The following is a 57,671-nucleotide window of genomic DNA, read 5'->3' as shown; positions in this document are numbered from 1 at the left end:
CCCTATCGAACTTGGAATAATATCTTTTCCAAAATCATCTCCTCCTCCTTCTTCGAACATTTTTTTCAGAATACTTTTTGTGAAAATATAAATTCCCATAGAGGCCAAATATTCTTTTCCTTTATATTTATTCTCATCTGAAACTTCGGACTTTAAGTCTCTTAATAAATCACCCTCCGGTTTTTCCACAAAAGAGGTAATATTTCCATTATCATCTGATTTTAAAATACCAAATCCTGTGGCATCTTTTGCATTGACCGGAATGGTAGCTATTGTAATATCACCACCATGATCAATATGATAATCTATCATTTCTCTAAAATCCATTTGATACAATTGATCACCCGAAAGTATAAGGATATACTCATAATCATATTTTGCTAAATGTCTCATGGATTGACGTACCGCATCAGCAGTTCCCTGATACCAACTTTCGTTTTCTACATTTTGTTCGGCCGCCAAAATATCAACAAATCCTTTACTGAAAATATCGAAATGATAAGAGTTTTTAATATGCGAATTTAAAGAGGCTGAATTAAATTGTGTTAAGACTAAAATTTTATTCAGTCCGGAATTTAAACAATTAGAAATAGGAATATCTACCAATCTATATTTTCCTGCAATCGGAACTGCCGGTTTTGATCTCGTGTACGTAAGTGGGAAAAGTCTTGTTCCTCTTCCTCCTCCCAAAACAATGGAAATAACATTACTTTTCATAAATATTTTAGATTTGATTATTACTTCTTCTCCTATTAAATAGAGACCTTTGAAGTAAATAGGTTATTATATAAGGTTACATATTTTTGTGCCGATTTTTCCCATGAAAAATCAAATTGCATATTAGCATGAATAAGGTCCTCCATCGTATTTTTTTCATGATAAATTTTCATAGCCCTATTCATAGAATGAATAATATCATCAACTCCTGCATGCGTAAAATTGAGACCTGTACCTCCAGTTGAAATATCATGTACCGTATCTCTTAAACCTCCCGTATATCTTACAATAGGAATCGTTCCATATCTCATAGAATACATCTGGTTCAGTCCACAAGGTTCAACTCTTGAAGGCATTAGTAAGAAGTCTGCAGAAGCATATATTTTATGTGAAAGATACTCTTTATACCCAATATCCAAAGCAAAGTTAGTATAGGTATAGTCATATTCCTTCAGTTTATTTTCAATATATGTATTACCTGACCCCAGTATTATAATATTCAATCCTCCATAACTTTGTTTTATACTTCTCCATACACTATCAGGAAGGAGATCAGCTCCTTTTTCCGTTGCAAATCTTCCAATGAAAGCAAATAATGGAAGTTCAGGTCTTAAACCATATTCTTTACAAAGCTTTTCCTTATTTTTCTTTTTCTTTTCAACAGCATTATTTATATTAAAGTTAAAATCAAGCATTGGATCGGTTTCGGGATTCCAAACCTCTGTATCAATTCCATTAATAATTCCATAGGCTTTCCCAAATTCATCACGAACTAGCCCCTCCAACCCTCGAAAGCTGATGAAAAGTTCCTTCAGATATCCTTCCGAAACAGTGGTGAAGGCATGGCAACACTTAATCATACTTGCTAATGGATTGATCGTCTTATTCCAATCCATTAGCCCCCATTTATATCCATCAAAATCGGGTATATATTTTGACATATCCCAATCCATTGCTCCTTGATATTCACCATTATGAATAGTTCCTATTGTTTTTACTCCTTTTAGGAATTTAAACTCCGGACAATTTTCTACCATAAATGGAATCAACCCTGTATGATAATCATGACAATGTAAAATATCCGGACGGATATGCATAGCACTTAACCAGTGTAAAATTCCATATTGAAAGGCTAAAAATTGAAAGCTTTCATCCTGGTAACCATAAGGATTATCCCTATCTAAAAGGCCTGGGATTTTAACCATAAACAATTCAAAGCCCAATACATCTGTTTTTTCTTTGAGAATTTGCACCTGAAGCACATTCTCTCCTTGGTGAATAAATCCATCAAAAACAGTGTTAAACTCATGATCATATACAAACGACTTATTATACCAAGGCATTACTACCTTTGCATTTATTCCTTTTATTTTATTCTGATATTTTGGCAAAGCTCCTACCACATCTGCTAAGCCTCCTACTTTTGCCACCGGATAACATTCCGTACTAAGATGATAAATTGTCATTGCTAATTTTATCGTTTAGTTAATTTTATTGTATTATTGTGTGTTCTTTATATTTTTTCCTTTTGTAAAATAATTCCTGCAAGAGGAGGAAGGCGTATGTTCATTGATTTGGGCCTTCTCATCCATTCTACGTTTTGCACCTCTAAAATTTCGGGTGAGACCCCACTTCCTTTATATCTTTCATCATCAGAGTTAAAAATAACTTTCCAATGAGTACCTGTATTTATTCCAATTTTGTAATCAATCACTTTCGGAGTAAGATTAAGAATAATCATAAAAACATTACTCTTTTCCTTTCCTTTTCTTAAATACACATATACCGAATTATTGAGATCATCTGCTTCCACCCATTCAAAACCATCTTTATTAAATTGATTTTCATAGAAAGCGGACTCATATCTGTAAATATAATTGAGATCTTTAACAAGTAATTGGAGCCCCTTATGAATAGGATACTTTAACAAATCCCAATCTAAACTACGAGTAAAGTCCCATTCACTCGTCTGGCCAAATTCATTTCCCATAAACAAAAGTTTAGCACCGGGGTGAGTATACATATATACATATAACACACGAATATTGGCAAACTTCTGCCATTCATCTCCTATCATTTTGTATATCATACTCGATTTTCCATGGACTACCTCATCATGTGACAATGGCATCATATAGTTTTCATTATACATATACATGGAAGCAAACGTAAGTTTATGATGATAATATTTTCTATTTATGGGATCTTCTTTAAAATAATTCAAGGTATCATGCATCCATCCCATCATCCATTTCATTCCAAATCCAATTCCTCCTTCGTGAACAGGTTTTGTAAGCATGGGAAAATCAGAGCTTTCTTCTGCTATTGTAATGATACTATTCCCAAATTCTTTATAAACAGCTACATTAAATTCCTGTAAAAAAGCCTTCGCTTCCAAATTCACATTTCCTCCGTATATATTAGGTTCCCATTCCCCTTCATTTCTGGAGTAATCTAAATGCAACATTGACGTTACCGCATCTACACGTAATCCATCTGCATGATAGCGATCGAACCAAAACATAGCATTCGATATTAAAAATGATTTCACTTCATTTCTTCCGTAATTAAAAATATAGGATTTCCAATCCGGATGAAATCCCTTTCTTGAATCTTCAGATTCATACAAATAAGAACCATCAAAACGATGCAGGCCATTAGCATCGCCAGGGAAATGTGAAGGCACCCAATCTAAAATTACACCTATACCCTTTTTATGGAGCTCATCGATTAAAAACATTAAATCTTGTGGAGCACCAAAACGCGAAGTAGCAGCATAAAATCCGGTTATCTGATACCCCCAACTTGGATCATAAGGATATTCCATTACGGGCATAAATTCCACATGAGTAAACTCCATTTCCTGGACATAAGGAACTAATTTTTGAGCAATCTCTCTATAATTTAAAAACCGGTTTGAATCCTCCTCTTTTCTCATCCATGATCCTAAATGTAATTCATAAACAGAAATGGGGGCATCAAAACTATTTTTTTTCCATCGAGTTTGTATCCATTCTTTATCTCCCCATTCATACCACGTGGTAGAAACTTGTGAAGCAGCTTGAATATTCTGTTCCCAACTTAGTGCATAGGGGTCACTTTTTTCTAAGACTTCTCCATAACCAGTCTCAATAGCATATTTATATAGTGTCCCCCAAGTCAGTCCCACAATAAAACCTTCCCAAATACCCGACTCATCTGTTCTTGGAAATAATATATGATCATTATGATTCCAATTGTTAAAGTCTCCAATTACTGACACTTTTACCGCATTGGGTGCCCAAACAGAAAAATAGACTCCTTTATGAGTATCTTTTTCCACAGAATGTGATCCAAATTTTTCATACAGTTTATAATGCTTACCTTCTTTAAAAAGATAAATATCATGTTCAGTAAAAAGCGTGTATGTTTTAACCGAATTCATCACGGTTTTAATTTAAGTTAATATAAAAAACCACGAACAACATCAAATAATAATAGTTTATTATATTTGAATTATTCTTTATAAAAAGTATATTTTTATTGGTCTCGTTTTATCATTCTAAAATACTCTATCTAAAAGGATTTCTTATACATTTAGATGTTAAATTTTATTTAAAATTCAAGGTTCATTATTCAATTTTAAACATACAATTGAATCCCTGGAATATTTTTATAGAGCCTCTCTAGAATACAAAACATACATTTTTCAGATTATAGCTATTTAATAAAAATAAACTGTCCTAAAACAAGTTGACACAAAGTCTCCATATTTCAGAACAGCTCATCCATAAAAAAGGCTGTTCAATAATAAACAGCCTTTTATTTTATACTTTAATATCTTCTTGAAGTTCTTTTGCTTGATACTCCTGCACCAGATCAATTGCATTCGAAATTACATCACTCAATGCGGTTATAAATGTTCCTTCTTCGGCCATGCTTATAGCATGTTTTAAGGCCTCAATTTCTTTAGGAATAATCTCATAGCTTACATTTCTCCCCGAAGACCGTATTCCTTCCATCAAAAGTCCATTAATATCTTCTTCTGTTCTGCCTCTGAGATGTTTCTCATTTCGGATAATAATATAATCAAACATTCTACCGGCAATCTTTCCACATTCTCTAATGTCATGATCTCTTCTATCTCCCACTCCTGAGATAATTCCAATTTTTTTATTGGATTCTATATTTTTTAAATAATCTTCTATTGCTTCATATCCTGAAGGATTATGGGCAAAATCAATCAATACTTTAAAATTTTTGAATTTAAAAATATTGAGCCGCCCAGGAGTAAGTTGAGCACTTGGAATAAATGTTCTTAGAGAGTTAGAAATATCTTCAATTCCAAAGCCATTAAGATAACACGCTAAACTCGCAGCCAAAACATTTTCAATCATAAATCTTGCTTTCCCTTCCATCGTGATCGGAAAATCTTTTGCCTTTCCAATTCTAATTTTCCAATCTCCCTTTTTAATGGTTACAAATCCCTCTTCATATACACAAACAATCTTTCCTTCTTTTGAGAACCTTTTGATATATGGATTATTTTCATCCATACTGAAGATAGCCACATTACAATCAAGATCATTAATTATTTTCATAGAAGAAATGTTATCTGCATTCATAACACTCCATCCATTTTTCTTTACACTGTCCAAAACAACCCTTTTCACTCTTGTAAGATCCTTTAAACTATGAATATCATTCATTCCTAAATGATCTTCTTCAATATTGGTTAATACCCCAATATCACATTGAGAAAATCCTAATCCTGAACGAAGAATTCCCCCTCTTGCTGTTTCCAATACAGCAAACTCCACTGTTGGATCTTTTAAAATAAATTCAGCTGAAAGTGGCCCCGTAGTATCACCTTTTGAAAGCATGGTATTCTGAATATAAATCCCATCCGAAGTCGTAAATCCTACTCTATATCCATTACTCTTTACTATATGAGCTATAAGGCGTGTCGTGGTGGTTTTACCATTTGTTCCTGTTACTGCAATAATAGGAATAGTAAAAGGTCTTCCTGGTGGATATAACATATCCACAACTGGAGCAGCTACATTTCTTGGAAGCCCCTCACTGGGTGCTAAATGCATTCTAAATCCTGGAGCTGCATTCACTTCAATAATAGCTCCTCCACTCTCTTTTAAAGGTTGGGTAAGGTTTTCAGCCATTATATCAATTCCGCAAACATCAAGTCCAATAATTTTTGATATCCTCTCAGCCATTGTAATATTTTCGGGATGTATCATATCTGTTACATCAATCGAAGTTCCTCCTGTGGAAAGATTTGCGGTAGATTTTAAATATACCACTTCTCCTTTCTGAGGAATTGTTTCAAGATTATACTGAAGCTTCTCAAGGAGTTCCAATGTGTCTTTATCTACCTCAATTTCGGTTAAGACATTTTCATGCCCATATCCTCTTCTTGGATCTTGGTTTTCTTTATTGATGAGTTGTTGAATTGTAAGCTGTCCATCTCCTATAATATGAGCAGGAACTCTTCTTGCTGCTGCAACCATTTTATTGTTAATAACTAAAACTCTAAAATCATATCCTGTAATATATTTTTCTACAATGACTTTTTTAGAATATTGTTGAGCATATTCCAACCCAATTTTAGCAGCTTCCCAATTATTTACATTAATCGATGAGCCCTTTCCATGATTGCCGTCTAACGGCTTTATAACAATAGGATAGTTTATTTTATTTATTGCATTTTCCAAACCGATTTCATCTGTAATTAAATCTCCAATTGGAACCGGTATTGCTGCATCGTGAAGCATTCTTTTTGTTAAACCTTTATTACATGCAATATCCACAGCTATTGAGCTGGTTTTTCCCGTAATAGTTGCCTGAAATCTTTGTTGATTAACACCATATCCCAATTGTACCAAGGAATTAGTACCTAAGCGAATCCAAGGAATTTTTCTAGAAACAGCCTCTTCTACAATACTCCCTGTTGAAGGTCCCAAACGAACACTTTCTCTTATCTCTTTTAATTTTTTAATACAATCATTTAAGTCATATTCTTGATCTTCGACTAAAGCCATTGCTATCTTTACCGCTTCTTCTGCGGCATAAATACCTGCATTTTCCTCAATATAATTAAATACAACATTATAAACTCCGGGAGTTTTTGTTTCACGTGTTCTTCCAAATCCCACATCCATTCCGGCCAACGTCTGAATTTCCAATGCAATGTGTTCAATAACATGCCCCATCCAAGTGCCCGTTTCTACTCTATGAAAAAAACCTCCTTCAACTCCTTCTGAACATCGATGAGTGATCAGAGAAGGCATAAATTTTTCTATTCTTTCTCTAAATCCTTCAATCTTATTCGTCGGATAATTTTCCAGCTCCTCTAGATCCAATCTCATCTGTATCAGCTTCTTACGCCTAATACTCCATATATTAGAACCACTCAATGCTTGTATCTTTTCAATTTTCATAATTTATTTGCATTTTTAACAAATTCAATAACTCCATTTCAAAGTCAAAGATAATGTAAAACCCTAAACGAAACTATACTACGCTTAAAGATTTATCAACGAGAAATAAATATCAATTAACAATCTTAAAACATTAACAATCAATTTAAATATGGCACGAATTTCGCAAAATATTAATAATTTTTTAAATTTGCATACATGATGAAACCTGTTGGAAAATTAATTATTATCGGAGGAGCGGTCAATAAAGGCAGCTTTGCAGAATCTGATTTTGATCAGAACATTGAAAAAAACCTTAACTTTTTTGAAAGAGGCATTTTAAGGAAAATTATTAATGAATCTAAGCATAAAGAAAATTCCGTTATTGAAATTATAACTACTGCTTCTCAAATCCCGCAAATTGTAGGTACAGAATATAAAAAAGCCTTTGAATTTTTAGGGGCTAAAAATGTAAATATTCTAGATATTCACAATCGAGAAGAGGCTAATTCTGATGCTATGGTTGCTAGAGCAAATGCAGCAGATGTTGTTATGTTTACTGGTGGAGACCAATTACGATTAACTTCTATTTTAGGAGGTACGCGATTCCATGATACCATTTTATTAAAATACCAAGAACAGGATTTTATCTATTCAGGAACATCAGCAGGTGCAGCAGCAGCTTCTGAAAACATGATCTACCAAGGAAGCAGCTCTGAAGCTCTATTAAAAGGTGAAATAAAAACCACGCAAGGACTCGGCTTAATAGATAATGTTATTATAGATACTCATTTTGTACAAAGAGGAAGAATTGGACGGCTTTTCCAAGCGGTTGTTAATAACCCAAGAACTCTAGGAATTGGTTTAGGAGAAGATACCGGACTTTTTATCTATAATGATGTGATGACCGCTGTTGGATCCGGGCTTGTTATTATTGTAGATGGAAGGTTTATAAAAGATACTAATTTGACAAACATTAATCTAGGAGAACCTATTTCAATTGACAACCTAACCGTCCATGTGATGTCAATGAATGATCATTATGACCTTACTACTCGAACTCTTACTATAGAAAACTCTCAATTTAATCCCATACCACAAGATAAATAAAATAGTCTTGTTATCTATACATTTTGATGGTCAGATTTTTATTTTTACTTTTAAAATCTGACCATTCATATTTTAATATATAATAGTACAATTATCATGAAACTAATTATACATGGAGGCTTTTTCTCAGAAAGCGAACAAAGCAGTGAGATTAAACTCGCTAAACAAAATTCATTAAAAAATATAGCAAGATTGGCTTTTGAGTATCTTCAGCATCATTCCGCATTTGATGCGGTAGCTTATGCTGTTTCTCTTTTAGAGAATGACCCTCTTTACAATGCAGGGATTGGTTCTCAGATTCAAAGCGATGGCATAATTCGTATGAGTGCTGCCATAATGGATGGTGAAACACAAAAATTAAGCGGCGTTATCAATATTCAAGGGGTAAAAAATCCTATAGAAGTTGCCAAAAAGCTTATCATAGAAGACGATAGAGTCTTGGGAGGAGTTGGAGCAAAAAATTATGCTATGGAAAATGGTTTTGAAAACTTTTCAACTGAAATTCCTCAAAGAAGAAAAGAATATAATGAAAAGCTTAAAAGCAATGGTAAAGGAACTGTAGGGTGTGTAGCAATCGATAAAAATGGAAAATTAGCTGCGGCAACTTCTACAGGAGGAAAGGGTTTTGAAATTCCTGGGAGGATCTCAGACTCTGCAACAGTAGCGGGAAATTATGCCAACCCATTTTGTGCGGTAAGTTGTACAGGCGTTGGGGAAGATATTGTAAGTAATGCGACTGCTACAAAAATCGTAACCAGAGTGACTGATGGAATGACTTTAGAAAATGCATTCCAAAAAACTTTTGAAGAATTAAAAGCTATTGATGGTTTTGCTGGCGTTATAGCTATTGATAATCATGGAAATATTTACCATGCTAACTCCTATCCTACTATGGTTTTTGCCAGTTTTGATGGAAAAAATTTCGAAGTCTTTCATTAACTTTAACATTATTTTATAATCCAACTGCTTTTTTTGGCACGTAATTTACATATTTACTATATAACAAATTCTAATATATTAACATAAAAAAGTAAAATCATGGGAAATAAAACAAATGGCTTATTAGCTCTATTAGGTTTGGGTGCTTTAGCTTACTGGAAATATAAAAAATCCAGCCCTGAGCAGCAACAAGTGGTAAAAGATAAGATTAACAATGCTAAGGATAATCTTAATAAATGGGGAAATGATCTTAAAAATAAGGCAAACGATGTGGCATCACAAGTACAAACTAAAGTGGACGAGATGAAGCCAAAAACTGAAAACCCCTCTTAATCAAGACTAGTTTATTTTAACATTCATATATAAAAATCATCGTCAGTTTTTAGACTACGATGATTTTTTGTTTGCCATCAAAGAAAAAACCAAAGGAACCTTATTTCCGAATTGAGATATCCTCCACTTTCCTTGTTCAAACTCCTCTACATGTTTAAAACAAGGATAAGGCGACCAATCATATTCTTCAAAATGTTGTATTTGAATATGATTATTATTCATACTTTGAAAAACTTCAGATAAAGAATGGTTCCACATCACATATTCCTGAGTAATCTGTGCCTCTTGATCCGCATACGTTCCGCTATAGGTTTCAATAATAGGTTTTTCATTAAAATAATTATAGGATATTTTGGTAAAATCATCATCAAACATCCACACTACAGGATGGAATTCAGCCATAATAAACAATCCGTTAGGTTTAAGAAAATGACTGATAACCTTTGCCCACTTGTTGAGATCCGGCAACCAGCCTATCGTTCCATAACTTGTAAAAACTATATCAAATTTTTCATTGAGAAGATCTGGCAGTTGGTATACATCCGAACAAATAAATGTGGTATCAGTGCCACATTTTTTAGATAAATCATTAGCTGCGTTAATTGCTTTATCGGATAAATCAATCCCCGTAACTTTAGCACCCAATCTTGATAAAGAAATAGAGTCTTGTCCGAAATGGCATTGCAGATGTAAAATCGTTTTATTTTGAACGTTACCCAAAAGCTCTAATTCAATAGAGTTTAATGAACTTCTTCCCTTTAAAAACTCGTCTACAAAATAAAAATCTGATTTTAAATGAGGCTCTACTTTTGCATTCCATGAGTTTTTATTGATTTCTAAATAGTTTTTCATGAGGTATAATTGTACTAAATCAAAAATAACAGATTAAAAACCTTGAATAATATAATTTTTGGTCAATAATTTTCTTTCCGGTTTTGCTGGATCTTCAGGTTGAAACCAAACTTCAACTTTGCTTCCGTAATAATCTCCCCAATCTCCTTCCTCAATGGTAAACAAAAAATAATGTAATGAAAGAGGTAAAATACCACCTCCAATTTAATGTTTTAAAAACAATTTCTTTTATCATAGTCTGTCTATTATATTTTCTGTTCAATAAATTCTTCTTCCATTACACTCTATTTTCTTTTACCTTTACTTATTATTTTAAGAGCTGTTAAATTCCTTTACTTATTTCCTTATCTAGTAAAAATGATAAGTTAATATCTAATTTACCCAACTATTCTTTATATTTCATCAAATACTGATTTTTCACTCATTATTTGAGAAATATTTGTTACAAATATAAATCTTTTAATAATACATATATAACAAAAGCACCATCTGTTTGATGGTGCTTCCCTATTATATTTTCAGATTTAATTATCCTAAAAATTCTTCCAAAGAGACTGTTTTCTGCTCTCCAGCTTCAAGATCTTTATAGGTAACTTTTCTATTTTTAATTTCTTCTTCTCCCAGAAAAACAATATTTCTTATTCCTTTCTTTTCAGCGTAGGTAAATTGTTTATTTAATTTTGTGCTTTCGGGATACATTTCCGCAGATATACTTTTTTCTCTCAGCTGCATAATCAATTTTAGCGCTTCTAATATCCACTCTTCTTGTCCAAAGTTCGCAAATAAATATTCTACTTTTGAGGTTGCTTCCTGAGGAAAAAGATCCAATTCCTCCATGACAAGATAAATTCTATCTAAGCCAAAGGAAATTCCCATTCCCGGAATATTTTTTACCCCGAAGACTTCTGTCAGGTTATCATACCTTCCACCTCCTCCAATAGACCCCATCTGTACTCCATCCGCTTTTACTTCAAAAATAGCCCCTGTATAATAATCTAAACCTCTAGCCAAAGTGATATTAAACACTAGATTTTGCATATCAACCCCTAGGCTCAGTGATTGTGTAAGTACAAATTCTAATTCGTCAACTCCTTGCAGTCCGATTTCATTGCCTACAAATCTTTCTTTTAATTGTAACAAATTTTCCAAGGCATCTTCTGACTGAGTAAACAAAAAATCTAATTTATCAACGGATTCTTGAGAAATTTCTTTTTCTAATAATTCTTTTACAACTCCCTCTTTTCCAATCTTATCCAGTTTATCAAGCGCTACAGTAAAATCAATTAACTTATCTGTAATTCCTGCATATTCTGCTAAACCTGAAAGTATTTTTCTATTATTTACATGAATAGTTACAGGAATCTTCAAATCAGAGAAAGATTTAAAATACAATTGAATGAGTTCCACTTCTTGTAAGAGGCTTTTACTTCCTACTACATCAGCGTCACATTGATAAAACTCTCTAAACCTACCTTTTTGTGGTCGATCTGCTCTCCAAACAGGTTGTATCTGATATCTTTTATATGGAAATGTTAATTGTCCATGATTCATTGCGACAAATCTTGCAAAAGGTACAGTAAGATCATAACGGAGTGCTTTATCTGAAATTTGAGTTGTCAGCTTTTGGTGATTTTTATAATCCCAGTTTTCCTGATTAACTTTAGCTGTATAATCTCCTGAGTTTAAAATTTTAAAAATCAAACGATCGCCTTCTTCTCCATACTTCCCTGTTAATGTGGAAAGATTTTCAAAACTAGGCGTCTCCAGTGGTTGGAATCCAAATAATTCAAAGTTTTTCTGTAAAGCATTAATAATATATCTTCTTCTGGAAACTTCTATGGCTGTAAAATCTCTCGTCCCTTTTGCTAAGCTTGGCTTCATTTTATAATTTTTAATAAATGATAAGTAATGCAAAAATAAACAATTGAAAAGACTTTTTATCTATCTTCTCATTTTGATTCAAGTAAAAAGCCGACAAATAAAATAATCGGCTTTCATTTCAATCATTTGCATTCTAAGTTCTAAAAATCAAATACTTTCTAGAATTTCTAAAATCTCTTCTCCATAATTTTCTATTTTATGTTTTCCAAAACCTTTAATATCTAAGAGTTCTTGCTTTTTTGCAGGTCTATATTTTGCTACTGATATTAATTCTTTATTTGTTGCAATAAAATAAATGGGTAGGTTTTGTTCCTTTGCTTTTTCTGACCTCCAATATTTAAGCGCCTCTAATATATGTTCTTCATCTTCATTCAAAATAGTATCCTCAGCCGAATATTTTTTACTCTTGGATTCTTTTACTCTATTTTCTATAAGTTTTTGTTCTTCATAATATAAAATCACAGACCAATAATTTTCATCATGCACAAAAGCTGTTTCTGTTTTTATAATTTCATTACATTCAAGAAAACAGTCCAATGTTTTTTGGTCATGGTGCAATAATTCTTCCGGTAATCTTATCTTAAAAATTTTTACTTTCATCACTTCTGTCTTTTTTACTTACCGCCTAAAAGAAGAATTTCCTCTACCCTAATCTCCGTTACATATCTTTTTACTCCATCCTTATCATCATAAGAACGATAGGTTAGCTTTCCTTCAACAGCTATTTCTTTTCCTTTAGAAACATATTTTTGGAAGATTTCAGCAACTTTTCCAAAAGCTACAAGATTATGCCATTGCGTCTCTTCTACCTTCTCTCCTTTTGCATTGGTATAGTGATCACTTGTTGCCAAAGAGACACTTCCTTTTATATTTCCATTTTCAAAATTTACTATTTCAACTTCTTTTCCTGTATAACCTATTAAAGTAACTTTGTTTCTTAGTGACATAATTTTAATTTTTTAGTTTAACATTTAGATCTGAAACGCTCACTGTTCTCTCAAATCTCTGGTGCAAAGATGAAAGAAGATAAAAATATAAATCGGGAGAAAATTATTTAAAATCGTTTGTAATCATTTGTAGTCGGCTACGGTAAGCTTTTTTATTCCTTCCATACCATACCCAATATTAAATATAGAATCTCCAAATAATCGGGTAATCCACTTTTTATCTATTTGAAAACGGATAATTTGCTTATCTTTGATCAATGCTACAAATCCATATTACACTATACCCTATCTTTTATAGTCTTACTCATTGAGATTTGCATTTCTTTAATTTAAGGTAATATTAAAGATATTAGGCAGCAAACAAACACACATGAAGAAGATAATTAAAAGAACTTTCCGAGTTTCAAAATATGTTATTTATAAAGAAACTCTTATTAACTACAAAGAACATTTCTGGTCTTTTCTAGGAGCCTTTTTTGGAATAGGAATTATTGCTTTTATACAATCTCATACTCTAGCTTCCACAGAAAATATATTTTTAATTGGATCTTTTGGTGCCTCAAGCGTTTTAATTTACGGAGCTATTCAAAGTCCTTTAGCTCAGCCTAGAAATCTCATTGGGGGACATGTTATTTCTGCTTTTATAGGAGTTACTATATATAAAATTGTTCCTGATATTATATGGCTTTCTGCTCCGCTGGCTGTAGCGTTTTCAATTGTTTTAATGCAATATACAAAAACATTACACCCTCCAGGAGGAGCAACTGCCTTGATTGCCGTAAGCTCAACAGGAAAAATTCCGGATCTAGGCTACTGGTATGTTATTTCACCTGTCTTATCAGGATGTATCATTCTTTTATTGACAGCTTTGCTTTTTAACAATATAACTTCACACAGAAGCTATCCTACACATAATACAATAAAAAGGATATTGAAGAAAAAACATTCCCATATCCATAAAATGAAAAATAAAGAATGATGAACTGTCTGGAATGTGGTGAAAAAATACTCGGAAGATCAGATAAAAAGTTTTGTAATGATGCTTGCCGGAATGCCTTCAATAATAAACAAAATAAAGATTCTACCAATCTGATGCGAAATATAAATAATAAACTTCGCAAAAATTATAGAATCTTAAAAGAAATAAATACGGAGGGTAAAACTAAAGTTGCGAGATCTAAATTAGATGGCTTAAGTTTTGATTTTGATTATTTTACAAGCTTAAAAGTATACAAAAACGGCTCTGAATACAAATTTATATACGACTATGGATATAAAATGTTAGAAGACGATTTTATTTTAATCGTAAGAAATAAGTCTTAGCAAACTAAACCTAAAAACCGAATATCATGAAAGAAGTAGTTTTAATTACAGGAGCTAGTGGAATGATCGCAAAATCATTATTAAAAAAATTGGATCATGAATATACGATCAGGTTTTTAACTCGAAAAAAAACACAGCATAATCAATATGAATGGGATATTCAAAATGCCACCATTGATGAGTCTGCTTTTGAAAATCTTTCTCATATTATTCATTTGGCGGGAGCAAATATTTCAGAAAAACGCTGGACTGAACAAAGAAAAAAAGAATTAATTTCCAGTCGGGTAGATTCAGCAAAGTTGCTTTTAGATACCTTAAGAAAAAAGAACCTAAAACTAAAATCGTTTATTTCGGCTTCAGGAATTAATTATTATGGAACAAAAACCACTGAAACAATTTACACAGAAACAGATCCCCCCGGAAATGATTTTCTAAGTAAAGTAGTTATTTTATGGGAAAAAGCAGCAGATGAATTTCAAGAGCAAAATCTAGCTGAAAGAGTTGTTAAGATAAGAACTGCAGTAGTTCTTTCTGAAACAGATGGGGCTTTAAAGAAAATGATTACCCCTATTAGATTTGGATTAGGCGCCCCTCTAGGAAAGGGTAAACAATATATGCCTTGGATCCATTTGAATGATATTTGTTCTGTTTATGAATTTGCACTCCAAAATTCTCAAATGCAAGGCGCATATAATGCCACTTCACCTCAACATACTACTAATAAAAACTTAACACAGAAAATTGCAGATATTATACACAAACCTTTATTTTTGCCTAATATTCCAAGTTTCATTTTAAAGCTGATATTTGGAGAACTCGCAAACGCTCTCTTAGAAGGATCTAGAGCTTCTTCCGAAAAAATACAGAGAATAGGATTTAAATTTGAATTCCCTGATCTAGAGAAAGCATTGAAAAATCTATTAAAAAAGTAATTTATAATTTAATACAAATCATATTGGAGAAGAATATAACGATTGAAAAAACCGAAATTTTATCAGACAACTGGTATACTTTGAAAAAAGTAACTTTTAGTCTTTTAAAAAAAAATGGGGTTTTAGATACCCAAGTGAGAGAGGCTTATGATAGAGGTAACGGTGCTGCTATTTTACTATACAACAAAACCAATCAAACAGTAATTTTAACACGGCAATTTCGCTTACCCACCTATATTAACGGTAATTCTACAGGTATGATGATTGAAGCTTGTGCGGGACTCCTCGATAACGATAATCCTGAAGACTGTATAAAAAGAGAAACGGAAGAAGAAACCGGTTATAAAATTTCAAAAGTAGAAAAAGTATTTGAAGCCTATATGTCACCAGGTTCTGTAACGGAAATTATCCATTTTTTTATTGCAGAATACTCCCCTGAAATGAAAGTCAATGATGGTGGCGGTTTAGAATATGAAGGTGAAGATATAGAAGTGCTTGAAGTTTCCTATAATGATGCTCTTGCAATGATCGAAACTGGAGATGTTAAAGATGCTAAAACAATCATTTTACTTCAATATATCCGCTTAAAGAATATATTATAGTTATAAATTCTATATTCCGTACGTTTTTTTAGAAAAATTGGCAAGTACTTTGCTTAAGACAATATAAATTTATCAAACAAAATCATATGAAGGTATTATTTTCATTAAGTCTTTTCTTTATATTTTCAATCAGTACTTTTAGTCAAAAAAAAGGAGTACTAAGTATAAAAGATCAAGCTATCGTTGAACATTTTAATAATAACTATAAAAAGAAAAATTATAAAAAATTTACCGGAAAAATTATTGCAAAAGACAATAAAGTGCAATTCGATGATAAAGTGATTTTTTATGATAAATCTGATAAAATTGCTTCATTAATATTAACAGAAGGCTTGATTTATCCTCAGCTTTTAACCGATTATCAAATGGAGAAATTTATGAATGAGACTACCGACAAAACTCAAAAAAGATTTTTACGTCTTCAAAAAAATCCGAAAGCAACTTTTGATGTCAATAATATTAATTTTACCGATCTTACAGAGCTTGGCTTTCTCGATACTCCAGCTAAATCCAAGAGATTTAAAATTACTTGTAGAGATAGCAAATTAGGAAACTCCAATATGTATCTCATTGAGCTTACTAATAAACATGCAGAAAAAAATGCCACTATAGAAGATTTCATAAGAAACTCTACGCTCACTTATTTATATCAAAAAACTTACTAATCCCTTAGAGAATAAATTTATAGGTTTTTATTGTAGTATTAGTCTTATTCTCATATTTTCCTACCTAACAAACATATGATTTTACATATTGAATAGTAAATGTAAAAGTGGACTTAATCTCATTATCGAAATGGAGTCAAGTATTGATTAATTCTCAATTTATCTATAATCTTCATTATAATAAAAAACATTTTTAAGAAATACTTTTAGTATTAAAAATAAAAAAGCATATCAAAATGATATGCTTTTTCGGTTAATTAATATATTATATTTAATCTAAATGTTTAGGAGTAAATCCATCATCACTTAGTTCTTTATGTACATAATCTGCTTTCATTTCAGCTTCATAATCTACTTTTTCATGTTTGCCCATTCTTCGTAGAATGGAATCAAATATAGAATATACTACAGGTACAATAATCAAGGTAAGGAATAACGATGAGGTTAAACCTCCAATAATTACCCATGCCAATCCTTTATTCATTTCTGCTCCTGCTCCATTCGCTAAGGCTATTGGTAACATCCCGAAAATCATTGCTATTGTTGTCATTAAGATTGGACGAAGACGTGCATGATTAGCTTGTACTAATGCGTCATGAGTACTTGCTCCGGCCTCTTTTCTGGCATTCGTAAAGTCAACAATCAAAATTGCATTTTTCGCCACAAGACCAATCAACATAATCATCCCCAGCATCGTGAAAATATTTAAGGAATTGGCTGTCAAGGCTAGAATAACCATTACCCCAATCATCGCTAAAGGAATCGAAAATAGTACCACAAAAGGGTATACAAAACTGTCATATAGCGAAACCATAACCAAATACACCAGTACAATAGCAGCCAATAAAGCAATACCCAAAGTACCAAATCCTTCTTGTTGGTTTTCCATATCACCACTCCAGATATAATCAACTCCAATAGGTTTTTTATCACTCTTCATGAATTGATTTGCCCATTCATTAGCTACATCTCCAACCGGTCTACCTACCGCTTTAGCTCTTACTTTTACAGAAGGTGACTTGTCTCTACGCTCTAGCAAGCTAGGCCCTGATCCCATTTGTACATCTGCAAACTGATTCAAACGAATTTGTTCTCCTTTATCGTTTGTAAAAATGAGATTTTTAACATCATCAATTGACTTTCTATTGTTGTCTCCAAAACGGATATTGATATCATATTCATATTCTCCAGATCTAAATTTCCCATCTGTATTTCCATTAAAAGCAGTCTGCATTGTTTGCCCTACACTGGAAAGATTTAATCCCAAAGACGCCATTTTATCTCTATCAATATTTACCTGAACTTCTGGATTTCCTGTATCAGTAGACAATTCCGCATCAACCGCCCCCGGAACCTTTTTCAATAATGCTAAAATTCTAGTCGCTTCTTTTACTGCCGAAGCATTATCTGGAGCTGTTACAACCATTTCAATAGGTGCATTTTCTGCTCCTAAAATACCAATAGGCGCTGTTTTAAACTCAACTCCTGTGAATTTTTCTTCTAACGCTCTTTTTACTTTCGCAGCTTTTATATCTGTACTTTCAGAACGCTTGGATTTATCTATTAGATTTACCTGAACTTCCGATTGATAAGTCGTAGCCTGTGCCCCTCCAAAACCTGTCGACTGCTGACCTACTGTTGTAATCAAATCTACTACATCCTTATCGTTTCTTAAAAATCGCTCAACCTCTAATGTTAATTGATTTGTTTTTTCAACCGTCCCATCTTTAGATATTTCCATTTGTACTAAAAACTGACCACGATCCGTTTTAGGGAAGAATTCACTTCCAATAAATCCAAATCCTACCAACATGAATGAAGAGATTAATAAAATGAAAGTAATAACTACCGTCATTATCCTTCTTAATGTTGATTTTAGACACCATTCAAGGATACCTGTGATCCAATGGGTGAATTTATCAATTAACCCTTCAAACCAAAGAATAAACTTTTCAAAAGCATTTTTACCTGTTAAATGCTGTAGTTTACCAAACCTTGATGACAACCATGGAATAATCGTAAAAGAGGCTAATAGTGATAATGCCGTAGCAATAACTACCGTGACACAAAACTGCGATAATATATTAGCAACAAGACCTGAGCTCATAGCAATTGGTAAAAATACCACTACAATTACTAATGTAATAGCTGCTACTGTAAATCCAATTTCTGATGCCGCATCGTAAGCTGCCCTGATTTTACTTTTACCCATCTCCATATGACGGTAAATGTTTTCAAGTACCACAATCGCATCATCCACAAGAATACCAACAACGAGTGATAATCCAAGTAAACTCATCAAGTTTAGGGTATATCCCATCAAGTTCATCCCGATAAATGTTGCAATCAACGAAGCAGGAATGGAAATCATTACAATAAATGCATTTCTAACACTATGAAGGAATAATAACATCACCACAGCCACAAGAATTACTGCTAAAAACAAGTCAAATATAACGTGATTTGCTGCTTCCAATGTAAACTCTGTGGTATCATTAACTACCTTTACCTTTATTCCTTGTGCTGCATATGCTTTTTCAACAGTTTCGATTGTTTTCTGTACACTTTCCGATACCGCTACTGCATTGGCGTCCGATTGTTTTTTAATCTGCATTAAAATGGTAGGAAACTGATTAAATCTTGCTACTTTTTCAACATCTTTTTGAGAGTCAAAAACGGTAGCAATATCAGATAAACGTACCTGTGCTCCATTTTTAGAGGAAACAACCAGGTTATTCATTTCTTCAACTGATTTATACTTTCCTGATAATCTAATCGTAGATTTAGTAGTTCTTGTTTTTAAACTACCTGTTGGAAAATCAAGATTCGATGAAAGAATGGCTTGCTTTACATCTCCAATTGACAGTCCATAACCTTGAAGTTTTTTCTCATCCAGATTAACTTGGATTTCTCTTTCCTGTCCACCTATAAGATCTACCTGAGCCACTCCATTGACACGAGAGAAAATAGGCTCAATTTTTTTATCTAATAAATCATAAAGATCTTTGCTACTTAGTTTATTACTTGCTACGCTCATCGTAATAATCGGTAAATCATCCAAAGAGAATTTATTCAATGAGGGTGCTTTTACGTCATCCGGAAGATCGGCAAGAATTGCATTTACTTTACGTTGTGCGTCATTTAAAGCAAAATCCACATCAGCACCATCGTTCAATTGTACCATAATTACAGATAAACTTTCATATGATGATGATTCTACTTTTTTCACATTTTCCAAAGATCCTACAGCATCTTCAATTTTTCGGGTAACAGAAGTTTCTACCTCACTGGGAGAAGCTCCCGGATAAGTAGTACTGATCGTTACCATATTGGTCTCAAACTTTGGAATCAATTCGTATCCCATCATGGTATAACTTAAGATACCACCTAGCGTAAGCAACGTAAATAATACGATAACTAACGTAGGCCTTTTAATCGATATTTCTGCTAACTTCATAGACCTATTACTTTACAATATTGACTTTAGAACCACTATCAAGATTGATCTGCCCATTCGTAACCACTTGTTCGCCACCATTAAGTCCATTTAAAACCTGAACTTTATCACCATATACTTTTCCAATGGTTACTTTAATAAGTTTAGCAACTCCATTTTCAACAACGAACAATTGCCCGGAACTTACGCCATTTACAAACGCTATCGAAGGAACCGTCAACATATTTTGAGTTTCTGCTCCATTATTTGTTTTAAATAATGCCGTTGCATACATTCCTGCTTTTAGATTTCCTTTGTTTTGAACTTCAATTTCTACAGGAAAGTTTAAAGAAGCATCACTTTTTGGAGCAATAAATGTAATTCGTCCTGAAAAAGAATCTTCCGGCAAAACATTTACATTAATCGATACCTCCTGTCCTAATTGTATTTTTCCGATTTGACTTTCATCTACTAATACAGAAAGTTTTAATGTATTAATATTAACAATTTCAAACACGGCTGTTCCAGAAGACACTACAGTACCTGGTTCAACCATTTTTTTATTGATTGTACCACTAATTCCTGCACGGATACTAGTATCATTTACTTTTACTCCCTGAGCTCTTACTGCAACCTGAGCATTTTTCAACTGTAATCTTGAATTATCGAGCTGTTGTTTTGTAACTCCACCTGTTTTAAATGCATTTTCGTAACGTTGATTATCAATAATCGCATTTTGTAAATTATTCTGTGCTTGAGTTATATCTACTTCAATTGCATCTCTTTTGATAGTTGCTAATGTTTGCCCTGCAGAAACCCTAGAGCCTTCCTTCACTAAAACACTCACAATACGGCCTGAAATCTCAGAAGCTTGATTCATTTCCTGTTTAGGGAGAAATGTTCCATTTGCAGAATAATCTGTATTGATATTTTCTCTCTGCACAGTTACCACATTTACATTGATTTTATCAACCTGCTTAGCTACTTCTTCTACTTCTTGAGTCTGCTGTTCTTTATTATTTGCAATTTTATAGGCTGCTAATCCAATCAATACAGCTGCTACGATGATATATATTAAAGTTTTTTTCATAGTTTCTTACGGGTTTTGTAGTGTATTTAATTCACCTTTTGCTTTTATTAATTTGATTTCTGCTTGCTTATAATCTAATAAAGCATTTGCATAATTCTTCTTAGCATCTGTCAAAGCATTTTCAGTATCCAAAACTTCCGTCAGAGCTGCCAATCCATACTGATAATTAGATTGGGTATTTTTTTGTACCCTTTCAGCAAGTTCTACATTATCTTTCATGCTTTGAATGTTGATTATAGCATTTCTCATATTGCTAATCGAATTCTTGTAATCCAAATCCAAATTCATTTTCGTATTTTGAATATCTTGATCTAAATCTTCAATATCAATTTGAGCCTGTTGAATTTGTGCTTTAGTAGCACCACCCATAAAAATAGGAATTTTAATCGCTAGTCCTACAGAAGCATAATCACTCCAGCTAGTTCCTTGCGACGATCCTGTAACATAAGGAAATTTGTTACCTAATCCTTGCCAGCCATAATTCGCAGTCAAGCCCACGGTAGGATACAGATAAGCTTCCGTCGCCTTCTTATTAAATTGCAAAAGCTCTTTCTGTTTATTTAAAACTTTTAATTCAGATCTATCTTCTAGATTAACATTTGTATCTAAAAGCTGAGCATTAGGTTCGATAGTTTTATCTTCAAGTTCAATGGGAGTTTCAATAGGAATTCCCATATAAAACTTCAAAGCATTTTTTGACACCTCAACTGCATTAATCAATTGCTGCTTGTTTGATCCTATATTGGTCAATTGGACATTGGTTCGGTCAAGATCAATAGATTTTGCTAAACCACTATCTACAAGGCTCTTAATAATATTTCTTACTTTTTCGGTATTAACATAGCTAGCTTCAACTGTTTTAAGGTTTTCTTCCTGAACAAATACCTGATAATATGCGATAGCTACATTTTCAATGATTTGCTCATTTGTCAATTCTGAATTTAAAATATAAAATTCACGCGTTGATTTAGCGGCTTTCAATCCTGTAAAAACTCTTTGGTCAAAAATATTTTGATAAAGTGTTACAGAATTTACAGATTGCCATTTCGTTCCAAAAGTAACCGGTACCATCTGACCAGGAAGACCTACGATCTCTCCAGGAAGTACCGATTGTTGCAATATTGGGTGATATGTATTGCTAATATTGGCAGTTATTTGCGGTAAAGCTCCAGCTCTTGCCTCATTAATTTTATATTCGGCTTTTTTTACCTGTAAAGCAGCCTTTTTAGCATCTGTTTTATTTTGCAATGCTTGTTTTATAGCTTCCTGTAAGGAAACCTGTTCTTGGGCAGATAAAGATGAAGAGCCGAAAATCATAAATGCAGCAGCTATACCCATTGTCAGCTTTTTTGCAGTTATACGTTTTCTTTTCATAGTTTTATTACTTCGTTTAGTTTTTTAGTTTTTTCCATCATTTTTTTCATTTGCTTTTATTTTTATAGAACGAATTATTTACATAATTACCTTAAATTAAATTTAAAATTTTATTTATATTTATTTTTTAAACAACATACTAATTATAATTTCTTTTCTTTTAGAAATAATTGTATCGAATTCTTCATCATTAATCATAAGGTTTTCCATTAATAATGGTCTTACAGCACTTGGGAAAACCAATAATGATACCATATTCAATAAAAACTGAATTGGGTCCATTTTTTCTATATTTCCCAGCTCCATTTCTTCATTAATATCCTTATATAATTGGCTTAATTCACCTTCTTCAATATCCTTTTTATGACAATTTCCTTTATTAATCTGAGAAACAATGTATGTTTCTAAATAAGGGTATTGTAAGCTGGTTGATAAACTGTTTTCAATAAACCTACTTATTTTCTCTTTAAAAGGTAAATTTGAATTTTGAATAATATCCGATTTTTCTTTCTCTACTTTTTGAGCTTCATTAAAAATAATCTGAATCAACTTATCCCTAGAGCGAAAATAGTAGTTAATAAGTGTCCTGTTGACTCCTGCGGCATCAGCAATTTCCTGAGTAGTCGCATCAAATTTTCCCTTCACAAAGAATAAATTCTTTGCTGTCTCTTTAATTAATTTCTGTGTTTGGTCTTTTTTTGTTTGGTTTGACATTTTTGTTAAACAAATTTGTAAGCAAAAATAAAGCAAATTTAATTTTTGACAAAATTGTTAAACAAAAAAAATTAAACATTTAATATGATTTATATCATGTTTGAAATTTTTATCTCTATTATTTGTGACTAAGTAAAGTAGAGTCGATAGCATTTCCTTTTGATGCTACTAGAATGTAATTTATTTATTCTGGAAAGCTTTTGGAACAAATTGATCTTAATAACGGATCACCTTCCGAGGATATTGATTTTAAAGAAAGAAATGAATATAATCGATATACTAATATTCAATATATAACTAAACGTATTGGAATAGGAAATAAAAGAAAACTTTTTGATAATTATAAAGCAATAAATACAACAGTTACAGAAACTATTTTTGATGAGGATGGAATTAATCATGGTCCATCTGCAGTTCTTATGGCCAAAAAAGAAGTATATCGCAATAATTTAGTCGTTGAGATTAAGAAGAAATAAAGGCCGAGATCCCTTAATGGTAGTGTCTCCCTTAAATAAAAAATTGACATTATCCCACGAGGTATGTAAGCTAAAAGTTAGGCTTGGGTTTTTATAACCTGAGCCTTTTTCAAAATAGGATAAATAAACCTAATTATTGACCACTTATCTATTACTCTTTGGAAGCAAAAACCTTGGTTTCTCTTTCCATTATATAAAATTTTCCTCTTTAAGGAAGTATAATGTTACGGGCGAAATCTCTTACCTGAGCATTACATTAATGAAAAATATACATTAAAAAAGAACAGAATATACTGCTCTTTTTGTTTATATCAATCTGATTTTATCTTCTAAAATATCAATAATTTTATCCTTATAGAGACCTCCAATTGCTTTTTTGAAATTCTTTTTGCTCATTTGAACTTCATCCTTAATTTCTTCTGGAGAAGATTTATCCGAAAGATAGAGGAGTCCATAGTTTTCTTCTAATTTATTAAGTATTTTCTGCCTAAATTCATCAATATTTTCAAAACCTTCAGGTTGTAGGGAAACATCAATTTTCCCATCTTCTCGTATTGCTTTTATATAGCCTGTTTCTTCAGATAATGGATATAGTTTTTTAAAAACATCAGAAGAATATATCAACCCTATATATTTTTTATTGATGACGACATTCCACCCCAGTTCACTTTCATTCATAATAATCAAATCAATTTTTTCACCTTTCTTAAAAGATAAATCTTGATATTGAGGATTTCTTTTAAATTTTGTTGTTCCAGTAATGAGTTCCAGTTCTTGGTCAACATAAATATATACTAAGTATCTTTTGCCCTCTATGATTTTTGATTTCTGTTGCTTATAAGGAATAAACAAATCTTTAATGATTCCCCAATCCATAAATGCCCCACTTGGAAGACTCTGTACACAACTCATCACTGCAAATTCTCCCACTTCAGCCAATGGAATTTCCGTGGTTGCTTTTAATTTATTATCATCTTGGTACACAAAAACTTCAATCCCTTCATTCATTTCTTTTTCTTCATGAATAAAAATTTTTGGCAAAAAGGCTTTTTCGCCTGTTTCGTCTGTAAGAATCCATCCCGAATTATTTTTTTCTGAGATTTTTAACGTTTGAGTTTTTCCTAGTTGCATTGATGATAAAATTAGCCCACAAAGGTACGGAAATATAAAATGAATATGCAAAAGAGATTATAACTATGAGTTTTAACATTCTCCATTTCATATAAAAAGAGAAGCCTATTTGGCTTCTCTTTTTTATTGTTTACTTACATATTTTACATTCGACTACATATGGATTGGCCTTTTCGCCGTAGCATCCAATGCAGCTTCTTTAATTGCTTCTGCATAAGTAGGGTGAGCATGTGAACTTCTAGCAATATCTTCTGCACTTGCACGGAATTCCATTGCAATTACTCCTTCTGCTATTAGATCTGCTGCCCTAGCTCCAATAATATGCATCCCTAGAACCTCATCTGTTTTCGCATCAGCAATAATTTTAACCAAGCCATCAACATCTCCACTTGCACGGCTTCTTCCTAAAGCCCTCATAGGAAAAGAACCTACTTTATAAGCAACCCCTTCTTCTTTTAATTGCTCTTCAGTCTTTCCAACTCCAGCAACCTCAGGCCATGTATACACAACTCCAGGAATTAAGTTATAATTAATATGAGGCTTTTGACCTGCTAAAATTTCTGCTACCAAAACACCTTCTTCTTCAGCTTTGTGAGCTAACATTGCTCCTTTAATAACATCTCCGATCGCATAAATATTAGAGACATTGGTTTGCAAATGATCATTTACTTTTACTCTCCCTCTTTCATCCAGCTCTACACCCGCTTTTTCAAGAGCAAGACCATCAGTATATGGTCTCCTACCCACAGAAACCAGACAATAGTCACCTTCCACAGTTACTTCCTCTCCTTTTTTATCTTTCGCGGTGATCTTTACAGAGTCTCCATTTCTTTCAACAGCAGAAACAGCAGTGGAAAGCATGAATTTCATTCCTTGTTTTTTCAGGACTTTTGTCAATTCCTTACTCAAAGCTCCATCCATTCCAGGAATGATTTTATCCATGAATTCAACAACAGTTACCTCAGAACCTAATCTTAAATATACAGAACCTAATTCAAGACCAATAACTCCACCACCAATAACAACTAAATGTTTAGGAATTTCTTTAAGATTCAAAGCTTCTGTTGAAGTAATTACTCTTTCTTTGTCTAGTGTAATGAAAGGTAATGTAGAAGGTTTAGAACCTGTTGCTATAATTGTATATTTAGATTCAATCGTTTCTGATGAACCATCATTTTTAGTAACCTTAATTTGAGTCGCAGATTCAAAGCTTCCAATCCCTTCAAAAACAGTGATTTTATTTTTATTCATCAGATAGTTAATTCCATCTGTATTTTGCTTTACTACTTCATTTTTTCGCTCAATCATTCTGGCGATATCAGCCTTAGGCTCATTAATAATGATGCCGTGACCTGCAAAATTATGTTTTGCGTTTTCGAAATGCTCAGAACTATCTAAAAGTGCTTTTGAAGGAATACATCCCACATTAAGACAAGTTCCTCCTAAAGTTGAATATTTTTCAATAATTGCTGTTTTGAAACCTAATTGTGCTGCACGAATAGCAGCTACATAACCACCAGGACCAGAACCTATTACGGTAACATCGAATTGACTCATGTTATTTTATGAATTTGTTTATTATTATCTCCGTTAATTCTTACAAATCTACTGATAAATTACCAAGCACCAAAGTGACATTTATCAAATTTGGGCTGAGAAGAAAAGTTTAAGAAAATTTAGAACTTAGTTATTGTAAAGCCAAATAAATATTCATTATACGGTTTATTATAAAAAAGAAAATTAGTGTTATCTTTTCATCAAATCTATCAACATGTTTTCATACTTATCTAAAATAATATTTTTGGAAAACCTAGATTTAATAGAGTTTTTTATAGCGTCTCGATCGTAATTTCTTTGTAGAATACTACATATTTTTTCAGCAAAGTTTTCATGATTATCAATATCTGATACCTCCCCATTGATATCATTTTGGATAATCTCATTAATACCTCCCGGGCAATTATTAGCTAATGAGTATGTTCCGCAAGCTCCTGCTTCTAGTAATACATTGGGGAATCCTTCATATCTTGATGAAAGTATAAATAAATCTGCGTATTTTAAAAATTGGTACGGATTTTCTTGTCTTCCATGAAAAACAACATGTTTTAACCCCAGAAACTCTTTCATTTGATGTAGTACTTCCCGATCTTTCCCATCTCCTAAAATGTGCAGAATTATATTTTCATTCTTCAATCGTGAGAACACTTTCAACAAATTATCAAATCCCTTTCTAGCCGATAGATTTCCTATAGCCACTACATTTTTAAAATTGTATTTAAAACTATCAGGTTTATCAGATATTTTGAGGGTTTCATTAATAAAATCAAAATCAACAGGATTATGTATTTTTATGATCTTATTTTCTTTAATATTAAAGTTATCAATAAGGTCAGCCATCATGTCATCACTTTGGGCAATAATTTTCTGATAATTATTGTAAAAGTTATAAAAAAACTTAATCTCTTTTCTTGTGACATGCTGAGAGACCACATTGGTTTCTCTTGCTATAAATTTTATGTTGGGGAAAAGTTTTATAAATAAAGCTAAATATGCATTTACTTCTCCAAAACCTGAAAATACAATATCAGGTTTTCTTCTATAAATTTCTTTTAGAATAGGTCTTAGTGAATGTCTTATTCTTTCTGTATTTATATCTATAATTTCAACATCATTTTTAAGAAGATTAAGATACCCACCCGTTTTTCGTAAAAGCAAAATCTTGGGTTCAAACCGATCTCTTGAAAGATGGTTTGCTATAGTAGTAACAATCCTTTCTGCTCCTCCAGTTTCCAGATCCGGCAGAATAAATATGACAGAAATTTTTTTAATCATAATAACAAAAATGCCAAAGATCTAAACCTCTAGCACATTTTAATTTTATTTAGTTGTAAAAAATTTACAATTAAAAAACTAAAAGCCAACCCAATACAATAACATACCATAAAAAATAGTATTATGTTATCTCCATATTTTGAGTGCTTTTTCATTTTTAATTGGCTACATCACTAATGAATTTGATTCTTAGCATTCTTACTTCTTCATCCGAAAGTTCGTCGCCGAATTCATCAAGTAAGACTTTCATACTATCACTATCCGATTCATTCATAAACTCCATAAACCCATCTACAATATCTTCATCAAAATTGTCTTCAATATAATAATCAATGTTAAGCTTTGTCCCTTGATAGACGATACTCTCCATTTCTTTTAATAGCTCATTCATCGACAGATTTTTGGCTCTTGCAATATCTTCAAGATCAATTTTTTTATCCGTACTCTGAATAATGAATACTTTGTGGCTAGATTTATTAGCCACTTGTTTCAGCACCATATCTTGGGTACGCTCAATATTATTATCTTCAACGTATGTTTTGATGAACTCGGCAAATTCTTTACCATATTTTTTGGCTTTTCCTTCACCTACTCCATACACTTTCATGATTTCTTCCACCGTAACCGGATACTGAACCGTCATATCTTCAAGACTTGGATCCATAAATACTGTATAGGGTGGAATACCGTGTTTTTTAGCTACTTTTTTTCTTAATTCTTTTAGCTGATTGTATAAGTTTTGGTCTAATCCTCCACTTGATTGCATCTGAATTTGTTCACTCTCCGCTTTTGCTTGGCTAAGATCAAATTCACGGTCTTCAGCAATGAAAAATTTATCTTTAAACTTCCCTTCTAATATATCCTTGCCATTTTCGATAATTTTTAAAACACCATATGTTTCAATATCCTTTTGTAAAAAATTTTGAACTGTAGCTTGTCTTAAAATAGTTTTCCAATAATTATCTTTCTGTTCTTTCCCAAAACCAAAATAAGTGCTTTGTTCTAACTTATAGGATTTTGTAACAGCGGACTCCTTTCCCGAAATGACAGAAATAAGATCTTTAGCTTTAAATTTTTCTCCTGTATCTTTAATAAGTTCTAGAACTTTTTTAAGGTCTTTAGTTGCTTCATGTAATTTGGGTGGATTAGATGAATTATCACACATTTTTGCTCCGTCTCCGTTGATCGGATCAAAATTCTCCCCAAAATAATACAAAATATACTGTCTTCTGCTCATTGAAGTTTCGGCATATCCTACTACTTCATTTAAAAGTTGTAATCCGATTTCCCTTTCAGAAACAGGTTTTTGAGCTAGAAATTTTTCTAATTTTTCTATATCTTTTGGGTCATAAAAAGCCAGACAATATCCTTCACCACCATCTCTTCCTGCACGTCCCGTTTCCTGATAATAGCTTTCTAAAGATTTTGGGAAATCATAGTGGATTACAAAACGTACATCCGGCTTATCTATCCCCATTCCAAAAGCTATGGTGGCCACAATAACATCGACTTCTTCCATCAAAAACTTGTCTTGATTCGCAACTCTTATTTTTTGATCAAGACCTGCATGATAAGGAAGAGCATTGATTCCGTTTACTTGTAAAAGTTGGGCAAATTCTTCAACTTTTCTACGACTTAAACAATATACAATTCCTGATTTACCTTTCTTCTGATTGATAAATTTTACGATTTCTTTATCAATATTGATTTTAGGACGAACCTCATAATAAAGATTGGGTCTGTTAAAACTTTCTTTAAATACCAATGCATTGGTCATTCCTAAAGTTTTTTGAATATCGTCTTGAACTTTAGGGGTTGCTGTAGCAGTCAATGCAATCACAGGTACATTGGCTATTTTATCAATAATCTGTTTCAAATTTCTGTATTCAGGTCTGAAATCATGTCCCCATTCTGAAATACAGTGTGCTTCATCAATAGCAAAGAAGGAAATTTTCACTTCTTTTAAAAAGTCCAGATACTCCTCTTTAATCAGTGATTCGGGAGCTACATATAACAGTTTTGTTTTTCCATTTTTAATATCGTCAAAAACCTGTTTTGTCTGTGTTTTATTTAACGATGAATTTAAAACATGGGCTACTCCGTCGTCTGATGAAAGACCATTTACTGCATCTACCTGATTCTTCATTAACGCTATTAAGGGCGAAACCACTATTGCCGTTCCTTCTGAAATAAGTGCCGGAAGTTGGTAACATAACGATTTTCCACCTCCTGTTGGCATTAAAACAAATATATCCTTCCCCTCCAACAGATTTTCTATTATTTGTTCTTGTTGACCTTTAAATGTAGAAAACCCGAAATATTTTTTCAATTCGCCTGATAAATTGGCTTTTTTTGCGCTCATCTAATTTTCTATTGCTAAATTTGCATCTATCTCAAAGTTATAAAATTTTTGCTTAAAATAAAAGCGAACGAATTTATAAAAAATAAAATTTATATTAATTATTCTTTTTAAAATATAACATTTTTTAAGAGATTTTTTGTATACCTAAAAAAGTAAAATGGAAAAGACCGACATTATCTCAATTGCAAAAAGTACATTAGAAATAGAAATTTCAGAACTTGAAAAATTAAAAAATAGACTTGATGATCGTTTTGTAAGAGCCGTTGAGACTATTCATGCTACAGAAGGCAAGCTCATTGTAGTTGGGATTGGAAAATCTGCACATGTCGGAAATAAAATTGTAGCTACTTTAAATTCTACAGGGACACCTTCTCAATTTCTTCATGCCTCAGAAGCAATCCATGGTGACTTAGGAGTTGTTCAGAAGCAAGATGTTGTTTTATGTATCTCGAATTCAGGAAATTCTCCTGAAATAATAAATCTAGTTCCTTATCTAAAAGATTATTCGTCAGCCTTGATAGGAATGACTGGAAACGCAACAAGTAAGCTTGCTGAATATTCTGATATCGTATTAGATACACATGTTGATATAGAAGCTTGTCCTAATAAATTAGCACCTACGAGTTCTACAACCATTCAAATGGTTCTTGGGGACGCTTTAGCCATTGCTCTTATGGAGCTTAACGACTTCAAAGCTAATGATTTTGCAAAATTTCATCCAGGAGGAAGCTTAGGAAAGAATTTAATTTCAAAAGTTGATGACTTTCTTTCTTCACAAAAACCTCAGGTGAGAGAAGATGCTTCTATTCGAGATGTTATTATATCTATTAGTGGCTCTCGACATGGAATCACCGTGGTAACAAATGATGATCATATTATCGGAGTAATTACCGATGGTGACTTAAGAAGAATGCTTATGAATGAGGAGGATATGTCAAAAGTTATTGCTAAAGATATCATGTCTGCTCATCCAAAGACAATTGAAAGATATGCATTAGCTAAAGAAGCCATGAAAATCTTAAAAAATAATAACATTGGACAGCTTATTGTTACAGAAAATGGAAAATATGTGGGAATTATTGATTTACATAAATTACTCGATGAAGGGATAAATTAAAGTTCAATTATTACAATTGACATAGGCTATATTAAAAACCTACATTTAAACTTCTTTAAATATTTCATAAATTTGAAATCTTAAAATTTTATTCCGTGAGTGATGGTAAAGAAATGTCTTTTTTAGGACATATTGGAGAATTAAGAGGTCATCTTATTCGTTCAATTATTGCAATTGTAATTGCAGCTTTTATAGTGGGCTTTAATATCAATTGGATCATGGATCATATTTTTTTTGGTCCCACAAGGAATGATTTTCCTACTTTTAAACTTGTTAATCATTTTTCTCGGATGATTTTAGGTGAGGATAGCATTCATTTACCCAAAGACTTTCCAGTTCGTGTACAGAGGCTTTATCAACAATTCAATGTAATGATGGCAGTTTCTATATTTGGAGGAATGGTTGCTGCTTTTCCCTATATTGTCTGGGAACTGTGGAGATTCATTGGTCCAGCTTTACATCCTAAAGAAAGAAAAAATTCCATATTCATTATCAACTCAGTATGGATTCTTTTTATGACAGGGGTTTTATGCGGATATTTTTTAATTCTTCCCTTTGCCGTTAATTTCGGAGTTATATTTAAAATTTCAGATATTATTGTTCCTCTGTATGACTTAAGTGACTATACTACTTTATTTTTGCAAGTAGTTTTAGGTATGGGAGTCATTTTTCTTTTTCCCATTCTCATTTATTTTTTAACAAGTATTGGAATTTTAACACCAATGTTCATGAAAACATATCGTCGTCACGCCATTGTTCTAATTATGGTGATTGCAGCCATCATAACACCAGCAGACGTATTAAGTATGTTAATGGCGGCATTTCCATTGGTTATTCTTTATGAATTCAGCATTGTTATGTGTTCTTATACTTATAAAAAGGTACAAAAAGCAAACGGAAACCTTCCTGCTGTACAAAAATAATTCCTTTAAGAAAAAATTGACTATACAATACACTTCCGCTGATTAAATTCAGCGGAATTTTTCTGCCAGTAAACTATTTCATTCTCAATCATTTTTCATTATTTTTTCTTTCTTTACGATTTTAAAAATAAATTATATTGTCTTGATATTAATTTTCTATTTTTGATAGATTAATTAATTTTCAAATGAAAAAGATTTCCTATATATTGTTTTTCACTTCAGGTATTGCCTTTGGTCAATTCTTTGAAAAAGATAAGGTGTATACAAAACAAGATACTTTAAAAGGGTCTAATACAGAATTTAGAAATTTTTGGAACGTCAAGAAATATGACCTTTCCATTGAACCTGATTTTGACCATAAAAGTATTAAAGGAAATAATACCATTAGTTTTGAAATCGTCAAAGATATAGACAATCCTATTTTTCAGATTGATCTGCAACAACCAATGAAAGCAGATAAAGTAGAAGCTAGTTTTGCTATTAGTGAATATAAGCAAGAGGGAGATTTTATTTTGATCAACACTAAAAAGAAATTTAAAAAAGGAGAAAAATATACTATTGTTGTTACGTATTCAGGGAATCCAACAATAGCAAAAAATGCCCCTTGGGATGGAGGATGGATTTTTACAAAAGATAAAAATGGAAACCCATGGATGAGTGTTGCAGATGAAGGAATTGGCGCATCGATCTGGCTTCCTACCAAAGATATTTGGAGTGATGAACCTGAGGATGGAATTGTAATGAAAATTATCACCCAAAAGGATTTGGTAGGAGTAGGAAATGGAAGATTGATTGATAAAAAAATAGAAAAAGATAAAGCGATTTATACTTGGCAAGTAAAAAATACCATCAATCCCTATTCCATTATCCCTAATATTGGTAAATATGTAAATTTTAAAGATATATACAATGGTGAAAAAGGGAAATTAGATCTTGATTATTGGGTATTAGATTATAATCTGGAAAAGGCAAAAAAGCAATTCGAACAGGTTAAACCCATGCTCTCTGCATTTGAATATTGGTTCGGCCCCTATCCTTTCTATGAAGATTCTTATAAGCTTGTTGATTCTCCTTATTTGGGAATGGAACATCAGAGTAATATAGCTTATGGAAATGGATATCAAAATGGATATCGCGGAATGGATTTATCTGGTACGGGCGTGGGCTTACAATGGGACTATATTATTATCCATGAAAGCGGACATGAGTGGTTTGCCAATAATATTACAGCAAAAGATCAAGCTGATATGTGGATTCATGAATCTTTTACTATGTATTCAGAAGTTCTCTTTACAGAAAAGTATATGGATAAAAAATCTGCTGATATATATGCTATAGGGATCAGAAATAAAATAGAAAATGACGTCCCTATTATCGGAAAATATGGAGTAAGAAATGAAGGAAGTGGAGATATGTATCCCAAGGGAGCTAATATGCTGCATACCATTCGTCAGGTTATCAATGATGATGATAAATTCAGAAAGATCTTAAGAGGATTGAATAAGGATTTTTATCACCAGACAGTCACCACAGAGCAAATTGAAAATTATATTTCATCCCAATCTGGGATAGATTTTTCGAGTATTTTCAATCAATATTTAAGAACTATACAAATTCCCACATTAGAATATTCTCAAAATGGTAATAATTTGAAATTCCGTTATGTCAATGTGGTTAAAAATTTCAATTTACCCATTAGAATAGGCAGTAAACAAACCATTATACCCAACGAGCAATGGCAGACCATTCAATTAAAAGAAACTTCTCCAGTAGAGTTTGATAAAAATTATTATATCAATTATAAAAAAGTATAACAAAGATCATAAGGACAAAAACAGTATTCTGTATTTTGTCCTTATTTTTTTATATTTTAAGAAAAAATTAATATTCATATACGTAACAAATTGATTTTTATAACAACTATTTAATTATAAATTAAATTTAAATGAAAAAATTAGCATTTAGTTTAGGGCTTTTAGCTGCTTTTGCGGTGAATGCTCAATCTATAAAAACCACTATTGACTTGGTCAACGTGAAGGATGATAAAGTAGCAGTTACTATGGAGTTTCCGAAAATGAAGTCCAAGGATGTAAAATTTCAGTTCCCTAAAACAGTTCCCGGAACCTATTCTGTAGATGATTATGGCAGGTTCGTTGAGGGGATCACATTTTTTGATAATAAAGGAAAAGAGCTAACCTATACAAAAGTTAGTGATAATACATATTCCCTTAAAAATGCGCAGAATTTAGCTAAAGTAACTTACCTTGTTAATGATAGCTTTGATGAAGAAATGGATACTTCAAAACATAAAGCAGTATTCTCTCCCTCGGGAACAGATATTGAACAAGGGAAAGTTTATATGATTAATACTCATGGATTTATTGGTTATATTGATAATATGCAAGATGTTCCTTATCAACTGATCATCCAAAAACCGACAGATTTTTATGGAACGACAGCTTTAGTTGATCAAGACAAATCCGATTCCACCGATACTTATACGTTGGCAAATTATGCCAAAGTTACCGATTCTCCTTTGATGTATAATAAACCTGATTATATTAGTTTTAATGCGGGAGGAATGGACCTCGTTCTCGGTGTATATTCACCAACAGGTAAATACAAAGCTTCTGACTTTAAAGATAATCTGGAAAAAATGGTGGTTGCCCAAAAGAAATTTTTGGGTGATATGAATACCAATAAAAAATATGCTATTCTCCTTTATTTATCAGGGGGTGATGGCCCTCATGTGAAAGGTTTCGGAGCATTAGAGCACCATGAATCCACAAGCGTTGTTCTCCCTGAAATAATGCCAAAGGACGCTATTGATAAAACGATTACTGATGTTGTTTCTCACGAATTTTTCCATACCGTAAATCCTTTAAAAACCCATTCTGAGGAGATCCATTATTTCGATTATGCAGATCCTAAAATGTCTCAACATCTATGGATGTATGAAGGGGGAACAGAATATTTTGCCAATTTATTTCAAATACAAGAAGGTCTTATTAATAAGGATGAATTTCTCCAAAGGATGGGTGAAAAAATTGCCAATTCAAAAAATTATGATGATACCATGCCTTTCACGATAATGAGTAAAAATGTACTCCAAGAACCTTATAAAGATCAATATAGAAATGTGTATGAAAAAGGAGCACTTTTGACAATGTGCCTGGATATTGAACTAAGAAAATTGTCCAATGGAGAAATGGGATATCGTGATATGATTAGAAAACTCGCACAACGATTTGGAGAAAATAAACCTTTTAAAGATGATAAACTAGTTGATGAATTAGTATCTATCACCGGTTATCCTCAAGTAAAAGATTTTTACAATAAATACATTGCCGGAGATCAACCTACCCCTTATGAGCAATATTTAAATATGGTAGGTGTAGAAATTGACAAACAAGAGACTGCTCCTATATTTTGGTTCATCAAAGATCCTAACCAAACCGGTTATAATGAGAAAAATAATACTTTTATTTTTGATGAAGGCTCTGCTCTATCCACATTCTCTAAAAAGATTGGATTCAAAATTACAGATGAAGTAGTGGCTCTAGACGGTAAAACAATCAATATTCAAAATGTACAAGAATTTATTGGTTATGCAAAAACAATCAAAGAAGGACAAAACGTCACCCTTACTGTTCTAAGAAATAATGGTGGTACAACAGAAAAAATTGATCTTAAAGGTCAGGCTGTATTAGAAAAGCTTACGATGGAAACCCTTCGATATAAAAGCAACCCTAGTCCGGAAGAAAAAAAGCTACAGGATCAATGGTTAACAGGAAAGAAATAATAAAAAGCGAGGAAAAATTTTCCTCGCTTTTTTCTTTTATAAGATTATGATTTCTACTCTATTTCACTTGTTTTCTTAAATGATATTCTGAAAATAGTGCCTTTTCCCACGTCCGTTTGGGCAATTTTAATATCTCCATTATGATATTCTTTTATAACTCTTTTTGCTAATGACAACCCTAATCCCCAACCTCGTTTTTTAGTCGAATAACCTGGTTTAAAAGCACTTCTTGCTTGTTGTTTTGTCATTCCACTTCCATTGTCTTTTACTTCAATCAAAATATTTTTATTTCTTTCATAAACGGACAATTTTAATTTTCCTTCTCCTTTCATCGCGTCTACTGCATTTTTTACCAAGTTTTCAATCACCCAACTCATCAGAATTTTGTTATGGGGAACCAAAATATCACGACTCGGAAGATAAAGATTGAAATTAATTTTATTTGAAATTCTTGATTTTAAATAATTATAGTTTTCCCGAACTGTTTCATTAAAATCCATATCATTTAATTCCGGAACAGAACCAATTTTTGAGAACCTTTCTGAAATAGTTTTTAATCTTTCAATATCTTTCTCGATTTCATGCACGCCTTCAGAATCTGGATTTTCGAGTTTCATTATTTCCATCCATCCAATCATTGAAGACAATGGTGTTCCTATCTGATGTGCGGTCTCTTTTGCTAGTCCTACCCAAAGATATCCTTCATCTGTTTTTTTGAGTGTTTTAAAAAACCAAAAAGAAAAACCAAAATACAGAAGGATAAAAAGTCCTAGAATATAAGGAGAATAGCGCAAATTATTTAATAGATGTGAATTGTCATAATACACAAATTGATTATTCCCATCCGGAACTTTGATCTCAATAGGTGTATAATTTTTCTCCATCTCTTTCATTAAATCACTCAGCTTTCGAGGATCTTTCAGGGTCACCTCAGGAATATTTCTATTAAAGCCTAAATCCAATATAGGTTGTTTATTTTTATCTGTGACAATAAAGGGTATATTATTATTAATATTGAGAATCTCAGGCAATAAATCTAACACGTCTGTATCCGGTGCTTTTACTTCTTGCTGAATTCTAATCGCTTTGGAAAGAAGATTAATCCTTTTAATTTCTTCTTTTCTTAAATAATTAATCAACGATGTAGAAGCAATTACAATAATGGCTACGACAGCCGTCATTACAACAAAGATAATCCAATTATTAAGCCTGGAAATTATTGACTTTCTCAAAGTAATTTATTTTAAGATATTTAAAATTTTCTGCAATTCCATACTCCCACTTCCTTGATAATTATTAATAATGATTGAAAAAACATATTTCTCTCCGTCTTTGGATGTATGATATCCTGCAAAAGATTTAGTATCTTTCATGGTCCCGCTTTTCATTTTCATCCCATTGTCCTGTATGGGAAAACCTTCATAATAAACATCAAACCAGGGTTGTTTTTTTGCGTATAGAAGTGCCTGAACTTCAGCTTTTGCAGAGACATAATTTTGAGGCGAAAGTCCACTTCCATCTGCAAAGTTGATCATACTTTCTTGAATCCCTTTAGATTTCCAAAAATCCTTAAGGTACTCTACTCCACTTCTGAAACTAGATTCTCCTTTTTTCTCTTTTCCTATTGTCTTAATGAATACTTCTCCATATAAATTCACACTCTTTTTTAAAAACCAATATACCATTTTATCCAAGGTTGGTGAATAGTATGTAAAAATCACATTATCTTTGGGAGCTATCAAAGGCTGATTTCCGTCAATTTCAATTTGTGAGCTAGTGATAACTTTTCCTTCAAAATCAATTCCCGATTCTTTCAACCATTGCCTTATCTCCACTCCTAATTGTAACGGAGGGTTAGGTGTTGCCCCTGAAACGGTTGTTGTTTTTCCTGCAGGTAACATCCCATTAATCAACGCCGTTCCAGAGTGTGGGGCTGTAAAAATAAGGCTTTGATCAGAGTTTCCTCCTGTTTTCAAGTCATTAAGCCATTTTACTCCTTCTAAAGGGTAAGAAAACCCTTTAAACGTAGTTCCGTTTACATTCACATCAAATTGATTTTCTCTCCAATTAATTCCCCAAACTCCAGCTCCATAATAATTACCAAGATCGTCCCAAGGCCAACCTCCGGGAATCGTCTGATGGTCAAAATAAGAATCATCTATAATGAGATTCCCCGAGATCTTTATAATTCCGGTGTTTTTAATCGCTTCTATAAATTTCTTTTTAAAGTTTTCCGGTTTATAAGAGTCGTATCTTCCGCTTCCCAGTGTAGGATCACCGGTAGAACTCACAAATAGGTTTCCGTTCAGTGTTCCTCCCTTTATATTTCCAGAATAGCTAGAAGTCGTTTTATAAGTATAATTCTTACCCAATATCTCTAAAGCTGCCGCTGCAGTAAAAATTTTCTGTGTAGAGGCAGTAGACAGTCCTTTATTTCCTTGATATTCATAAATTAAACTTCCCTTTTCATCAGAAACATAAAACGATAAATTAGAAGCCATTGCTCCTGAAGAATCCATTAAATCTTTTACCCCCTTATCCAGTTTTGATACCGTATTTTGAGCCACAAGGATATGTGCCGAAAATAAAAGAGTTGCTCCTATTTTATTCATTATAATATTCTGTTTTTAATAACCATTACATTCTATCTAAACAACTAATAATTTCCATCATTATTTTTCTTCAAATGATGCTATAAACTTATGAAGTGTTTCCCTACAATCAATACAAAAGAGGCTGTCTCAAAAGGTAAACTAACGCTTTGAGAATTCCTTAAATGACAAAAGTTGTCAGAGAGGAGTCCGAGAGAGGGGGACCTTTTGAGACAGCCTCGATATTGGCACATTGAGAATACTTTTGTATCAAATAACTTTAAGAATTACAATTCACTTCCCTCATTGATCTCGTAAGGCTCATTTCCTGGTTCAAAAATTCTTGTCCATTCACTTCCTTCCACCGTAATTCTATTTCCTACTCTTCTAATCCAATTTCCTTCTCGAAGTCCTACCACTTTTATATCATTTTGGGTTAAAAACTCTTTAATCCGAGTTTCTCTTGTTTCACCATTATGCTTTAAATTAGGATTTTGGTCCAGATAATGTGGGTTAATATTAAAAGGAACAAGCTCCATACAATCAAAACTAGATGGATATACAATCGGCATATCGTTTGTAGTTTTCATATTTCTCCCTCCAATATTACTTCCTGCACTACATCCAAGATAAGGTTTACCACTTTCAATATTATGTTTTAAAACATACATCAGCTCTTCATCATGTAAAGTCTTAACCAATAAAAAGGTATTTCCTCCGCCTGTAAAGTATGCTTTTGCATTATCAATAGCCTCTTTTTTATTTTCAAATTCATGTAGACCTTTTACTTTGATATTGATTGTTTTAAAAAAAGAATTGGCGATAGCTGTATAATCATCATAAGAAATTCCTCCCGGTCTAGCAAATGGAATAAAAATAATTTCATCAATTCCTTTATATAATTGGATCAACTCTTCTTTTAAATATTCTAGATATTCTCCACCGAAAAGTGTAGATGTTGAGGCTAATATAATATTCATTTTTAAGTATAAATTATGCGTTTATGTATTAACTATTGATTTATAAATTTTATTTTCTGGTTTTTATTCTTTTTTTATATTCTTACCAAAAAAGGCGGCTTCACCACATAAGTATCGAATGATTTTTTCAATATTTCGTTGAATGCTTTCCTGCGTTTTTAGATTATTTATATAACGGATTAATTCCAATTGCCTAGAAGGTGTTAGCTTTTCAAAATTACTTAACGCTAAAGAACTAGCTTTAATCGCCACCTCCAAATCGGGATGAATACAAATTATTCTCCCAGAAGAATCATATTCTATAGACACTTCTAATATCTCACCTATTCTTTTAGGAGAATCTTTTAGCATAGTCAAATTAATATATAACCTCCATTCTCCAACATATTTCATCAAGTTTTGCCTGAAATCATTACCATTTACTGTTCCTTTTACGGGAATGGGACTTTTATTTTTTCCTGCTGTCTCAAAAATGCGAGATAAAATGTCTTCAGGGATAAAAATAAAAGGATTAATTCCAATAATATCCAGCTTTGCAGTAAAATGGCTGTTCGTCATAACACAAATTTACATTTTTTATTCATTCTCTGTAGCGTATAAAACATAGGTAGAAATAATTCATCGCGCTGATCTAAAAAAATTAAAGTTTCGCACTCACGAAGGATTCATTATCTTTGTAAAAAAATAAATCTAAATAACAAAAAATGAAATTTTTTATTGACACTGCCAATTTGGAGCAAATTAGAGAAGCTAAAGATCTTGGAATTCTAGATGGAGTAACGACCAATCCTTCGTTAATGGCAAAAGAAGGAATTCAAGGGGCTGAAGCTATCAACAATCATTATAAAGCAATTTGCGAAATTGTAGATGGCGATATTTCTGCCGAAGTATTGTCTACTACTTATGAAGAAATGATCAAAGAAGGTGAAGAATTGGCTGCTATTCATCCTAATATTGTAGTAAAAATACCTATGATAAAAGATGGAATAAAAGCATTAAAATACTTTTCTGATAGAGGAATCAAAACTAACTGTACACTGATCTTCTCTGCAGGACAAGCTCTTTTAGCAGCTAAAGCAGGAGCTACCTATGTTTCTCCTTTTCTAGGAAGGCTTGATGATATTTCTACAGATGGATTAAACCTTATCCAAGAAATCAGATTAATTTTTGATAACTACTTATATGAAACTGAGATATTAGCAGCTTCTATCCGCCACTCTATGCATATTATTGATTGTGCTAAAATTGGCGCTGATGTGATTACGTCACCTCTTCCTCCTATATTAAGCTTATTGAAGCATCCATTAACAGACAATGGATTAGCACAATTTATTGCAGACTCTAAAAAACTAGCTTAAAAAATAAGCCTTAGATAAAAATAAAATCCTGAGACATTAAGTCTCAGGATTTTTAAATTCCATTTTTATATCTATTATAATATCTATTCTACTTTTTCTCTTCAAAGCAATAGAAACAAATACAATCTAACTTTTTATAATATAAAGTGTCCGACAAACTATCAGCCGTCGAACACCTTCTTTATATAATTTAGTATAAAATTATTCCGTAATACAATGTATAGAATAGCCATAAAAAATCCGGCAGTTTAATTAAGCTGCCGGAAAACAATTTACTAATAATATAGGAATAAAATTATTCTGAAATACAACGAATTGCCAAACCGGAAGGCTTATAATCTGCACTAACACTAAGTCCTCCAGTACTACTAAAATACATACTTTGAACTAAATAAGATACTGTCGTTTCAGTACAACTCCAATAAGATCCCATACTTGCACGCGCATTTAGTGAACCGTCACCATTTCTTCGATAACCATTAGCCGGAAAAGTTAATTTACTATTACCACAAGTTAATACTGCTGCTGCCGTAAAATTAGATGGATCCCCATTACCATTATTGGAAAAAGTTCCAATTGAAATCCGAGTGGTATTATTAATTAAGCTATTCCATTCTATATTTGCAGGAATTCTAAACCCTGTAGGACAAGGATCATTTGCCGTTTTAACTGCCCCCCAAGAACCAATAGGTGCACCAACCGTATCCCATCCAACAATAGGACTAAGAGGTGTACTTACATTCGCCACAGGATCTTTTTTACCCCATTGATAATAGTTTCCATGAAGACCCGAAGATACCATTGTAGTAGGATTAGGATCCAAACTAGTATCGGCTCCTAAGTTATGCGCCATCCAAACTCTTGTTGTACCATTCCCCATACACATGGCAACAGTCGTACCCGGAGATACTGTTTCACTTACATTACATGGAGGAGTACTACCAAAACTAATCGGAATTGACATCGCCCCTGAGGCTGTGGCAGAACCTGTCACATTATATACAAAATTACCATTACCCGATGCTAATGTCCCTGAAGGTAAAGTGAATGTTAATCCATTCTGAGTAAAAGACTGTTGAGGATATAATGCTCCATTCCCTCCTGTATATGGGACAGTAAGAGTTCCTGTATAAGCTTCCCCTTGAGTAAGGGCATTAGGCACGAGTGTAGCTGAGGTACATTCCAACGAAACAACACTTGCCGTAAAATCATCTACCTCTACTGTAACTGTACAAGATTGCTCTCCTACAGTAATATTAAAGCTTGCTGTACCTGCAGCTGATGCAATACCCGTAATTGTAAATACCAAATTACCATTCCCATTCACCAAGCTCCCTCCATCTAAGTTAGCTGCTAACCCCGTAACTCCCGTTGAATTAAATGAAGCGGCTGGATAAGTTCCTCCATTTCCACCAGTATAAGGAACCGTAACGCTAACCCCACTTAATGCCACTCCTGTATGGACAACTCCTGCAGTCACTGCACTTGTACACTGAAGATCTGCTATATGGCCTGTTGCTACATTAGAGGAACACAAAGATCCCCAATTAGGAACTCCGGGATCTTGGGAATCATTAACCATTAAGCATCCTGAATTATTAAAACAGTCAGTACAAAATACAAAGAGCCCGTAAGCAGGATTTGCAATCGCATTCATTTCAGTTTTTAACATTCGTGGGAAAAGAAATCCAGTTTGAGTACTTGTAAGATCAAGGATTGCTGAAGGATTAGGAGAAACAATTCCCATTCCTATTCTACCTCCTGTAAATCCTAAATTATTACCATCCATAGTCATGTGGCGAGGACCTGTTAATATTCCATCTGTTCTATAAATAGTACTTCCACTCCCCAATTTCACCCATTGATCAAGATCCCCATGATAATAGTAGAATCCAAAATCATCTACATGGGCTGTCTGACCTACTCTATTAGCTTCATCTGCAGGAGCAGTAACGAATACTATAGCTCCATATTGATTAGGTCCATAAGTACCTGCTGCTATGGCAGCAAATAAAGCATTCCCAGTTAATCTAGGAGGAATAACTCCTTCCGAAGTGCTTCCATCTGTTTTCTTGGCCGTAATTTCAAGTGTAGCATGGGGGGTAGGATTATTAATCCCCACTTGCCCAAAAGAAAACACACTTAAAAATATTAAAATAAGTAAATTAGTTTTTTTCATCATAATTAATTTTATAGTTTTAGTTTTAGTTTTAGTTTTAGTTTTAATAAAAATAGAATACTTAAATACAAATAACAAATACTTATGTAATTGCTATAAATTCCAATTAGTATTGAAAACTTATAAAATAGACCATAAGTCAGAAGACTACGTTTATATTAGAGACATTTCAAATAGTATACAACCACTAATCTATCTTAATTATTTTAGTCTAACCTGAATATTATAATTTGTCCTAAAATTCAAAGAGCTATAGTCTATTCTGGAATATTCTCATATCCTTTTGTTGTAATTTTCAGTATAGAGTTTAGAGAGGAATTATTAATCCCAACTTATCCAATATACTACCATATCACAAAAAAAATAAAATTATTATTTTTAACAATATTAAATAATAATTTAATAAATATTACTTAAACACATTTATAGTAAACACAAATATACACTTTATATATATTATTTTACATTAAATATTTAGTAGTTTTAAAACTACTAAATAGTAATATAAAAACTATTAAATATTTAGTCATTAGAATAGAAAAATGAATAAAAATCATTAGCCCATTTTTCTAAAGTAGATGATAAAAACTTTACATTATTGAAATATTGAATTCAACTATTCAAATGAAAACATAGCTTACAGCATACAAATAAGTAAATTATCCCTTTGTACATTATGATTAAAATGGCCGTATTTTGATTGAGGAAAAAGGGAGATTTATCTCAAAGTTTACAGCTTAATCCAGATTGATACTCTAAAAAGGAAAAATCAAAAAATATATAAACCTCATTTGTGTGTATTCAAAAATGAACAAAAAGGATTGAAATTTTATTCTCCTAACTCTGAGATCCGTTTATACTCAGAAAAAATATGCAAAAACATTTTTTGGTTTTAGAACTAGAATCATATCAAAAATCACCTGTATAAGCATTATACAAGTGATTTTTGATATAAATATTAATAAAATAGCATTGTTTAAAATGCAATAATGGATATATTTAGTATAAAATTATTCTGAAATACAACGTACAGACCACCCATAGAGACGAGAGCTATTGCTAGCTACTCCCCCATACACTGTATCAAAATAGTATTGACCTGTTGTACCAAGTTCTGTACTTGACTGATAATACGAATTAGCTCCCCGATAATCTAGGTTACCAGCAGTTGGTTCACGATAACCCGCCGCTGGAAATGTCAGCTTATTACTTCCGCAAGTAAGTACATAACCAAATCCAAAATTAGTTGGACTACCTCCAGTTGTACCTATTGTAGTTCGAGTAGAATTATTGACTAATAGATTCCATTCAGTCCTTGTTGGTACACGGAAACCTGTAGGACATGGATCATTTGCTGTATTTTTTGCTGGCGCTAATTCACTTCCACTCGCATTCCAAGAAAGATTAGGTGCTGGTGTAGTATTCCAACCACTAATTGCTCCAGGTGGAGTATCAGGATCAGCTACGACATCAATTCGCCCCCATTGATAATAGTTACCATTAATTCCTTTCACAGGAATATCAGGATTTAAGCTCGTGTCAGCCCCTACATTATGCCTAGCCCAAGCCTTACTAGAACCACACATTACCACTGAAGTTCCTGCAGATACTGTCATATTCACATTACAAGAAACACTTCCAAAACTGATTGGTACACTCATTGGGCCAGACGCTGTAGCCGCTCCTGTAACATTATATACTAGATTACCATTCCCCGTAGCTAATGTACCGGCAGGAAGAGTAAATGTTAAACCATTCTGAGTAAAGGACTGCTGAGGATATGTATCTCCATTTCCTCCTGTATAAGGTACTGTAAGGGTTCCTGTATAAGCATCCCCTTGTGTAATCGTATTAGGTGAGAATACAGCTGTACTACACTCCAAAGTGATAACACTCGCTGTAAAATCAACCACAGGAATACTAAGAGTACAAGATGCGCCTCCTACCGTAATATTAAAACTTGCTGTACCTACTGCTGATGGAGTTCCCGTAATGGTGAATATTAAATTCCCACTACCATTTACCAAACTACCTCCATCTAGATTAGCAGTTAAGCCCGTAACACCTATTGAATTAAATGCCGCCGAAGGATAAGTACCTCCATTTGCTCCCGTATATGTAATAGAGCTACTTACTCCACTTGCAGCCACTCCCGAATGTAAAGTTCCTGAATTAGTAGCAGAACTACATTGAAGATCTGTTATATGACCTGTAGGCACATTCGACGAACACAAAGATCCCCAATTAGGTATTAACGGATCTTTGGAATCATTAATCATTAAGCACCCTAAATCATTAAAACAATCCGTACAAAATATCTGAAGCCCATGAGCAGGATGGATAATGGCATTCATTTGAGCTTCTGTCATCCTGGGAACAAGAAATCCATCTACAGTACTCGTAAGATCCAAAATAGCTGAAGGGTCCGGAGATGCTATTCCCATTCCTATCCTACCCCCCGTAAACCCTAAATTATTACCATCCATAGTCACATGTCGAGGGCTCGCCAAAGTTCCATCTGCACTATAAATACTAGTACCATCCCCAAGTTTTAACCATTGATTTTGATCTGCATCAAAATAATAATACCCTTTACCATTTACATGAATAGTTTGCCCTATTTGTTTATCATTATCAGCGGGTAAAGTAACATACACAATAGATCCGTTTTGATTATTCCCATATATTCCTAATGCTATAGAAGCAAAAAGAGCATTTCCTGGAAGGCGCGGAATGATAAGACCTTCCGAAGTACTTCCGTCTGTTTTTGTAGCTGTAATTTCCAGTGTAGACTTGGGTGAAGGATTATTAATCCCCACTTGTCCAAAAGAAAATGTACTTAAAAACATTAAAATAAGTAAATTAGTTTTTTTCATCATAATTAATTTTATATTTTTAGTTTTAGTTTTAATAAAAAAATTGAATATTTAAATACAAATAACAGATCCTTATAATATCGTTGCTATAAATTCCAATTAATATTGAAAACTTATAAAATAGATTATAAACGTTTATATTGCAGTCATTTCAAATAGTATATAACCGCTAATCTATCTCAATTATTTTCGTCTAACTCGACTATTATAATTTGTCATAAAATTCAAAGAGTTATAGTTTATTCTGGAATATTCTCATCTTCCTTTTGGTATAATTTTAAGTAAAAAGTTATTAATCCTAATTTATCCCATAAACGCCTTTATCATAAATAATAAAATTATCATTTTCCATAATATTAAAGAATAATTTAATCAATATTAATAAAACACCGTTATAAATCACACAAATATACATTTTATACATATTATTTTACATCAAATATTTAATAGTTTTAAAACTACCAAATAGTAATATAAAAACTATATTTATTTAATTATTAGAATAGAAAATGAATAAAAATCATTAGCCCATTTTTCTAAAGTAGATGATAAAAACTTCACATTATTGAAATATTGACTTCAACTATTCAAATGAAAACATAACTTACAGTATACAAATAAGTAAATTACCCCTTTGTACATTATGATTAAAATGACTGTGTTTTGATTAGGAATAAAGGGTGATTTATCGCAAAGTTTACAGCTTAATCCAGATTGATACTCTAAAAAGAAAAAATCAAAAAACATATAAACCTCGTTTGTGTATATTCAAAAATGAACAAAAAGGATTGAAATTTTATTCTCCCAACTCTGAGATCCGTTTATGCCCAGAAAAAATTATGCAAAAACATTTTTTGGTTTTAGAACTAGAATCATATCAAAAATCACCTGTATAAGCGTTATACAAGTGATTTTTCATATAAATATTAATAAAATAGTATTATTTAAAATACAATAACGGATATATTTAGTATAAAATTACTCCGTAATGCAACGTACAGAATAACCATTAACTCGATTATTGTACACGTCAGGATTCACTATAGTATTTTCAAAACGTAAATTCATAGCTTGACTTGCGTTAATAGATCTCTCTGTACTGCTCCAATAAAGACCTTGAGCCCCACGATTAGCCAAAGCTCCATTAGCTGAGCTTCTGTAGCCCGTTGCAGGAAGCGTTAATTTATTCGTTCCACAGCTATATATTAATGCTGAGCCAAAATTAGTGACTCCCACTAAAAATGATCCCATTCTACTCACACTACTATTATTACTTAATGCCACCCATTCTGCTCTTGTTGGCATTCTGAAACCGGTAGGACATGGATCATTTGTTGTATTTTTTACCGGTAAGTCTTCTGTTCCCGTATTCCATGAACCATCTGGTGCAATAGCTGTATTCCATCCTACAATAGCTGCCGGGTCAGTAGAAGCGTTAGCTACCACTGTATTTCTTCCCCATTGATAATAGTTTCCGTGAATTTGCTGAACAGGAACATGAGGATCAAAGGTGGTATCAGCTCCTAAATTATATAGCGACCAATCCTTAGTTACTCCAGGTCCCATACACATTTCTACTGTCATTGCAGTAGCAATAGTAGCACTTACATTACAAGACGTACTACCAAAAGTGATAGGAATTGTCATTGCCCCGGAAGCAACAGCAGATCCTGTTACATCGTATACAAAATTACCACTCCCTGTTGCTAAAGTTCCTGCCGGAAGGGTAAATGTCAATCCATTTTGAACAAACGATAGCTGAGCATAAGGTTCGCCGTTTCCTCCAGTATAAGGAATTGTAAGGGTTCCTGTATATGTTTGACCTTGGGTAATTATCCCAGGTGAAAAAATACCACTATTACATTCTAAGGTAAGAACGCTCGCTGTAAAAGGATCAACTTCTATTGTAAATGTACAAGACTTTCCGGCTACTATGATATTAAAACTGGCTGTCCCCGCTGAGGAAGGAGTCCCTGTAATGTTAAATGTGAGCGTCCCATTCCCATCAAGTAAAATATCCCCGGCTAATTTAGCACTCAAACCAGTTACGCCTGTAGAATTAAAACTCGCTGAAGGATAAATTCCACCATTTCCTCCCGTGTAAGGTACTGTAGTTGTAACGCCACTTGCTGCAACTCCTGATTGTAAAGTTCCTGAATTAGTAGCACTTGCACATACAAGACTAAGTACGTGACCAGTGGATATATTAGAAGAACATAACGATTCCCAATCAGGTACAGCCGGATTATTGGAGTCATTGATCATCAAGCACCCCAAATTATTAAAACAGTCCGTACAAAAAACAAGAAGTCCTTGCGCAGGGTTTGCAATAGCGTTCATCTCGGCTTCAAGCATCCGAGGAGTGAGAAATCCATCATCTGTACTGACAAGATTTAGAATCGCTGATGGATCAGGATTAAAAGTTCCCATTCCTACTCTTCCTCCTGTAAACCCTAAATTATAATTACTCATACCAAAATGGCGAGTACTTGAAAATGTTCCATCAGAACTATAGAAGTCACTATCATTTCCCATTTTCCTCCATTCATTACTAATGGCATCAAAAAAGTAAAAACCAGGAAGATCGACTCTTACTGTTTGTCCTACTTGATTACTTACATCACTCGATTCAGTAACAAACACTATAGTACCATTTTGAGCCGGGCCATACGCCCCTGAAGCTATTGCTGCAAACAATGCATTTCCTGTAAGCCTGGGAGGAAGAAATCCCTCAGGGGTACTTCCATCTGAATTTTTTGCTGTAATGTCAAATGTGACTTTTGGAGAAGAATTATTAATCCCCACCTGGCCAAACGAAAATGCACCTAACAACATAAAAACAATTAAATTAGTTTTTTTCATCGTATATTATCTTTTAACTTAAAAAAGTAAATTTTCATTGAAAACACAAAAACCGAAAACTCAATCAACAATACATACATATTGATAAATAATTATAACACCTCATATCATTTAAATTCTTTCAATTATTTTAATATGTAAAATCATCATTGTAAATACGGTGTGCTAAAAAGTTAATATGGTAGGCATCTTAACTAACTGCTACAGTAACCGTACAAGTTTTTCCTGCTACCGTAATACTAAAGCTTGCTGTTCCTGCCGCAGAAGGAGTTCCAGTAATCGTAAATGTAAGATCACCATTATCGTCCTGTAAAACACCTCCCACAAGATGGGCATTTAAACCAGTTACGCCTGTGGAGCTAAAGTTAATTGAGGGGTACGTTCCACCGTTCCCTCCTGTATAAGGTACCGTAATAGTAACTCCACTTGCAGCGACTCCTGATTGTAAAGTTCCTGAAGTAGTAGCACTTGCACAAGCAAGATCATTGACATGCCCAATCGGCACATTTGTAGAGCAAACCGATCCCCAATTAGGTACAGTTGGATTATTTGAATCGTTAACCATCAAACATCCCAAATCAGTGAAACAATCAGAACAGAAGACTACAAGTCCCTGTGCCGGATTCGCAATAGCATTCATTTCAGATTCAAGCATTCTGGGAGGGAGAAATCCAGCCTCAGCATTAACCAGATCTAACACAGCTGACGGGTCCGGATTAAAAGTCCCCATTCCTACTCTTCCTCCCATGAACCCTAGATCATAGTTATCCATGGTAACGTGACGAGTACTTGACAATGTCCCATTTGAATTGTAGAAATTACTACCGGTTCCAAGTTTCCACCATTGATTATTATCTGCATCAAAATAGTAATACCCACGGTTATCCACTCTAATAGTTTGCCCCACTTGATTCCCTATGTCAGCCGGTTCAGTAACAAAGACTATCGTTCCATTAAGCGTTGCATCATACATTCCTGTTGCTATTGCCGCAAACAATGCATTTCCCGTCAGTCGAGGAGGTATAAATCCCTCAGAAGTACTTCCATCCGAATGCCTAGCTGTAACATCTAGGGTTGCTTTTGGAGAGGAATTATTAATCCCCACCTGTCCAAATGAAAACGCACTGAATAGTATTGAAACAAGTAAATTAGTTTTTTTCATCGTATATTATTTATCTTTTAAATTTAAAAGTATATTTTCCATTAAAAACACAAAAACAGGTAATTAAATCAACGGCAAATCTACATTAACAAATCATTATTAAATGCCGAAAAACTGTAGTTTTATTACTAACACTATGTCGAATTTAATTATCTAGATTTAGAAGATATTATATTCATTTAAATATCAAACTATTACCTGTATTTTATGAGGAAACATCAACGTTTAAATAGCCATTAAAACTTCTAGAATAGAGTAAATAGATATCTTTTTTATTAGTCAAAAAAGATATCATAAAAAATCCAGCAATTGTTTACTGCTGGAACTCATTAAAAATTATTCTGAAATACAACATATAGAAAAACCATAAGATCGGAAGGTATTTACAACAACTGTATTCTCAGAAGTTTCCAAATAGTAGAAAGCTGTTGATCCACTTTCTGTATTTGTATGGTAATATCAATATTATCCTACCCCCCGTAAACCCCAAATTATTACCATCCATAGTCACGTGCCGAGGACTCACCAAAGTTACATCTGCACTATAAATACTAATCCGTCCCCAAGCTTTAACCATTGGTTTTGGTCTGCATTAAAATAATAATACCCTTTACTATTTACATGAATAATCTGTCCAACTTGTTATGTTTTAATATTATTTTGGTAGCATTAAAAAGGGATTGCCTTATAGACAATCCCTTTTCACAAATAAATATATAATTAATGAAATTAAAATACCTCAATTTTAAGACATTATTCTGAAATACAACGAATAGGATATCCATCACTACGTTCCCCATTATCATTTGACAATATAATAGGGGGATTAGGATTACCAATAATATACATATTATAAGCCGCCCCCGGAAAACTTCCAAAAATTGTATTACTCCAATAAAAGCCTTGAATTCCTCTATTTTTCAGGAGACCGGTTAATTGCATACGAGCTCCCGCCATAGGAAGTGTCAATTTATTGGCTCCACAAGAAAACACTATTGCAGATGTAAAACTTCCCGTAGTAAACGTTCCCACTTTACTTACGGTGTTATTATTACCTAATGACTGCCATTCTGTGATGGTAGGTACTCGGAATCCTGAAGGACAAGGATCGTTCGCTGTATTTTTAATAGGTGCTGCCTCTGTTCCCGTATTCCAAGAATCATTTGGGGCTGGGGTCGTATTCCAACCACTAATAGCCCCTGAAGGAGTATCCGTATCTGCTGCTACAGCAATCCTTCCCCATTGGTAATAATTTCCATGGATTTCCTTAACAGGAATATTAGGATCTAAGCTTGTATCAGCACCAAGATTATAGGTTGCCCATGCTCTGTTTGTATTACCACTCATACACATCATTACTGAATTCCCGGTCGCTACAGTAATGTTGGCATTACAAGAAGCACCTCCAAAGTTGATGGGAATCACCATAGCACCGGACGTTGTGGCCGTCCCTGTTATATTATATACTAAATTACCGTTACCTGCCACCAATGTTCCGGCAGGAAGAGTAAACGTTAATCCGTTTTGAGTGAAAGTCTGCTGAGGATATGGAGCTCCGTTGCCACCAATATAAGGTATTGCAAGCGTTCCTGTATAAGCCATTCCTTGCGTAATAGTAGTTGGTGAAAATACTGCACTACTACAATCAAGCGAAGTCACACTCGCTGTAAAGTCAACTACAGGAATATCAAGAGTACAAGATGCGTCTGCTACTGTTATACTAAAACTAGCGGTCCCAATTCCAGAAGGTGTTCCTGAAATATTAAATACTAAACTTCCATTTCCATTAGCTAAATGATCCGAATCTAGGTTAGCTTTCAAGCCTGTAACACCCGTTGAGTTAAATTCAAGGGCAGGATAAGTTCCCCCGTTTCCTCCAGTATAGGGAACAGTAACAGTTATTCCACTTGCTGCAACCCCCGAATGCACAGTCCCCGAAATAGATGCGCTCGCACATTGGAGATCAATAATGTGCCCTGTAGGTACATTTGAAGAACATAATGAACCCCATTGAGGTACCAGAGGATCTAAAGAATCATTCAGCATTAAACAACCCAATGTTCCTCCTCCAAAACAATCTGTACAGTAGATAACAAGTCCATGGGCTGGATTAAGGACTGTATTCATTTGAGCTTCGGTCATCTTTGGCGGAAGAAACCCAGCATTCTTACTGAAAAGATCAAGGATAGCTGATGGATCTGGGCTCACAGTACCTATCCCTATTCTACCTCCTACAAATCCTAAGTTATTTGTATTCATATTCACATGACGGGCGCTAGGCAAATGACCATCCAAATTATAGATGTTATTATTACTCCCTATTTTCCACCATTGATCAAAATGTTCATTAAAATAGTAATACCCCATAGCATCTACCCTAGTCGTTTGCCCTACTTGATTATCTTCAGATGCCGCTTCAGTCACAAATACTACAGCTCCATGTTGATCTGTTCCATAGGCTCCTGTTCCCATCGCCTCAAACAAAACATCTCCTGTAAGTCGGGGAGGAAGAAACCCTTCCCGGGTGCTTCCGTCTGAATTTTTGGCTGCAATATCTAATGTGACTTTTGGCGAAGTATTATTAATCCCCACCTGTCCAAACGTAAAAACACCCAATAGCATACAAACAAATAAATTAGTTTTTTTCATCGTATATTATTTATCGTTGATTTTTTTCAAAAAACAGAAATGTTATTTTTTAATAAAAAAGAAATATATTATTAATTTTTTCAATCGCAAATATACATTAATACTTAATTTTCAGATATTTTTGAGAGTAGTTTTATTACTAATATTTACAGTAAAAAAACTACAGTGAATTTTATAAAAACCCTTGATAAACTAAGACCTTATGCTCAATAAAAAGAGACTAAAAATAATTAAACCCAATTATTATATATCAATACATTTCTCTTCTTATCGGATTTTATGCCCCATCCCAATATAATCTTATTGAAAACTATTATAAGCTTTAGTTAATAAAATGAAAACTGGCTGAAAAGTAACTTTTCAGCCAGTTCAATTAGAAAAATATGTTAATTAATTTACTAAATCGGGTTCAATTGGATTGTTATTTTTTGCTAGTGTTTCTTTTGTTCTTTTTTCCAATTCTCTAAAAACTTGATTAGGATCTGAAATTTCCTTTCCATCCGAAGTCTTTACCTTGAAAGAAACTTTCGAATTATCGGTATTTTTCATCATCATTTCTCTCATATTTTTAGTAGGATCATTCACATAAGCTTTCCATACTTTTTTAAACTGATCTTTTGTCACTTCAATTTCCTTGCCTCCCATACCATACACTCTCATATTTTGAGGTAATTCCAATTCTTTTTCATTCGAAGAAGCTTGCAAAACAGTTTTATTTCCTATCAAAGTCATGGTATGTGATCCCGTTGAATCTTCAATTTTTATAATCAATCCAGGCAATCCATAAAATTTGTAAGGGCCATCTTGAAAAGGAAGATCCGTACAAAACCAGGCAGTCCACTCTCTTCCTCCATAAACTGTTGTTGCTTTCTGTGCATTATATTCCCCGATTTTTTGTTTATCAGGAAGGATTTTCCATTCAGGTTTTTTATCTTCTTTTATTTTATATTGGTCGGTTGCTATATTTCTGAAAAGATAAGTATTAAAGTTAGGATATTGTTTTATAACTTTATAAGAAGTAATCCCTGGATTCTCTCTTCTATTTACGCTAATATTTCCAGAAAAAGATTTTAATTGTTTTTCTAGCTCTACTTTTGAAATAGAATCCGAAACAAATTTATCTCTACTATAATAGCTAGAGCCTTCTTTATCAATATCCAGAAGCATCATTTCAGTTTTTACCTCTTCCCTATTATTAGAATCCGGAATAAATTTGTATTCGTAAAAAAAACGGTTAACTTGAGCTTGCCCTAATACACTCATCAACAGAAAAAGTAATATCGTATTTTTCATGATTATTTGTAATAAAAAGTACGGTGATCATTTATAAACTAAAAACAGTATTTATAGTTTGGTTTCGATTTTTATTTTACCAGTAACTTTACCATTATCCGAATTTTTAGTAATACTCACTGTCGACACTTCGTTAGGTTTTAAATTATTCATTTCCTCTTTGGTAGACTCTTTCCCGTCAATAAATATTTTCATATCCCCTTCAACATCATATTTAACGCTATTTACTCTAGGTGTTACTAAAACAACATCTTTCCCTTTCTTCATAAAGTCTGAATTCAAACTTATTTTAGGGGTATTGGGAGTGCTGAAATTTGTATTGCCATTATAAATATATACTCTTCTAGCTTCTGCCGCTGCTTTTTCACCTTCTCTTCTAGCTCTTTCTCCTTGTTCTCTTGCTTTCTGTCCCTCTTCTTCCGTTTTTAATCCTGCTTTTCTAGCTTTTTCGCCAATTATTTTTGCTTTTTCAGCCTCAAGTTTAGCTTTTTTCTTCTCTATTTGGGCAATTTTTCTTTCTGTTTTTGCATCTTTTTCCAGTTTGTCTATTTGATCTGGTGTCCATTTCATATCCCGTGTATACATATATACCTTAGGAGGATTGGATGTATAAGGTACGGGAGGAGGAGGCGTAAGCGGATATTCTAAATTAACCTCAGGTATTTCTGGAATATCAATGTTTAAATTTTCTAACTCTTTTACATGATCTTTCCATTCCTTTGACTTAAAATATTCATTAATTCCCATTTCTTTGCCATTCACTTTTATAGCCATTGTTGAACGGAGATTATCAATATTTGCTATTTCTTCCGATAGACGTCCGATTTCCTCGACATACTTTTCGAATTCTTTTGTATTGGAATCTAATCCTTTCAAAGATTTACTTTTCTCTTCGATCTTTTTACTTAATTCTGCAATTTTTTTATCGTCATCAATATTTTTATTAGGCTTTGGAGTAATTACCTCTTCTTTGTGAGGTGTATTAGGAACAATTGTATCTTTTTTTATTTGAGAAACAGCTTTTTCAATAGCTATATTTGTTTCTTTAATTTCTTTATTCTTCGCATTTACCAAATAGGCAAAAGCTACAGAAAATAAAACCGGTAATGCAAAAATTCTTCGCGCATATCCGAACTTGGTTTTTGGTTTTTGTAACATTTTGAGTCGTTTTTTTAAATTAGAACTTAGAAACGGACTAGTGGCAGGCAACTGTGTTCCGGAAAAGTGACTCGCCAAAAGCATCTGCGCAAATGCTTTAGTATCCGATTGTTTTACAGCTTTTTTATCAGCCAAATATTCGTGGATTAAACTAATTTCTCTCTTTAGGATATGAAAAAATGGATTATACCAAAAGATAGAAGTCGTAAATTCTACTAAAATCTTATCAAATGAATGTTTTTCCTCAATATGAACCATCTCATGTTGTAAGATCTGTTTTCCTACATCCGAATTCAACATGATTGAATCCTTCCAAAAAAGGTTCCGAAAATAAGAAAATGGAGCTTCTGTAAGATTGGTGCTGTAAAAATTAACTCCATCAAAATTTTCTTTCTGAAATTGTTTTTTAAGTTGCTGAATTCTAATCATTCCACAGATTAACCTTCCTAAAAAACAAAGAGAAATCAAACCTAATACTGAAGCTATCACTCCATAATAGGTCCATTCATTATTATTGTCTACTGTGTTAAAGCTTTGTACTTTATCTATTAACCTATATATATCATTACTTACTTCAATCGTAAAATCATCTATTTTAATTAAAGGTAATAATAAGGATATGGGTATTACTGAAAGCAAATAAAATCTATTATAATGATGAAATGTTTTGTCTTTCAGTGAAATATAATAATATCCTAGCATTGCCCCTGAACAAACAATTACTTTTATTGAATACATAAAAAATGCTTCCATGTTTACGTTTTTATTGGTTATGATAAGTATTATAGGTAGGTACATTATAACACTCGCTAAAAGTTAGAGATAATTTTATTCTAAAAAAGTTTTTGTATTCTTCTTATTAGAATTCTAATTAGGATTAAAAAAATCTCTCTTCAATACTTTTTAAACTATACTGTTTTAGTTGAGTTATTAAAAAACAGATAGAAACCAATCCCAAAGTTGAAAGAATAATTCTAAAATAAATGTAGTCATTATTTAAGGTTTTAATGGTTTTTACATTTTTCCACTGTGTCTATCCCTTCTATATTTCTCTCAATAACCCATCATCTATTCATATCATAAAAAGGCCAGTTTCTTAATAAACAACTTATAGCATAAAAGTATTACATCCAGACCCTATATTTAAAAAATATAAGAATAGAGATAAACTTCTAGAGTTAGTTTTTATTTTTAAATTCATTCAATAACATTTCAAGATCTTCCACTGTCATTTCATTTTTTTCTACCAAAAAAGAAACTGCACTTTTGTAAGAACCTTTGAAATAGTTTTTAACAAGACTTTTCATTGTTTTTCCGGAATATTGTTCTTTGGAAATAAGTGGAAAGTACTCATGCTGTCTTCCATATACATTATAATCTACAAATTCTTTGTCTTTCAAAACCTTTAAAATAGTAGATACAGTATTCGTATGCGGTTTAGGTTCAGGAAAAAGATCAAGAATATCTTTAAGAAATCCCTTTTCAATTTTCCATAGATATTGCATTACTTGTTCCTCTGCTTTTGTTAAAGTTTGAATCTTCATGTTTTTTATTTATTTACTCGTTGAGATTGCTATTTTTTCATATCACTAATAAATTAGTTATACAAATGTATAAATTAATTTAAATAAAACAACTATTTTTTTAGTGATAAAAGAAATTAAACTACAACATATTGATTATCAATTACATATTTTTAATTAAAATTTATTAATTTTTCAAAGCACTTATTTTATTACCTATTTGATTAATATAAAAGAGTCCCATTTCAGCATAATTTCTTAAAACATGTTAATTTTTATTAAAGAAAATTAAAATGGATTTGTAAGAACTGAGAAAATATATTTATTTTAGTGCTTTAAAAATTTCTTATGAAAAGATATAATTTATTGATTGTACTATTATTACTTATTTTTAACGTCACAAGTGCTCAAAAGAAGAGCTCTCCTGCTGCAGATTTTAGTGCCGTAAGAGAAACTAAAACAAAAATTGAAAATACAGTTCCTTTGGTAGTACAGCATTTACAAAATATTGCTACAAAGGAGGGGAACAACAGCATTCTCTTAAATGGTAAAGCAGCTTTAGGTAAAGAATATGGAATTTTGGAGTCTGAGTGGCGTTTATATAGAGGAAATATGAATAATTGTATTCTCAATAATTCTTCAAAAAAAGCAAAAAAATGCATGGAATATCACACTCAATATTTAAGAAATACTTTAATAAACTACAATAATTATATCACAAACCTTACGCGAAAAAATGGGTATTTAGGAGTTGAGGGAGATACTAAATTTGAATTTAATCCTTCTGAAATTGCAACAAAATTATCAGAAACTTATTTCAATGCTAGTTCAGCGGCGGCTCGTATGAAAGGAAATCAAAAAACAGAATTTTTAGAGCAAACTATGGCTGAAGACATTAAACTCACGCCCTTTAATCAATTAGCAAAATAAATAATTTTATTATGACTAGTCCTAAATAAGCGTTACAGATTATTAGGTTAAAAATACTAATATTTTATGAGATATTTGTCGGGCTAGTCCGACAAATATCTTTGTTTTTATAGGTTTTTATTTTTACACAATCTTGTTT

44 protein-coding genes and 1 pseudogene (1 of these 45 running past the window's edge) are annotated in these 57,671 nt (G+C 32.7%); 16 read left to right on the top strand and 29 right to left on the bottom strand.

Translation table 11 applies throughout. The annotated features are described in order from the left end of the window. From CHRY9293_RS10175 to cphA, 4 genes are all read right to left on the bottom strand, one after another. Positions 1-717, bottom strand: partial view of a glucose-1-phosphate adenylyltransferase gene (locus tag CHRY9293_RS10175; protein ID WP_162032878.1) — the 5' portion only. Its footprint begins 552 nt before the window's first position; the window shows 717 of its 1,269 coding nt (coding positions 1-717); the start codon lies at positions 715-717; its stop codon lies beyond the left edge, outside the window. Positions 718-752: 35 nt separating this feature from the next. After that, complete coding sequence (locus CHRY9293_RS10170; RefSeq protein ID WP_162032877.1) at positions 753-2,183, bottom strand: glycogen synthase; 1,431 nt, start codon at positions 2,181-2,183, stop codon at positions 753-755. A gap of 47 nt (positions 2,184-2,230) precedes the next feature. Next, positions 2,231-4,141 carry a 1,4-alpha-glucan branching protein GlgB gene (gene glgB / locus CHRY9293_RS10165; RefSeq protein ID WP_185153209.1) on the bottom strand — a complete coding sequence of 637 codons (1,911 nt, stop codon included), beginning with the start codon at positions 4,139-4,141 and terminating at the stop codon, positions 2,231-2,233. 382 nt (positions 4,142-4,523) lie between these two features. Beyond that, positions 4,524-7,151, bottom strand: a complete 2,628-nt coding sequence (gene cphA, locus CHRY9293_RS10160) for a cyanophycin synthetase (protein WP_162032875.1) — start codon at positions 7,149-7,151, stop codon at positions 4,524-4,526. 201 nt (positions 7,152-7,352) lie between these two features. Here cphA and CHRY9293_RS10155 point away from each other — a divergent pair, with 201 nt between their 5' ends. From CHRY9293_RS10155 to CHRY9293_RS10145, 3 genes are all read left to right on the top strand, one after another. Next, positions 7,353-8,240, top strand: a complete 888-nt coding sequence (locus tag CHRY9293_RS10155) for a cyanophycinase (RefSeq protein ID WP_122548255.1) — start codon at positions 7,353-7,355, stop codon at positions 8,238-8,240. Between the two features lie 96 nt (positions 8,241-8,336). Continuing rightward, positions 8,337-9,179, top strand: coding sequence for an isoaspartyl peptidase/L-asparaginase (locus CHRY9293_RS10150; protein ID WP_162032874.1), 843 nt, complete (start codon positions 8,337-8,339; stop codon positions 9,177-9,179). Positions 9,180-9,278: 99 nt separating this feature from the next. Then, the gene (locus tag CHRY9293_RS10145) at positions 9,279-9,512 is read left to right on the top strand and encodes a YtxH domain-containing protein (RefSeq protein WP_162032873.1); all 234 of its coding nucleotides are present in this window, start codon (positions 9,279-9,281) and stop codon (positions 9,510-9,512) included. Positions 9,513-9,566: 54 nt separating this feature from the next. Here the strand turns inward: CHRY9293_RS10145 and CHRY9293_RS10140 are convergent, their stop codons facing one another. The 5 genes from CHRY9293_RS10140 to CHRY9293_RS10125 all read right to left on the bottom strand — a co-directional run bounded on the left by CHRY9293_RS10140 (position 9,567) and on the right by CHRY9293_RS10125 (position 13,192). Further along, on the bottom strand, positions 9,567-10,364 hold the full coding sequence (locus tag CHRY9293_RS10140; protein WP_162032872.1) for a class I SAM-dependent methyltransferase: 798 nt from the start codon (positions 10,362-10,364) through the stop codon (positions 9,567-9,569). 33 nt (positions 10,365-10,397) lie between these two features. Continuing rightward, positions 10,398-10,529 (bottom strand): hypothetical protein, encoded by a 132-nt coding sequence (locus CHRY9293_RS18875; RefSeq protein WP_262887711.1) that lies wholly within the window; start codon positions 10,527-10,529, stop codon positions 10,398-10,400. Between the two features lie 363 nt (positions 10,530-10,892). Beyond that, a complete protein-coding gene (gene hisS / locus CHRY9293_RS10135) occupies positions 10,893-12,245 on the bottom strand; it encodes a histidine--tRNA ligase (protein WP_162032871.1) in 1,353 nt (450 codons plus the stop codon). Between the two features lie 147 nt (positions 12,246-12,392). Then, the gene (locus CHRY9293_RS10130; protein WP_122636631.1) at positions 12,393-12,845 is read right to left on the bottom strand and encodes an HRDC domain-containing protein; all 453 of its coding nucleotides are present in this window, start codon (positions 12,843-12,845) and stop codon (positions 12,393-12,395) included. A 14-nt stretch (positions 12,846-12,859) separates the two neighbouring features. After that, entirely contained in the window at positions 12,860-13,192 is a 333-nt protein-coding gene (locus CHRY9293_RS10125) for a single-stranded DNA-binding protein (RefSeq protein WP_162032870.1), read from the bottom strand. 370 nt (positions 13,193-13,562) lie between these two features. Between CHRY9293_RS10125 and CHRY9293_RS10120 the strand changes: the two genes are divergently transcribed. The 5 genes from CHRY9293_RS10120 to CHRY9293_RS10100 all read left to right on the top strand — a co-directional run bounded on the left by CHRY9293_RS10120 (position 13,563) and on the right by CHRY9293_RS10100 (position 16,714). Next, a complete protein-coding gene (locus CHRY9293_RS10120) occupies positions 13,563-14,171 on the top strand; it encodes an HPP family protein (RefSeq protein ID WP_162032869.1) in 609 nt (202 codons plus the stop codon). Beyond that, the gene (locus CHRY9293_RS10115) at positions 14,168-14,515 is read left to right on the top strand and encodes a hypothetical protein (protein WP_162032868.1); all 348 of its coding nucleotides are present in this window, start codon (positions 14,168-14,170) and stop codon (positions 14,513-14,515) included. Before CHRY9293_RS10120 ends, CHRY9293_RS10115 begins: the two co-directional genes overlap by 4 nt. 26 nt (positions 14,516-14,541) lie before the next feature. Beyond that, positions 14,542-15,447, top strand: coding sequence for a TIGR01777 family oxidoreductase (locus CHRY9293_RS10110; protein ID WP_162032867.1), 906 nt, complete (start codon positions 14,542-14,544; stop codon positions 15,445-15,447). Positions 15,448-15,467: 20 nt separating this feature from the next. Then, positions 15,468-16,049: a GDP-mannose pyrophosphatase NudK gene (gene nudK, locus CHRY9293_RS10105; protein WP_162032893.1), complete on the top strand. Its 582-nt coding sequence runs from the start codon at positions 15,468-15,470 to the stop codon at positions 16,047-16,049. 86 nt (positions 16,050-16,135) lie between these two features. Beyond that, positions 16,136-16,714: a hypothetical protein gene (locus CHRY9293_RS10100; RefSeq protein ID WP_162032866.1), complete on the top strand. Its 579-nt coding sequence runs from the start codon at positions 16,136-16,138 to the stop codon at positions 16,712-16,714. 271 nt (positions 16,715-16,985) lie between these two features. On the opposite strand, the gene CHRY9293_RS10095 is transcribed toward CHRY9293_RS10100, so the two are convergent. From CHRY9293_RS10095 to CHRY9293_RS10080, 4 genes are all read right to left on the bottom strand, one after another. Further along, the gene (locus CHRY9293_RS10095; protein WP_162032865.1) at positions 16,986-20,171 is read right to left on the bottom strand and encodes an efflux RND transporter permease subunit; all 3,186 of its coding nucleotides are present in this window, start codon (positions 20,169-20,171) and stop codon (positions 16,986-16,988) included. Positions 20,172-20,178: 7 nt separating this feature from the next. Beyond that, positions 20,179-21,240 carry an efflux RND transporter periplasmic adaptor subunit gene (locus tag CHRY9293_RS10090; protein WP_162032864.1) on the bottom strand — a complete coding sequence of 354 codons (1,062 nt, stop codon included), beginning with the start codon at positions 21,238-21,240 and terminating at the stop codon, positions 20,179-20,181. 6 nt (positions 21,241-21,246) lie between these two features. Then, on the bottom strand, positions 21,247-22,614 hold the full coding sequence (locus tag CHRY9293_RS10085; RefSeq protein WP_162032863.1) for a TolC family protein: 1,368 nt from the start codon (positions 22,612-22,614) through the stop codon (positions 21,247-21,249). Between the two features lie 120 nt (positions 22,615-22,734). Continuing rightward, positions 22,735-23,328 (bottom strand): TetR/AcrR family transcriptional regulator, encoded by a 594-nt coding sequence (locus CHRY9293_RS10080; RefSeq protein ID WP_162032862.1) that lies wholly within the window; start codon positions 23,326-23,328, stop codon positions 22,735-22,737. A 200-nt stretch (positions 23,329-23,528) separates the two neighbouring features. Between CHRY9293_RS10080 and CHRY9293_RS10075 the strand changes: the two genes are divergently transcribed. After that, complete coding sequence (locus tag CHRY9293_RS10075) at positions 23,529-23,804, top strand: hypothetical protein (RefSeq protein WP_162032861.1); 276 nt, start codon at positions 23,529-23,531, stop codon at positions 23,802-23,804. Positions 23,805-24,110: 306 nt separating this feature from the next. Here the strand turns inward: CHRY9293_RS10075 and CHRY9293_RS10070 are convergent, their stop codons facing one another. The 4 genes from CHRY9293_RS10070 to recQ form a co-directional block, all read right to left on the bottom strand. Further along, positions 24,111-24,935 (bottom strand): CvfB family protein, encoded by an 825-nt coding sequence (locus CHRY9293_RS10070; RefSeq protein WP_162032860.1) that lies wholly within the window; start codon positions 24,933-24,935, stop codon positions 24,111-24,113. A 153-nt stretch (positions 24,936-25,088) separates the two neighbouring features. Continuing rightward, entirely contained in the window at positions 25,089-26,492 is a 1,404-nt protein-coding gene (gene lpdA, locus CHRY9293_RS10065) for a dihydrolipoyl dehydrogenase (RefSeq protein WP_162032859.1), read from the bottom strand. Between the two features lie 189 nt (positions 26,493-26,681). Continuing rightward, positions 26,682-27,764, bottom strand: a complete 1,083-nt coding sequence (locus tag CHRY9293_RS10060; RefSeq protein ID WP_162032892.1) for a glycosyltransferase — start codon at positions 27,762-27,764, stop codon at positions 26,682-26,684. A 160-nt stretch (positions 27,765-27,924) separates the two neighbouring features. Continuing rightward, a complete protein-coding gene (gene recQ, locus CHRY9293_RS10055) occupies positions 27,925-30,129 on the bottom strand; it encodes a DNA helicase RecQ (RefSeq protein ID WP_162032858.1) in 2,205 nt (734 codons plus the stop codon). A 157-nt stretch (positions 30,130-30,286) separates the two neighbouring features. Here recQ and CHRY9293_RS10050 point away from each other — a divergent pair, with 157 nt between their 5' ends. The 4 genes from CHRY9293_RS10050 (at position 30,287) to CHRY9293_RS10035 (ending at position 35,971) form a co-directional block, all read left to right on the top strand. Then, complete coding sequence (locus CHRY9293_RS10050; protein WP_162032857.1) at positions 30,287-31,246, top strand: KpsF/GutQ family sugar-phosphate isomerase; 960 nt, start codon at positions 30,287-30,289, stop codon at positions 31,244-31,246. 95 nt (positions 31,247-31,341) lie between these two features. Further along, the gene (gene tatC / locus CHRY9293_RS10045) at positions 31,342-32,169 is read left to right on the top strand and encodes a twin-arginine translocase subunit TatC (protein WP_185153208.1); all 828 of its coding nucleotides are present in this window, start codon (positions 31,342-31,344) and stop codon (positions 32,167-32,169) included. A gap of 185 nt (positions 32,170-32,354) precedes the next feature. Next, positions 32,355-33,983, top strand: a complete 1,629-nt coding sequence (locus CHRY9293_RS10040; protein WP_162032856.1) for a M1 family metallopeptidase — start codon at positions 32,355-32,357, stop codon at positions 33,981-33,983. Positions 33,984-34,114: 131 nt separating this feature from the next. After that, complete coding sequence (locus CHRY9293_RS10035) at positions 34,115-35,971, top strand: M61 family metallopeptidase (protein WP_162032855.1); 1,857 nt, start codon at positions 34,115-34,117, stop codon at positions 35,969-35,971. Between the two features lie 53 nt (positions 35,972-36,024). Here the strand turns inward: CHRY9293_RS10035 and CHRY9293_RS10030 are convergent, their stop codons facing one another. The 4 genes from CHRY9293_RS10030 to CHRY9293_RS10015 form a co-directional block, all read right to left on the bottom strand. Further along, positions 36,025-37,203, bottom strand: a complete 1,179-nt coding sequence (locus CHRY9293_RS10030; protein ID WP_162032854.1) for a sensor histidine kinase — start codon at positions 37,201-37,203, stop codon at positions 36,025-36,027. A 6-nt stretch (positions 37,204-37,209) separates the two neighbouring features. Continuing rightward, the gene (gene dacB, locus CHRY9293_RS10025) at positions 37,210-38,583 is read right to left on the bottom strand and encodes a D-alanyl-D-alanine carboxypeptidase/D-alanyl-D-alanine endopeptidase (protein WP_162032853.1); all 1,374 of its coding nucleotides are present in this window, start codon (positions 38,581-38,583) and stop codon (positions 37,210-37,212) included. Between the two features lie 266 nt (positions 38,584-38,849). Continuing rightward, a complete protein-coding gene (pepE, locus tag CHRY9293_RS10020; RefSeq protein WP_162032852.1) occupies positions 38,850-39,542 on the bottom strand; it encodes a dipeptidase PepE in 693 nt (230 codons plus the stop codon). A gap of 63 nt (positions 39,543-39,605) precedes the next feature. Beyond that, positions 39,606-40,100: a YdeI/OmpD-associated family protein gene (locus tag CHRY9293_RS10015; protein WP_162032851.1), complete on the bottom strand. Its 495-nt coding sequence runs from the start codon at positions 40,098-40,100 to the stop codon at positions 39,606-39,608. A 146-nt stretch (positions 40,101-40,246) separates the two neighbouring features. On the opposite strand from CHRY9293_RS10015, the gene fsa reads away from it, so the two are divergent. Next, positions 40,247-40,900 (top strand): fructose-6-phosphate aldolase, encoded by a 654-nt coding sequence (gene fsa / locus CHRY9293_RS10010; RefSeq protein WP_162032850.1) that lies wholly within the window; start codon positions 40,247-40,249, stop codon positions 40,898-40,900. A gap of 295 nt (positions 40,901-41,195) precedes the next feature. Here fsa and CHRY9293_RS10005 read toward each other — a convergent pair whose 3' ends face one another. After that, a complete protein-coding gene (locus CHRY9293_RS10005; RefSeq protein ID WP_162032849.1) occupies positions 41,196-43,079 on the bottom strand; it encodes an FISUMP domain-containing protein in 1,884 nt (627 codons plus the stop codon). 1,010 nt (positions 43,080-44,089) lie between these two features. Continuing rightward, positions 44,090-45,955, bottom strand: coding sequence for a fibrobacter succinogenes major paralogous domain-containing protein (locus CHRY9293_RS10000; protein ID WP_162032848.1), 1,866 nt, complete (start codon positions 45,953-45,955; stop codon positions 44,090-44,092). Positions 45,956-46,662: 707 nt separating this feature from the next. On the opposite strand from CHRY9293_RS10000, the pseudogene CHRY9293_RS18995 reads away from it, so the two are divergent. Further along, positions 46,663-46,913: pseudogene (locus CHRY9293_RS18995) on the top strand (IS982 family transposase); the annotation flags it as partial. A gap of 20 nt (positions 46,914-46,933) precedes the next feature. On the opposite strand, the gene CHRY9293_RS09995 reads toward CHRY9293_RS18995, so the two are convergent. From CHRY9293_RS09995 to CHRY9293_RS09970, 6 genes are all read right to left on the bottom strand, one after another. Further along, the gene (locus tag CHRY9293_RS09995; protein ID WP_162032847.1) at positions 46,934-48,817 is read right to left on the bottom strand and encodes an FISUMP domain-containing protein; all 1,884 of its coding nucleotides are present in this window, start codon (positions 48,815-48,817) and stop codon (positions 46,934-46,936) included. Positions 48,818-49,007: 190 nt separating this feature from the next. Next, positions 49,008-49,979 carry a hypothetical protein gene (locus CHRY9293_RS09990; protein WP_162032846.1) on the bottom strand — a complete coding sequence of 324 codons (972 nt, stop codon included), beginning with the start codon at positions 49,977-49,979 and terminating at the stop codon, positions 49,008-49,010. Positions 49,980-50,732: 753 nt separating this feature from the next. After that, on the bottom strand, positions 50,733-52,628 hold the full coding sequence (locus tag CHRY9293_RS09985) for a fibrobacter succinogenes major paralogous domain-containing protein (protein WP_162032845.1): 1,896 nt from the start codon (positions 52,626-52,628) through the stop codon (positions 50,733-50,735). Positions 52,629-53,018: 390 nt separating this feature from the next. Next, complete coding sequence (locus CHRY9293_RS09980) at positions 53,019-53,921, bottom strand: GLPGLI family protein (protein WP_162032844.1); 903 nt, start codon at positions 53,919-53,921, stop codon at positions 53,019-53,021. 51 nt (positions 53,922-53,972) lie between these two features. Continuing rightward, positions 53,973-55,832 carry a M56 family metallopeptidase gene (locus CHRY9293_RS09975; protein WP_162032843.1) on the bottom strand — a complete coding sequence of 620 codons (1,860 nt, stop codon included), beginning with the start codon at positions 55,830-55,832 and terminating at the stop codon, positions 53,973-53,975. 425 nt (positions 55,833-56,257) lie between these two features. Continuing rightward, on the bottom strand, positions 56,258-56,623 hold the full coding sequence (locus CHRY9293_RS09970) for a BlaI/MecI/CopY family transcriptional regulator (RefSeq protein WP_122547541.1): 366 nt from the start codon (positions 56,621-56,623) through the stop codon (positions 56,258-56,260). A 327-nt stretch (positions 56,624-56,950) separates the two neighbouring features. On the opposite strand from CHRY9293_RS09970, the gene CHRY9293_RS09965 reads away from it, so the two are divergent. Further along, on the top strand, positions 56,951-57,532 hold the full coding sequence (locus CHRY9293_RS09965) for a hypothetical protein (RefSeq protein ID WP_162032842.1): 582 nt from the start codon (positions 56,951-56,953) through the stop codon (positions 57,530-57,532). Positions 57,533-57,671: the final 139 nt, after the last annotated feature.

Origin of the sequence: Chryseobacterium potabilaquae (assembly GCF_902728265.1) — a bacterium.
Classification (GTDB): Bacteria; Bacteroidota; Bacteroidia; order Flavobacteriales; family Weeksellaceae; genus Chryseobacterium; species Chryseobacterium potabilaquae.
This window is presented reverse-complemented; position numbering and strand designations above follow the sequence as displayed.

Coding starts and splice junctions, on each gene's coding strand:
- CHRY9293_RS10170 (WP_162032877.1), bottom strand. CDS start 2,183: ATGACAATTTATCATCTTAGTACGGAATGTTATCCGGTGGCAAAAGTA.
- glgB (WP_185153209.1), bottom strand. CDS start 4,141: ATGAATTCGGTTAAAACATACACGCTTTTTACTGAACATGATATTTAT.
- cphA (WP_162032875.1), bottom strand. CDS start 7,151: ATGAAAATTGAAAAGATACAAGCATTGAGTGGTTCTAATATATGGAGT.
- CHRY9293_RS10155 (WP_122548255.1), top strand. CDS start 7,353: ATGAAACCTGTTGGAAAATTAATTATTATCGGAGGAGCGGTCAATAAA.
- CHRY9293_RS10150 (WP_162032874.1), top strand. CDS start 8,337: ATGAAACTAATTATACATGGAGGCTTTTTCTCAGAAAGCGAACAAAGC.
- CHRY9293_RS10145 (WP_162032873.1), top strand. CDS start 9,279: ATGGGAAATAAAACAAATGGCTTATTAGCTCTATTAGGTTTGGGTGCT.
- CHRY9293_RS10140 (WP_162032872.1), bottom strand. CDS start 10,364: ATGAAAAACTATTTAGAAATCAATAAAAACTCATGGAATGCAAAAGTA.
- hisS (WP_162032871.1), bottom strand. CDS start 12,245: ATGAAGCCAAGCTTAGCAAAAGGGACGAGAGATTTTACAGCCATAGAA.
- CHRY9293_RS10130 (WP_122636631.1), bottom strand. CDS start 12,845: ATGAAAGTAAAAATTTTTAAGATAAGATTACCGGAAGAATTATTGCAC.
- CHRY9293_RS10125 (WP_162032870.1), bottom strand. CDS start 13,192: ATGTCACTAAGAAACAAAGTTACTTTAATAGGTTATACAGGAAAAGAA.
- CHRY9293_RS10120 (WP_162032869.1), top strand. CDS start 13,563: ATGAAGAAGATAATTAAAAGAACTTTCCGAGTTTCAAAATATGTTATT.
- CHRY9293_RS10115 (WP_162032868.1), top strand. CDS start 14,168: ATGATGAACTGTCTGGAATGTGGTGAAAAAATACTCGGAAGATCAGAT.
- CHRY9293_RS10110 (WP_162032867.1), top strand. CDS start 14,542: ATGAAAGAAGTAGTTTTAATTACAGGAGCTAGTGGAATGATCGCAAAA.
- CHRY9293_RS10100 (WP_162032866.1), top strand. CDS start 16,136: ATGAAGGTATTATTTTCATTAAGTCTTTTCTTTATATTTTCAATCAGT.
- CHRY9293_RS10095 (WP_162032865.1), bottom strand. CDS start 20,171: ATGAAGTTAGCAGAAATATCGATTAAAAGGCCTACGTTAGTTATCGTA.
- CHRY9293_RS10090 (WP_162032864.1), bottom strand. CDS start 21,240: ATGAAAAAAACTTTAATATATATCATCGTAGCAGCTGTATTGATTGGA.
- CHRY9293_RS10085 (WP_162032863.1), bottom strand. CDS start 22,614: ATGAAAAGAAAACGTATAACTGCAAAAAAGCTGACAATGGGTATAGCT.
- CHRY9293_RS10080 (WP_162032862.1), bottom strand. CDS start 23,328: ATGTCAAACCAAACAAAAAAAGACCAAACACAGAAATTAATTAAAGAG.
- CHRY9293_RS10070 (WP_162032860.1), bottom strand. CDS start 24,935: ATGCAACTAGGAAAAACTCAAACGTTAAAAATCTCAGAAAAAAATAAT.
- lpdA (WP_162032859.1), bottom strand. CDS start 26,492: ATGAGTCAATTCGATGTTACCGTAATAGGTTCTGGTCCTGGTGGTTAT.
- recQ (WP_162032858.1), bottom strand. CDS start 30,129: ATGAGCGCAAAAAAAGCCAATTTATCAGGCGAATTGAAAAAATATTTC.
- CHRY9293_RS10050 (WP_162032857.1), top strand. CDS start 30,287: ATGGAAAAGACCGACATTATCTCAATTGCAAAAAGTACATTAGAAATA.
- CHRY9293_RS10040 (WP_162032856.1), top strand. CDS start 32,355: ATGAAAAAGATTTCCTATATATTGTTTTTCACTTCAGGTATTGCCTTT.
- CHRY9293_RS10035 (WP_162032855.1), top strand. CDS start 34,115: ATGAAAAAATTAGCATTTAGTTTAGGGCTTTTAGCTGCTTTTGCGGTG.
- dacB (WP_162032853.1), bottom strand. CDS start 38,583: ATGAATAAAATAGGAGCAACTCTTTTATTTTCGGCACATATCCTTGTG.
- pepE (WP_162032852.1), bottom strand. CDS start 39,542: ATGAATATTATATTAGCCTCAACATCTACACTTTTCGGTGGAGAATAT.
- CHRY9293_RS10015 (WP_162032851.1), bottom strand. CDS start 40,100: ATGACGAACAGCCATTTTACTGCAAAGCTGGATATTATTGGAATTAAT.
- fsa (WP_162032850.1), top strand. CDS start 40,247: ATGAAATTTTTTATTGACACTGCCAATTTGGAGCAAATTAGAGAAGCT.
- CHRY9293_RS10005 (WP_162032849.1), bottom strand. CDS start 43,079: ATGAAAAAAACTAATTTACTTATTTTAATATTTTTAAGTGTGTTTTCT.
- CHRY9293_RS10000 (WP_162032848.1), bottom strand. CDS start 45,955: ATGAAAAAAACTAATTTACTTATTTTAATGTTTTTAAGTACATTTTCT.
- CHRY9293_RS09995 (WP_162032847.1), bottom strand. CDS start 48,817: ATGAAAAAAACTAATTTAATTGTTTTTATGTTGTTAGGTGCATTTTCG.
- CHRY9293_RS09990 (WP_162032846.1), bottom strand. CDS start 49,979: ATGAAAAAAACTAATTTACTTGTTTCAATACTATTCAGTGCGTTTTCA.
- CHRY9293_RS09985 (WP_162032845.1), bottom strand. CDS start 52,628: ATGAAAAAAACTAATTTATTTGTTTGTATGCTATTGGGTGTTTTTACG.
- CHRY9293_RS09980 (WP_162032844.1), bottom strand. CDS start 53,921: ATGAAAAATACGATATTACTTTTTCTGTTGATGAGTGTATTAGGGCAA.
- CHRY9293_RS09975 (WP_162032843.1), bottom strand. CDS start 55,832: ATGGAAGCATTTTTTATGTATTCAATAAAAGTAATTGTTTGTTCAGGG.
- CHRY9293_RS09970 (WP_122547541.1), bottom strand. CDS start 56,623: ATGAAGATTCAAACTTTAACAAAAGCAGAGGAACAAGTAATGCAATAT.
- CHRY9293_RS09965 (WP_162032842.1), top strand. CDS start 56,951: ATGAAAAGATATAATTTATTGATTGTACTATTATTACTTATTTTTAAC.